Below are 57671 nucleotides of genomic sequence, written 5' to 3'. Positions count from 1 at the left end.
GGTTGATCGAGTCGTCTCCGTCACCGCTTTCGAGGCGATCACTGCCGTCGCCGCCCAGCAACGTGTCGTTACCTTCCTCGCCGATCAGAGTATCATCTCCACCACCGCCGCTGATGCTGTCATCGCCGCCCCGGCCTTCAATATATTCGCCAACCGCATCGTTACCGATGATGGTGTCATTGCCGTCGCGTGAACCGCGGACCTCTTCGAAATTGCTGATCTGGTGATTGAAGGCCTCACCGCGCCAAGTGCCGGTGGCTGTCCCGGTCTGCAGATTGACGTTCACCGCTTCAACCTGGCTCCGGTCATAGCGGATCAAGTCGAACCCGTCGCCGCCATCAGCGGTGTCATTACCTGCCATCAGGATGACACGATCACGTCCGTCGCTGCCGAGGACACTGTCATCCAGCATTGTCGTGCGGAGTTCCGACAGGTTTTCGACACCGTTGATTGTGTCTTGATCACCGTATCCGTCATTGCTGACAAGGCCGGTGTTGAGATTGACATTAACACCGCTGGTAACGTCGGATTGGCGATAGTTGAGCCTTACAAAACCGTCACCGGCAAAGAAGTTGAACGTGTCGTCCCCTTCGCGGCCTGTCACCCCCAGAAACGTGTCTTCATCATTGACCGGGGTAATGTTGAAGATGTCATTGTGGGAGCTGCCAAAGACGGAAAGCCCCCATGTAAAGGTATTTCCCACATTGATAATTTGGGTTGTACCATTGGCACCCTTGTCGACTGAGGCCGTGTTTGTCTGACCATTTATCGTGACTGTCACGCCCGCATCCAGATCCCACTGTCCAAGACCCACAGAAGTGGTGCTGTCTACATCCGAAAAATCTACGGTGTCCTGACCTGCTCCGGGGACGATCTCGTCATAGCCATCGTCATTAGTGCCCGGATTCAGCGAGTCATTGCCATCCCCGCCGCGCAGCGTGTCACTGCCATCCAAACCTAGGATTGTATCGTTTCCAGCCCCTCCATCAAATTCGTTGTCACCATCGTCACCAACGATCAGGTCGTTTTCGGTGCTTGATCCGCTCAGCGAACTCAGCGCAATATCTTTGTCCGGGCCAAACGGGCTGGAGGCAGGGGGGACATCAAAGGCGTCCAGAGCGTTGTCCAGGAAATCATTAAACTCGGCCAGCGAGTTGAAGGTGGGCAGCGCATCGCCGCCCAGCAGGAAGATGTGCTGGCTGTCGACCGTGCCGAACGGTGGTACATTGGCGTCGACTTCTTCGAGGATCAGGATGGTCGAGACCCGCGCCACATTGCCAGCATCCGTCCAGTTGAGCTGAAAGATCGATGTGTCGGGGTCACTGTCCGAGCCTTGAAACAATTCTCCGTCAACGCGGACATTGTATAAGTCAAGCTCAACATCGACATAGAGATCGTCCGGAGCCGAATCGCCGGGGGCCAACGGCAATACGCTGTAGCGCATCGTTGTGATGTCATCACGAAGGACCAGTTCCAGCGTGGTACTGGATTTCACGCCTACATCTGCGTCGATGTCATTGTCGTAGTAGCTGGAAAAACCATTCAGCGTATAGGTTGTCATATGGAAGGCCCCTCGAGATATTTTTTGCTATGGCTGCACCCGAATTGGTGCGCTGAGTTTAATCTGTTTTATGTCTATAAAACATAGACATATGGTCTGCTTCTCCCCACGGGGCAGATAAAAGCAGGGGGTCCTTAACAGGTCAATCAAAATGATACCTTATAGAGGCATGGCTTGCGGGCGTTGTAACGGATCGCATTCAGCACAAAGCCCGGACGCATGGCCCGGGCTTTCTTGTGTTTCGAAATTATCTGCTGCGGATCAGAAGATGAAGTCCCCGGCATCCAGCGCACCCTCTCCCACGCCAAGCAGGGTCAGGGTGTTACCCAACCCGTCGCTGATCACCGCCTCCACGCCGCCAGACAGGTGGCTGGATTGCAGATCGCTGAAACTGGTAATCTCATCTACGTTGCTCAGGTCGATGCGGTCGCCCGCGCCGAAATCAATCACCTGATCGATGCCGTCCGAGAAGACAAACACATCGCTGTCGGCTCCGCCGCGCAGGGTGTCGTTCCCGTTGTCGCCGTTCAGCGTATCGTTGCCGGCCCCGCCGTACAGCAGATCGTCGCCATTGCCGCCCCACAGTGCATCCTGACCGGCGCCACCGCCAGCGGTGTCCTTGCCGCCGCCGCCGTAGATCTGGTCATTGCCACCTTGTCCCCACAGCGCGTCGCGACCGCCGCCACCGCGGATTTCATCGTTGCCGTCATCACCATGCGCGGTGTCATTGCCGGTGCCGCCCCAGATCAGGTCGTGGCCGCTACCGCCGCGGATGAGGTCGTTCTCGCCACCACCGCCGATCTGGTCGTTGTCATCACCGCCATTGATCGTGTCGTTCCCGGTGCCGCCCCAGATCGTGTCTTGCCCGGCATTGCCGGTCAGCGAGTCATTGCCGCCACGTCCGGTCAGCGTGTCATCGCCACTATTGCCGGTAAGCGTGTTGGCGCCGCCATTGCCCTCCAGAACCAGATCTGAGGGTGGTACAGGGGGCAGGGGGGCGGGATCGCCGCCCGTATTGCCGCCGCCACCGCTGCCGCCGCCATTGTCAATTTGCAGCGGTGCGCTGGTGCGTGCGAAATTCTGAGTGACCATCACGGCCTCCCAGCCATTGTAATCACCGACCTCAATCCCGATCCCGATCACTTCGAAATTCGGGTTGAGGATATTGGCGCGGTGGCCAGAGCTGTTCATCAGAGACTGGTGCAGGTTGGCCACGTCATCTTCGAACCCGGCTGCGCCGCGTTCGCTTTGCCAGGCGATGTTTTCACCCCAGGTCCAACTGCCGGAAAAGACAAAGCCTGCATCTTCCATCCGGTCGTCCGGGCGCGACCCGTCCAGCCCGGTATGAGAAAAGAAATCCTCGTCCAGCATGTATTCGCTGTAATCTTCCGCCGCATCATTCAGACGCAGCTCAAGCTGGAGGGGATTATAACCACGCGAGGTGCGTTCCGCGTTGATCAACTCCAGCATCAAGCGTTCGAGTGAGTTTGCCTGTGACATTCCAATGCTCCTGTGCCTGTCGGGGGGATGGCACGGGTTGCACATTCGGTGCAATCGGCCTGACACAGCTTGGAATTATCTTGCTCATATCGGGCGTAATCTTGGCAGGAGTTTGCCACTGATAAGGCGGTCAGCTGCTACAGACGGGGCAGATTCACAAAGATCAGCGCAAAAGAAAGCCCCCCTGTCCGACAGGGAGGCCTTATTGGTGTTGGAAGTGAGTAGATCAGTTGCCAGTGGTGGTTGTACTGCTGCTACTGTCATCATCATCATCATCGCTGCCGCCGCCAGCTACGGCGAGGCCAACAGCCAATACACCACCAGCGACAGCCGCCGCTGTACCCGCCGTTGTTCCGGCTATTGCACCTGTTGTGGTGGCGCCACCGGTGCCAGTCCCCGCTGCGGGGACGGTTTCTGTTTGTGCTGTCGCAACATTTGCCATGGCAAATATGCCGACAAGGAAAACTGCAATAATCTTTTTCATAATCTAAAGAAGCCTCTGCCGATTGAGTTCCCGCTTAGTTTAATCGAAGATACGCTCGTTTTCAACGAAACCCGTACAAGTTTAATATAGCTGTGCTGTGTTGTCGGAATATTGAGCTAGCGGCATTTTGCGATTGTTTTGAAGCGAAAGATGCTGTCGTCCGCTGAGGTTGAACGCAGTGTTCTAAAATACCTCTTCAGGTGAGCCGCAAAAAACCTTAGCGCGTCAGCCGCCGCAGGCGCAGATAGCCGATATGGGGCCCGGCCCATTGCCGGGACTGCCAGACAATACCGGCACCACTCTCCACCCAGAAGTCATTGATCACCGTGCCATTGCCGCCCTGACACCGTTGTTGCAGGTGCCGGGTGCGGTGCCTGCGTTCGACGATTTCGATCACCTCTGGCCCCAGATCGACCAGATCACAGTCCAGCGTCAGTGGCACCTGTCGGTTATCCAGGGAATGGATCAACTGAACGTGCTTCCCACTCGATACCGGACCGGGCCGATTGCCCGCCACCCGCACAGTGCTGGACAGCAGGTCGCCACGCATGCCGCGGGTTTCGATCAGAACCCCGTTGCGGGTGGCCAGCGTCACATCATCCTCGCTGCGCCAGACGATGATCCGCCCCGGAAATTGGTCAGTCCGTCTTGCATTGACATATAGATAGGCCAGCAGATCGGCGCGCTCGCGTGTAATTTCCAGGAATGAGCCGTCAAGGACGTCCAAATCCGCCCGACGCAGGGGCGGGCGATCACTGGGCGGGCTGGCCCTGCGCTGTGCAAAAGCATCCTGCCCGGCTTGGATGACTTCCAGTTCCAGCGGTGGCTGCTCCAAACCGCCTGAGCACCCGGTCAGGATCAATATCACCAGCGCAAATAATCCGTGCTTTGTCATTGCCAGAACCTCGGCCAGGCATCGCTGAGCGCCTTTTGGTGGGCATTGCGGACCCGCCCGTAAAGCCGCCCTGGTACAAAAACGCGTGCACCGCCATCGCGCTGGATCGGGCGGACGGTCAGGCCGACCCGCCGCCTACTGGGTTTGCCCAGGAACCAGTTCAACGGCATGCTGAAGCGGATACCTTTGTCGAACGAACCCTCGCCGAATTCTTCGGCTGACACATTAGTCAGCGTGAAGAAGCCGCCGACCGACCAGCCATTGTTGAATACGCGGTCAATGGCGAAGGTGGCACCGTAATCGCCGGCCAGATACCGCCCGGCATCAATCTGCCCGTGAAAGCCGTTGTTGAAATCCATATAGGCCGAGGCATGGCCGGTCACGATCCGGTAATCCTGAAATCCGAACAGCTGATCAAAGTCACGCTTGATCGCATAGTTGACCTCGGCCCCCAGTCCCAACTGGCTGTCGACTGGTTTCCACAGCAATTCGGTCGACAAACCGCCATACCCGTATTCGAAATAGCCGCCAGTGACCCGTGCATAGAGGTTGTCGCCCGGACGCCAGTATTTCGCCGCGTAGAGATTGTTGATCGTGGTATCGAACTGCGCGTATTCCAATTGATCGGTGCGCACCGGAGGCAGTTCTGACGACGACGCGGTGCCATCCTTGACGTTCCCGGCCAGGCGCTGGCGCAACGTGCCCGAGAGCACCCAGCCCGGGGCAGGTCGATACGTCGCGCTCAGATCCAGTCCGACATCGATAAGGATCGGTCTTTCCGGGTCAAAATAGGCCGGTGCGAAATAGGGGGCCAGCGCCCAGCTGAATGAGGGATAGATATCCGTGAACACAGCCGTGTCAGACAGGCTGGGTGCGTCGCTGAACGTGCTGGCGGTCAACATCGCATCCACCGCGTTTGGATCAAACTCCAGCCGTTCCAGATCAGACCGGCGGATGGTTGTATTCGACAGTGCCATGTCGCGTGACGTCAGGATCAGGTTGAATGTCTCAACCGACGGCGGCATGGTCCGGGCCATGGCGCGCGCCGCCCGACCGATTGCGGCGGCATTGGGCTGGTAACGCGTGTTGCGGAACCGAATTTCGGCCGAATGGGCCGAAACATCCAAAGATTCCAGGACCAGACCGTCCTGGGCCAGAACCGGTTCGATCCGGTCCCGCAGGGTAATGGCCGAGGCACGGCTGGCAGCCCAGCTGGTGCTCCATGCGGCTGGGTTGCTGGCCCTATTGGGTCGCAACAGCACCGGCTGCGGCGCGGGTTGTCGCAGCAGCGCGGGCGGATATTTCGGATTCAGCTGTATCTGCGCATTGATCCCGAAACTGGATCCGTAAAGGTAATAAGCACCCAGCCGGGTGCGTGGTGTGGCTTGGTATTCGACGCCGAAATTGAGCGAGGATTTACGCTCGAACACATCCGAGGACTGGGTTTCGAGCGCATAGGCATCCGAAGAATACTCGGCCTTGAAACCCAGTTTGTCATTGACCTGCCATTCGATACCACCAAAGGGGGCAAATGGGCCACGGAACCATTGATCGACCGATGGCTCACCCCCGACATTGTCATCGCCATTGAAAACCGGGCGCTCGCCGGTCGAGCCGATCGAGCCGTTCGATCCCAATCTCCCCCAGCCCAGCCCTGCGGTCAGCTTGAGCCGACCGGGATTGCGCGACGCCCCAAGGGCTGGGATTTCGAAGTTTTTGGTGGCAACGATGTATTCGCCGGAATAAAAGCCGGTGCCCGCGAGATCCTGCAGGCCCAATGTGAGCTCTGGCAAGTAGTCGCGTTCTCGAAACAGGCGGAAGCGCGCGTCGAAACTGCGGTCGTAATAGGTGGAAAAGCCGAAAAGGTTCAGATCCTCAACGCCGGAATATCGAAAGCTGGCGGACATCCAGGGTGTTGCCTGGAATGTCAGCGTGAACCGGGTTTGCCCTGCAAAATTAGATATCCCGGTGGTGAATTGCCCTTCGGGCAACATTTCGGCAGTGGGCATGTCGACCAGACCGGGTGAGCCGTAAAAGTTCAAAGAGGGGGTCGGCGGAGGTACAAATTCCGGTCCTGTCGGCTCGGTATCCTGTGCTTGGGCAGCGACTGCCAGAAATGGGGCAGCCAGAACCAAGCCGCATGCAATTCTGCAGCTTCGATCTGCAAGGAAGCTCAACATACCCGGGTCACACTCATCGGGAAAATCTGCCTGTATTTCTTGTTATTAATCTAAGAAACGTAGAGCACACGCGCCTGTGAGAATCAATGAGGCGCAAGTGGCCAACTGTGGATGTTGTCGCCGAAAACAACCCCGAGGTTGAGCGGTGATTTAGTGAATCAACTAAATTTCTGGCTTTTATAAGCGTAATTCTGAAGATTTTTCCCTGTGAGTATAAGGTGATAGAGACACCATAAGTCTCAGATTGGGTGCTCGCTTGTCCGATTTTGGGGCAATTGCTACTCTATTCATACGTTTTTGAAGAAAATTTATTCAGTAATTGGTTTTGGGGGTAGTCGGGGGACATGTCTGCAATTGATTGCGATGTGCAGGAATATGATAGCCGGGTGAGAATGGCGACGCAGCTGGCGGCGTCGGCAGACGTCAGTGCCGCTTGCATTGGAATTCTGGATTGGCGGCGACACAAGTTGGTCGACGGTTGGGTCGGGCAGGGGCGCAGCGGTGCTAAGCTGGGCGCGGCCGAAGTGACAAACCTCGTGTCCAAGGCGTTGGCGATCTTTTTGTCTTGCAAGCAGCCTGATCCAGGGTTGCGCAAACTCAACCCGCAGCAAGCGCCGGAAATAGAGGCGGAAACCTGGCTGCAATCCAAGCGTTACCTGATCGGAATAGGGGAACGGGTTGGTGATTTCGCTCCGGTGACGGCGCTTGTCAACACACCTGCGATGGCAGTGCCAAGCGGATTGCTGCGCCTGGCCCGTATTGGCCTGACATATGCTGACCAGATTATCCGGGACTACTCCGGCACCCGGCGTGAGCGCCCAGAGCCTGGGCGCAGCGGCATTCCGGAAACCATTTTGCACAGCCTGTCATTTGGGTTCGTGGTCACGGATGCGAATGGGGTTGTGGGGTACGTGACCAAGCAATCCCGCGAATGGCTTGAAGACAGCAAAGAGATGTGTCTGGCCGGAGGCAGGTTGGCCGCACGGATGCCGCAGAACCAGAAGATGTTGCAAAACGCACTGGTGGCGGCCACCGGAGATGAGGGCAAGTTGACGGTGGTGCAGCTTGATGTGTCAGACGGGTTACCGCAAACCCTTAGTGTGCTGCCACTCGGGGCATCGTCCGGCCTGGCGCTTGTGGTGTTTAGGTATGTGTCCAGCGATGGGGCATTGCGCGACGGGTTGTTGGAAACCATGGGACTGACCGTGGCTGAGCAACGTCTGGCCCGGCAGTTGCTGGCCGGAAAGTCGCTGGCGGATGCGGCTGCGGAAAACAATCTGACCATTTCAACTGCGCGCAGCTATCTCAAACGGATTTTCGCCAAGACGGGTATTCATCGGCAGAGCCAGTTTATTACACTGTACCACACGCTTGTGCCGCCCCTGTTGGTTGGAAGCAAAGCCGCGCTGGAAGAGCCACGCCCTGATACCGGGCTATAACCCGGCTCGGGCGCGGTACCTGTCTATATGGCCAAAGGCCATATCGGGTGCGATCATCAACACCACTAGATCGTCGGGCTGGGCTGTATCCAGCATCTGCCCGACCAGCGCATCTGTATCTGTGCCGGTTAGAATCTGGTCTTCGGTCGCGCCCTTGGCCATCAATGTCTCTCGCGAGATTTTCAGCATCTCCTCTTCGGGGTTGTCGCCAGTGTAATAGCCATATTTGCGGAGGCTTCCGGGATTGGGCAGCACTGCGATCCGATCAAAGATCGGCAGCAGATGCGGGCCGCAGCTTTCCAGTTTGAAAGGGCCGGCATTGCCCAGAACCTGCACCGCCAGTAGGCGGCGGCCGGTTACCGGCAGGGCTTGTACGATCCGGCAGAGCTCGGCCACGCCGGTGTCGTTATGGGCATAGTCGACCAGCATCGAAAACGGCAGGCCCTCGATCATGTTGTAGCGGCCCGGGCTCATCTCGCGACTATTCTCAAAGCTGGAAAGCGCGCGGCGGATCACATCACCGGGCAGGTTTTGCGCATCCGCCAGAGCAATGGCAAACATTGCATTCAGTGTGTTGAAGCGCAGCAGCCCGTTCAGCGTGGCGGGTATGTCCGCAACAGGCATGACCGGGATACGCTGTGACCCACGGGCCATGATGATCCAGTCGGCACCGTCCTGCGGGGCGACAAAGATACCGTCGCCACCCTGATCCAAATGCGCGGCCAGCGCCGGAGCCTCGGGTGACTGGGCCACCAGTATGCGGCGAGGCGCTTTGACAATCTCGAGCGCCAACAGGCACAGCGGGTCTTCGGCATTGATCACCACTGCATGATGCGCCCGTGCGATCACGCTGGCTTTGAGCCGCGCCATATCTTCAAGCGTCTCGACCCCGTTCTGCCCCAGATGATCCTTCTGTACATTCAGCAACGCCGCCACATCATAGCGATCGCAGGCCTGACCAAAGCGGATCAGCCCAAGGCGCGGCATTTCGAGAACGGCGGCTTCAACTGCGGAATCTCCGAACAGCACCTCAGCTCCGGGTAAACCGCTGAGGTTCTGTGTGTCGATCTTATCCGATCCGATCCACGTTCCGGCGGTGGTGCAGACACCGGCGATTTTCCCGGCGCTCTGCCAGATATGGTGCAGCATCATCGCGGTGGTGCTTTTGCCATTGGTGCCGGTGATCGCAGCGGTTGGAATTCGGGCAGGGCGGTCGCTGAAAAGCGTTTCCAAAATCTCGCCGTTGATGTCTCGGTCGGGCGTGCTCAGCCAATGGGGTCGAAAGCCCGGCTGGGCGTTGACCTCGCAGATCGCGCCGCCACCCTCATGGTAGCTGACCGAGATATCGGGGCAGATGAAATCAACCCCCGCGATGTCCAGACCGACCAGCCGCGCGGCGCGCAGCGCAGCATTCCGGTTGTCAGGGTGTACCTTGTCGGTCACTTCAACGGCAGTGCCGCCGGTGCTGATATTCGCTGTCCGGCGCAGAGGCACGAATTGGCCGGCCTTCGGGATGCTGTCGGGTGTCAGGCCTACGTCAGTCAGGCAGGCCAGCGCTTCATCGTCGCGGGAAATTTCGATCAGCGAGCTGCGTATGTCACTGCCGCGCCGCGGATCTGCATTGAGCTGATCCAGCAGCGCATTCACAGAGTGCTGCCCGTCCCCTGTGACACCACCGGGGATGCGCCGTGCGGCCATCATCATCTTTCCGTTCACCACCAACAGGCGGTGATCGTCGCCGGCGATGAGGGCCTCGATTACGACACCCTGATCCTGCAATTCGGTCGCGGCGGCAAAGGCTTTGTCCAGCTCTGCCTCTGAGGTGATCCCGACATGTACTCCGCGCCCCTGATCCAGTGCCACGGGCTTCAGCACCACGGGCCAGCCCAGATCAGCTGCGGCGGCGCGGGCCTGATCCAGCGTGCGGACATAGCGCTGCTGGGTTACGGGCAGCGCCGCGCGGGCGAGGCGTTGGATACAGAAATACTTGTCGCGTGACAGCTTTTCGGCCAGCGACCCGGTGTGATCTGTAAAGCTGCCGCGAAACCGTCGAGCATGGGCACCCCAACCAATCTGCAGTGTCTGCTGGTTTAAAACCATCACTGGCATATCCCGTGCCATCGCCGCGCGGGCAAAGCGCATCGAATTAGGGGACATGCCGCCGGGTTGTTCCCGTTCAAGGAATTCGGACAGGCGCTGTTGTGCCCGAGCCAGATCGTCTTGCGACCCCGAGGCTAGCGCCGACAGCGACTCGATCATCCTTTCGGTTGCACCGCGCAAAAGTTGCTGGCGCTGCCAAGGCAGGGCCAACCGGATGTGATCCGAGGTTTGATTCAGGACCTGCGCCCGGCCCACAGGGGACCGTGCCCAAAGCTGTAACGCCACGATCAGCGCCGCTGACAGATCCGCAAGAGCCGATGTGCTGCGGCCGCCGACCAGCAGTGATGCCACCCAATCCGGCCCTTCGATGTCAGGTATTGCACCGGTCACGGAGAGTTGGGCCAGCCCGCTTGTCTGCCCAAGACGTGCCAGCACCCCATCGGGAACCGGAGTGACGATATCCAGATCAAGCAGGGCTGTTTTGCCCGCGATGTCATGTTTACAGCCGTGAAAGAAACTCAGCGACCGGATCTGAAAACATGGCTGCATATGTGTGCACTCCGCTACCTGTGTTTCAAGCTTTACCAATTTTTGCTGGTGGCCGGGGTCGAACCGCCTGAAGGGCCGCTGACGTGAGCTTTATTGATGGATTTGTGCCACAATTGGCCGGATTTTCCGGAAACGAAACATGGTATCCTCTGGAATTGTTTCCTGGGATCAGGAATTTATGTAACCCTTCGGCCCCAGTGAGTTAAATTTTGTCAAAATTTGGGCGGGAATATTGACGATCGGCGCAGCCTTGTTTCTAATCTTCAGGACGCTCAGAACCACGAGCGTTTACGAAGATAGAATACCCGGGGGACGACACTATTTCCGGCAGGCGAGCTGCAGAATTCACCTGCCGGAAATACAAAATTAAACAGATTAAAAAGCTTGGCCGTCTTGGGCTGCTGAAATTCATTCCAACATTGCCTCTCTTCGGAGATCCAGCTTTCTGAAAGTTCCCTGAGTTCTGCACCCTGCTTACCGCGGGTTAGGTTTTGTGAGTACGAGTATATAGGTAAGAGGAAACAACTGTGACCTACAGCTATCAGGAATATGAGTGGACCGCTTTCACAGAGGCGGATTTTCTCGATCAGGGCGGCAACGGTACGACCATCGGGTGCGGCGACACTTTCACGATGCCCGGAAGCGCAACGGTTTGCATGTCCACCAAGGACAACGACTATTTTCTGTCCGGAGATACCTACCAGAACGAAAACGCCAATGACGGGAGCGGTCAGAAGGCGTTTATCGATGGCGAAGCAGTTGGCGGCCAGATGTACGCTGAAAGCTACCATGTCCTGAAAGGGTCGGATGGTCAGACCTATTACATGATCGAGATTGAGATCGAAGGTCACGATGCGCCCGGTGCGGGCGAGGATTATTTTACATTCTATGGTGACGTGCCCCCGGCAGGCACGGAACTGACCGTCGTCCAAACCTGCAACGTCAAAGGCAACTGGGTTGATTACAAGTGCCTGGGGGCTGGCGACAAAGTCGAAACAGGGTCGATTTCGGGAACTGTTTTCTGCGACGTTGATTGCGACGGGATCAACGGCGAGGTCCAGATTGTTCCCGGCTGCGACTACACGTTCGAAGCTGAGCACATGGACAGCAAGTGGTTCAAGGTGGTCGAGGGGGCTCAGGCCTCGGGCGGAGAACTGGCAAAGCTGTACTGTGCTGGTGGTTTCGGTTCGCTTAGCACCACATTTGACGGGAAGTCCGGCGTCTATGACGTGAAGATCCGGGTGCAGGACGAGGATGACGGACAAAGCGTCATCAAGTTGAAAGTGGGTGGAGAGTTCGTCGAGGCGATCCGTCTTGATGCCGATACCGATGGCGGCGGGTCGAATAACGGTGGTTTCTCGACTTACGTCATCAAGGATGTCGCAATCCAGAATGGCGAAGACGTGGCGATCAAAGCCTGGGGTGATGGCAAAGAGTTCGTCCGCATCGACAATATCGTCCTTGAAGGTCAGGATCAGACCGAAGTTGTCTCGGAGCCGACGAAAGAAGGCGTCACGATCAAACTGCTGGATCTGGATGGAAATGTCATCGCGACAACCCAGACTGATGCGGATGGCAATTATCGTTTCGATGATGTGCCGGTGGGTGATTACAAGATCATGGGTGTCGCTCCTGATGGCACTGAATTCACCATTCAGGACGCAGGCAGCGACGACAACATCGACTCGGATGTCGATGCAAACGGTATGTCCGGCGTTGTTACTGTAACTGGCGACAGCGAAACTGATATCGATCTGGGTATCTGCGAAAAGCCCGAGCCCGGGTCGCTGTCGGGGCGCTATTTCTGTGACACGGATGGGGACAGCATCGATAACAACAACGGGGACGAACCAGGCATTGCCGGGGTTCTGGTCACCTTGCTGGATGCGGCTGGCAACCCGACCGGTGCGACCACCGTGACGGATGCAAACGGGGACTACGCGTTCACCGGACTTGAGCCGGGCACCTATGGGGTCAGGTTCACCGATCCTGACGGTGTTCTGGTTGGTAAAGAGTTGGTGGATGCCAATGTCGGCGGTGACGATACATCTGACAGCGATGCGATTGGCGATTCCACGTCGTCGGTCATTGAAGGTATCGAGGTCGTCTCCAATGCCGACACCGGTGATAATGACGCTGGCGTTCGCAACTCCGACCCGATGACGGCCGAACTGGGCGACACCGTTTGGCTGGACACGTTTGGTGACGGCATCCTCAACGACGAAGCCCTTGATCCGTTCTTCTCGGGTGCCGAGCAGGGCGTGGAGGGCGTGACCGTACATCTGCTTGCATCGGATGGTGCCGTACTGGACCAGCAGGTCACTGATGCGGACGGTAAATACCTGTTTACCGGCCTTGCGGCTGGTGACTACAAGGTTGGATTTGTTCTGCCGGCAGGCTTTGCCTTTACCGCGGCTAATCAAGGTGGCGACGATGCGCGGGATTCCGATGCCGTAACCATGGCTGGTGACCCGGACTATGCAATGACGCAAGTGGTTACGCTGGCTGAGGGGGAATCTAACCTGACGCTGGATGCCGGCTTGCTGCGCTGCGGGTTGATCGAAGGCACCAGCCAATCTGACGAAAACTCGCCCGTTGGCGGTTTCGATTTGCTGGTGGGATGCGAAGGAAACGACACGATTATTGGTTTCTCAGGCGAGGATACGCTGATTGGCAATGGCGGCGACGACATCCTGAATGGTGACAGCTATGATGATCTTCTGGAAGGTGGTGAAGGTGCGGACGACCTGAATGGCGGTTCGGATAATGACACCCTCATCGGTGGCACAGGGAATGACGACATCAACGGAGATGATGGGACCGACACCGCTGTCTTCGGTGGAAACTACGCTGATGCGACGATCGAGATCGCGAACCTATTCACCAGAGAATTGATGATCAATTCTGTCGACGGGCTAGACCGTATCCGCGATGTTGAATTCCTGCAGTTCGATGATATGACTGTAGCGGTTGATGCAATCGTGCCCGGCGGTACCAGCGATGCGGTTGCAGCGCCGCTGCCCGGAGGTTCTGTCAATATCGACGTTTTGGCCAACGACGTTGAATTGTCCGAAGGCACTTTGTCAGTGGTACAGGTCAATGATGGCGGTTTTGGTTCTGTCGCGATTGAGGCTGATGGCACAGTGACCTATACAGCAGATGCGGATTTCAATGGGTTTGATTTCTTCACCTACACCGTGACCAATGGCGTTGGGTTTGTCAGAACAGTCGAGGTTCAGGTTGGTGAAGTGCCGACACTTGATCCGGCCGATCCTAGTGTGACCGTTCTGTTTGAGGCACCGGGTGAAAATGGCGTCTTCTATCAAGGTACCGGGGACGATGACAGCATCCTTGGTACGCGAGGCGATGATGAAATCGAAGGTCGGAATGGTGATGATTTCATTGAAGGTGGCCGCGGTGACGACAAGTTACGTGGAGCGTCTGGTGAGGATTACCTGATTGGCGGTGAAGGAGATGACACCATCAATGCGGATGGACAAGGGGATGTCGGTTTAGGCGGTGTTGGCTCCGACGTGTTAAATGGCCAGGGCGGCGATGATATTTTGTTTGGTGGCTTAGGAGATGACGTTGTTCGCGGTATGCAAGGGTCGGATTATGCCTCTGGTGGTGCGGGTGATGACCGATTCATCAGTCCGACTGGCGGCGGCGCCGATACAATGCTCGGCGGTGCGGGATCGGATGAGTTTGTCTGGTCCGAAGCTGATGATGCTGGCGAACGCGATTTTATTGATGGGGAAAGCGGTGTCGACACGCTCGAGATTACGCTGAACGGCGCCAATGCAGCCGCAGTTCAGGCCGAAATCGATGCCTACTTGGCAATCGTCGATGCCAATGCACCTGCGCCGGGCAGCATCAATGACGGCAGTGTGCTGACGGATACGTTCAGCTTCACGACCATTGATCTGGATATCCGCAATATCGAGGACATTCAGCTTCTCTGATTTGCCTCGAAGGTTCCTGTATTCACAGCGAACCATTCCATTCTAAGATCCGGGCCTGTTTCTTCAGGCCCGGATTTTTTGTGTTTCACCACACTCTTGAAGCTAGCACAGTCGGTCCCCCTCGAAGCGAGTGGGGTCTATTCTAAGGCGGAGGAACGCGCAGTGTGAGAATTGCGAGGCTGAGAGCCTTTTCCGGATGGGTGATTGCGGAAGCACCATCTTGCCGTGCGCAGGTTCTCAGTCATGTGGTGGTCTATGAAGGTGCCTCTGACCGACCCGGGAGAGATTGCGCATATGCGTGGGGTATGGAGGGTATGGAGCCTTGCTCAAACCTATGGCGCCTCGGGTGTCGAGAACCAGATGTGCAACGATGTCGGACAGTTTTTCAGAGGATTACAAAATCAGAACACCGCCCCTGAAGAAATCAGGGGCGGTGCCCGGGGGACGAGTTCCAGGTCAGTCTTCAAACCACAACCGGGTACTCGGTCCTTTCTCGTATGCCGGTCGTATTATTCGGCCAGCAGATCCCAGCTCAGGCCGCCACCGGCGTACTGAACGTTCTGATCGTCGTCGAGGTAACGGTCGACAAAGTCCGGAACGGTTGTGTTCGGCAGGGTGTCGCCCGCGAAACCGTCAAGCGGCTTGAAGCCTGCCGGATATTCCGGACGCGTGCCTTCCCAACCGGTGTCCGGGCGATCCGGATCGCAGGTTTCGACGCCAATGCACTTGTTTTCAAAGTAGATGACGCCTTTACCTTCACCGAAGTCCGTCTTCTCAAGATACTCAAGCAGAGCAGCGTTGAATTCGGCTTCGTTGCCAGGAACATCTTCTGCTGGCAGAAGGTCCAGACCCAGTTCCGAGAACAGATCGTCGACCACAACGGTGTCGCCGGTCAGGTTCGACATGATTTCGATGTCATCACCGTTGACCACACGGGCTTCCAGCTGACCTTCATGCGCTTCATGGAACACCAGACGGTCATTGTTGATGTAGCTGAAGTCCGTCACGACGTTGCCCTGACCGAAGCTTGCATAAGCTTCAAGAACCTCAGGACCCTCGCAGATCTGGTAACCGAAGACAAAGTCGTCGCCATCTGCACCACCGGTCAGAGTGTCAGCACCCTGGTCAGCGATCAGGCAGTCTTCGTTCTTGTTGCCAAACAGCGCGTCGTCGCCATCGCCACCCAGCAGGGTGTCGTTGCCCAGACCACCGTACAGACCACCGAACGCGGCATCCGGATCCACCGTGTCACCACGATAGTCGTTGCCGTCCTGACGGTATCCAGCTTCACCTGCGGTCATGACGCGGTCGTCGCCGCCGCCGCCGAACAGGATGTCATTACCCGATCCGCCTTTGATCTCGTCGGTCCAGCCGATCTGCTGACCAACCGAGAAGAAGACGTCGTCGCTATCGCCGAACAGCACGTCATCTCCGCCGTCGCCGCCAACATAGTCTTCGTCTTCGCCACCGCACAGCGTATCTTCACCAGATCCACCGCGAACACGGTCATCACCCGAGCCACCGTCGGCCAGATCATTCCCAGAGCCACCGATGATGTTGTCTTCACCTTCACTGCCGTGAATGTGATCCTCACCGGAACCACCCCAGATACGGTCATCGCCGTCGTTGCCGTCAAGCGTGTCGTCGCCGCTCTGACCACTGATGTCGTCGTCATCTGCGCCGCCGTTGACGTGGTCGCCGTCATCGCCACCATAGATGGTGTCGTTGCCGGTGCCGCCGTCGATCCGGTCGGAAGCAAGCTCTGTCGAGGCTTTGCCGCTGGCATTGTCGCCCCAGATCAGGTCGTTGCCGTCGCCGCCATCGATGCAGTCTTCGTTGTCGTTACCCTGGATGTTGTCGTCACCGTCGCCACCCGAAATCGAGTCGTCGCCGCTGTTGCCGCGAAGGGCGTCGTTGCCGCCATCACCGTAGATTTCGTCGTGACCGCGCTGACCGGCTACGAAGTCATCGTCTTCGCCACCCGACATCCAGTCATCGTCATTGCCACCGCGCAGAGCGTCCTTGCCGGATCCACCCCACATTGTGTCTTCACCGTCACCACCGTTCAGCGCATCCATGCCTGCGTTGCCGGCCATGACGTCATTGCCGTCTTCGCCATACATGGCGTCGTCGCCTTCGCCACCGGACATGGAGTCATCGCCTTCGCCGCCATACATGGTGTCACGGCCGCTCTGACCGAACATCAGGTCGTTGCCGATTGCACCGCTGATAGTGTCGTTGTCAGCACCGCCGATCAGGCAGTCATCATCGGCACCACCCCAGATACGGTCGTCACCGGAGTTGCCCATAAGCAGGTCTTCGCCCGCGCCACCGTTCAGGACGTCGTTACCGCCGTTACCGGCGCCAACATCGTTGCCGTCTTCACCGATCAGACAATCGTCGCCGGCAAAAATATCTGGCACCGCGCCATCACCCAGCATCACGTCGTTGCCGTTGCCACCGCCGATGGTGTCATCGCCAAGCTCACCGCGCACATAGTCGTCGCCGTAGTTGCCAAGCAGAACGTTGTCGTTGCTGTTACCCAGAATATAGTCGTTATCGCCAAGACCTTTGGCCTTGTCGATTCCGTTGTTGTCAGGGTGTTTCAGATTAAGATTATCAGATTGAGGTGTGCCGATAAGAACGGCGCCAGGAACAGAGTTCCAGGCCTTTGTTAGTTTCTCAGACATGTTTTACCCCCGGTAAAAATGAACAATTACTGCAATCAATGGGCCGGGCTTGTCGGCCCTAATGCAAAACAGTACGTCGGCATAAATTCGCCGAGCACATGTTCACTGAGCCATTGTTGAAGGAATTGCCGCTACCCCCATTTGGGGGCAATCATGGGTCTCAATTTGGAAACAAAACGATCGGATTGTCTTTAAGGCGCCAGTAAATACCCTGCGCACGTGTAGCAACACAGCTTAAGACCGATTCCCCGGATAGGTTGAGTCCAAGGCTAATCAAGCCAAATTTAACGGGTAAATGAGGCAAAATTCAGGCGCGGCAAACGCTGCGCCGAAACCCTGGAGGCTCGGCGGATTTGCCGTCCGGATATTTCGTCAATGAAATGGAGTGTGCTCTCGCTTTTATGGGGTGGCTAAGAGGCAATATAACGAATTGAGATATGAGGCTTATTTATCTGTGGTTTCGCTCCAAGCGATCAAATACCCTACGCCGAGACCGCATGTATTAAGTTGATACTATGAACCCAGCACATTCTGTATTGATAAAAGATTTTCTGCACGTTGCCGCAGGGCGAGTATCAGATATTTTTCTGCCGGAGCTTAAGAAATACGCCATTATTTCGGCAGGCAGGTCAGGATCAAACCTTCTTGTTTCGCTTCTGAAAAGTACCCCTAAAAATATCCAACACGGCGAAATTGTCGGTGAATACCAGTTGCAAAGTGCGACTGTGCGCCGCCGCATTAACAAAGTAGGCCCAACAGCATATCTCGACCGTCGGTTAAGTCGCATGGCAACTGAGAAGCTGACGGGCGTCAAACTACTCTACCGACACTTAGAGGACGACTATGGTGAGAAGTACGGTATCCCGGGCACGGGCGCATTAATCGACCACCTGCTTGCAAGTGAAGATATCCGGGTTATTCACCTGTGCCGCAAGGACAGGCTTGCTGTTTTGGTCTCCAACCGGCTGGCGTACGAGACAGGGGAGTGGGTCGGAGGCGCTTACGGAGGTAAAACCGTCGTCCTGCCTGTTGATTGGGTCCAAGAGAATTTCACCTGGCTGGAGGGCTGGGAGAACAGAATTGCTGAGGTTTTCCCAAGGCAACGGGTTTTGCAGATGACTTATGAAGAGCTCGTTTCAGGCACGGAAGAAGAGATGGGACGCGTTTTCCGGTTTCTCGAGCTTCCAGCCTCTCCGGTTCACTCAACGATGTCTCGGCAGAACAAGCGCCTCAAGTCGGAAGTGATCGAGAATTATGCTGAGTTGAAAGAGGCGTTTTCTGGTACGCGCTACGCGTCTTTGTTTGATGGTTAACGTAGTAAAGTGCAGCTCTTCGGCTCCTCCTGGTGCTGATTGAACAAACAGCTACATGTAACATGCCGTCAGCACAGCCCGGTTTACAAGTTTAGGCGGCGGTATGACCTCATCCATCGCGGAAGGCTTTGCTGAAATAGTCGGTCAATGGCGCCGAGAGATAGTCCAGCGGTGACCGGTCCTGGGTGCGGATGAAGGCATCGACCGGCATGCCGGGGATCAGGGTCTGGCCTTCCTCCAGCTTGCTCAGCTCCTCTTCCGGCAGTTCCAATTCGACACGATACCACGAAGCGCCCGTCTGTTCGTCGACGAACGAGTCGGGTGAGACCTGTGTGACCGATCCGAAAAGATCAGGCGAGTCGCGCAGATCGAACGCAGCAACGCGCATCACCACTTCCTGCCCGCGATAGACCTGATCCACGTGGATCGGATCGATCCGCGCCTCGATGATCAGAGGCCGGTCCTGCGACACCAGAAACAGGGTCGGGTCAGCAGGGCGGATGACGGATTTGCGACCGAATACCTGCAGGTCGTAGACCACGCCAGAAATGGGTGCTCTGATATCAAGACGGTTCAGGCGTTCGGTTAGCGACCGGCGCTGTTCGGCCAGTTCCAACTCGTTAAATTGCAGGTCGCGCAGGCGGGTGATGGCGCTTTCGCGTCGGGCGGTATAGATTTGCAGCTCTTCGATCTCGAGCTCGGCAATCCGTTCAAGTGTCTGGGCCCGTTGTGCCACGAGGTTCCCGACCGTTCCGGCGAGCTGCGCCTCTTCGCGTTGCAAGCTCAGAACCCGCGACGCCTGCGCCAACCCCTTATCGAGCAGCGACTGCTGACCGGTCAGTTCATCCGAGATCAGGCTCTGTTGACGGCTAAGTGCATCCATCTGCGCATCAAGGCCTTCAATCTGGTTGTTCAGCTGCGTCCGCTGGGCGCGCAGCTGTTCGATCTCCTTGGCCTGTGCTTCCCGACGGGCGTTGAACAGGCGGACCTGTCCTGCGGCCACCGCCGCAATCTCGGGGCGTTGCTTGACGTGATCCAGCAGCATCCGGTCAAACCGGACCTCATCAGCGTCATCGCGTTCTGCCTCTAGCCGTCCGCGCCGGGCCATCAGTTCGAACAACTGCCCTTCGACAATTGTCAGCTCCGATTGCAGCAATGTCGGATCAAGCCGGATGAGAATGTCATCTTCGGCTACCAAGTCACCTTCTTCGACCAGCACCTCTTCGACCACACCGCCGTCGGGGTGCTGAATGACCTGTCGGTTCTTGTCCACGACAACCCGGCCCGAGGCCACAACCGCACCCGAGATGCTGGCCATGACACTCCAGGCACCGAAGCCGCCGATCAGAATGGCCATCATGCCAACCCCCACCATCATGGGGAAGGTTGCAGAGAAACGCTTCTTGTTCTTTTTACTCATGTCACACCGGTTGGCTTATTGGCGGCTTGCTGAAGTTGGGCGTGGTTCTTGACCACTTCGGCCAGAACGCCTTCGCGCGTGCCCCAGGCCCGGCGTGCGCCATCTTCCAGCATCAGCAGCATGTCACATTCCTGAATGGCAGCAGGGCGGTGTGCCATGATCAACACCGCATGGCCATCGGCTTTCATCTGCCGGATTGCGGCATTGAGCGCCTCGGAGCCTTCGTTGTCGAGATTGGAATTCGGCTCATCCAGCACGAGGATCACCGGACCACCATACATGGCGCGGGCAAGACCGATGCGCTGTATCTGACCACCGCTGAGTTGACTGCCGGTTGAACTGACCTGCGTGTCATAGCCATCAGGCAGTTTCAGGATCATTTCGTGCGCCGCAGCTTTCTTGGCCGCCTCGACGACTTTGGCATCGTCCGGCTTGGTGCTCAGGCGAGCGATGTTCTCGGCAATTGTGCCGTCGAACAGCTGCACGCGCTGGGGCAGGTAGCCGACATATTGAGCCAGTTTTTCGGGATCGTATTGTTCCAGCGATGCCCCATCCAGGCGAATTTTGCCACCGGCCGGCGCCCAGACCCCGGTCAGCGCCCGCGCAAGGCTGGATTTGCCTGATCCGCTGGGGCCGATCACGCCGACTGCCTGGCCAGGCTGCACATCGAAGCTCACCAACCGTAGCGAGGCTTGACGGGCATTGGGTGGTACGATGGTCAATTGGTTCACCGTCAGCCGTGCCTTGGGCTTGGGCAGTTCGACGCGGGTGACCTCGGGCGGCACTTCTGCCAGCAGCTCGACCAGATTGTCCCAGCCACGTTTGGCGCGCTGCACCATGGTCCATTGGCCCACGACCAGATCGACCGGGGCCAGAGCGCGACCCAGCAGAATAGAGCCGGCAATCATCGCGCCGGGGGTCATCTGACCCTGCAGCACCAGATAGGCGCCAAGCGCCAGCATCGCCGATTGCAGGAACAGCCGGAAGGTCTTGGTCGTGACCGAGAAAGTTCCGCCAAGATCGCTGGCGCGCAGGCTTTGGTCCAGTGCCTTGCCGCGGGCCTTGTACCAGCGCTCGAACGAGCTGCGCTGCATGCCGAGGCTGCGGATATGTTCCGCTTCGCCATGCAGATGTTCCGCCATGCTGTCCGAGGTGTAGCTTGCAGCCGTTGACTGCATCACCGCCCCCTTGGTGGTGACCTGATTCAGAACCGTGATCAGGATCAGCAACGTACCACCGCCGACTGCAAGGGCGCCGAGCAGCGGGTGAAACAGTGTGATCCCCAGCAGGAAGACCGGTGTCCACGGAATATCGAAGAGTGCGGCGAAGGTCGGTGAGGAATAGAACCGCTGAACCGCTTCCAGATCTTTGAGCTGGTTGTCGGATTGCTTGGTGTCTCGGTTCAGTGAGGCTTTCATCAGCATCGCACTGAACACGCGCCGGTCGAGGCTGGCTTGAAACCGCGCGCCCATACGCGCCAGTAACCGCCCACGGGCCCAGTCCAGTATTCCCATTGCCAGAAACAGGAAGGCCATCAATGCAAACAGCGCGACCAGCGTTTCTTCAGAGCGGCTTCCCAGAACCCGGTCATAAATCTGCAGCATGAAAAGCGGACCGGTCAGCATCAGCAGGTTTACGAAGATACTGAAAATGCCTGCGCTCCAAAGTAATCCGCGATTTTCGCGGCGCACGTCACGCAGTTCGGCCTGCCCTACAGCACGCTCAGAATTCCGCATCCGTTTTCTCCATTTCCCTGCGCCATCGGAGCAAGAACCACCCCGTCAAATATCTTAATGAAGGCAAATAAATTTGTGAATCGTTCCAGAAGCGTAGCCGCCGATGCATCCGTCGTCACCATCAGATTACGCGGGTATGGGCGATAGAGGTCGTTTTCCCCGTATGTAGAGGGCAGACTGCGGCAGTCTACCTTATATGGCGTAACCAACCCATTTGGATTGGCCGCCAGATTTCGTGTGAAAATCAATTGTTTCCAATATGGGGGCAATTTTGCCGCAAATTCTTCATTGTCGCTATATAGCGCTGCCTGTTCTGGGTCAGGAGGTTTTCAGCTCTGGCTCGACCTCCTGATAGCCTTCCACCCAGCGCCGGATCAGGGCGCGGCTGCCGATCTCGTCACCGCTGGATACGGTTTCGCGCAGACCTTTCAGAACGCTGGCGATCTCGATTTCTGACAGAAACTCCTCGTGGGCGCAGAAGATTTTGGGATGGCGTGTGCTGATCAGACCGTCCGACAGAGTCAGCTCCTCTTTGATCTTCTCGCCGGGGCGAAGACCGATCACCTCGATCTCTATATCGCCGTCAGGTGTTTCGGCATCGCGCACGGTGTACCCTGCGCTTTCGATCACCTGCCGGGCCAGCTGCATGATCGGCACCGGCTCACCCATATCGAGGACAAACATCTCACCGCCGCAGGCCTTGGCTCCGGCCTGCAGCACCAGTTGCGTGGCTTCCTGGATGGTCATGAAATAGCGTTTCACATTTCGGTCGGTGACGGTGACGGGTCCACCCCGGCTGACTTGTTCCTGAAACAGGGGAATGACCGAACCGCTGGAGCCCAGTACATTGCCAAACCGGACCATTGTGAAAACAGTTTCGGTATAGCGGGTGGCCAGATCCTGCACCACCAGTTCGGCCAGCCGTTTCGAAGCTCCCATCACATTGGCGGGGCGCACCGCCTTGTCTGACGAAATCAGAATGAACCGTTCAACCTTGGCTCGGGCGGCCTCATGCGCCAGCGTCTGGGTTCCCAGAACATTGTTGGCCAAACCGGGCAGAGGATTCAGTTCGACCAGAGGCACATGTTTGTAAGCTGCGGCGTGCAAAACGACCTGCACCTCGTACTTGGCCAGTGTTCGGCCAACCTGTTGCGGATTGGTGACCGACCCAAGTATCGGGACGATTTCGATATCCAACCCCTCGTTCAGCTGGGTCAGTTCCTGATGGATAGAATAGAGCGCCAACTCGTTCAGTTCGTACAACACCAGCCGCGTGGGACGGCAGGCCAAGAGTTGGCGGCAAAGTTCCGCTCCGATCGATCCTCCGGCACCCGAAACCAGGATCGAGCGTCCTGCATAGCTGCCACAAGCCTCGGCCATCTCCAGATCGCGGGCGGCACGGCCCAGAAAGGCCTTTGGCGCGATTGGGGTCAGTTTGTCGACCAGCGCTTCTTTTCCGATCAGTTGGGCGAAAGAGGGAAGCGCCTGTACCTCAAGCCCCATCTTCTGCAATCGACGGGCAATCTGTGCCTGTTTGGGCTGGCTCAGTGATGGCATCGCCAGCAGCACTCGGTGAATGTTGCGCTGTTCCACAAGCTCGGCAATTTTGTTTGGCGATAGCACGGGCAGACCCGCCAGCAACACCCCCTGCAACGAGGCTTTGTCATCCACGAAGGCAACCGGGGTAATGCTGTCATGGGCGCGCAGGGCCTGAACCAATTGCATGCCGGTTGGGCCCGCGCCATAGATCAGTACCCGGCAGCTTGGCTGCCCGCTTCGGTAGATGGCGCTGACGATATGAAACAGTGCGGCGCGAGTTGCCGCGATCATCAGGAAGTAGAGAATTCCGAAAACGATATACGTGCCCAAGGGCAGGCTCAGCCCGGCGATCCGGGTTACGACTAAGGATAGTCCGGCCACCGCTGCAGCGTATATTGCGGTCAGGCCGACAGCATTTCTTTCATAGGATTTGAGCTTGATATGGGGTAGCCCCAGCAACAAAGATAAAACCGCCGAGGCGAATATCAGGTAAGGCAGAACCGCAATGATCTGATCCAGTGTGATATCCGTAAATATGGGCATTGGCTGCAAGGCATAGGTCGCCAGCATTGCAGTCAGTATAAGCCCCAAATCGATGAATAAAAAAATCCAAGCCTTCTGTTTTCGGCTTAAAGAATTAACCAAATTCAACATTTATCACATCCCCCAAAGGATATCTCATAGTCGCTGCTTGTCTGTGCAACATGACTATGAGACGCCCCCGCCGATGTCTGTTTTCAAATCGCTCCGCGAGGCACCCGTCAGGGGAGCCTAGCGCAAGGTTGGGTATCTCCCAAAGGAATTTCTTCAATGAAACCAAGCGGGCGGTTAATCGCTTGACGATTAGCAGGGTTGTGGCGGATTGTTGCAATCCGCAGAAATTGCCATCGTTGCCCGAAGGCAGAAGATGCACGATCTTGCTCATTGCGTCTCCCGAAAACGGATGCTTCTAAAGTTTGTGATCAAAGAAATCGAAATGGTCATTTCCAGTTCCATTCTCATCCCCAAAATGACCTTGATCGCTGTTTCACGACTTGTGCGTTCATTTTGGTAAAGGCTTGGTTAATGATCAACGCCATCTAGGGCTGGACCGTGATTATTAATGAAAGATTAATGTATTTATGTGCGGTTTTGACATCAGATCGCATCGGCGACGCGTGAAATGCAGGCATCTTTTCTTTCTTGGGCCATGTTTCTGAGAGCAGATCTGCTCCGCAAGCAATTTGAGGAATAGCGGATTTCTCAAATCACCTTGGCTGTCTTCATGGTGAGTATGACAGGATAAGGTGGTTGTGTTACAAACTGTTCGATCAAGAGCTGCGAGAGAGTGGCTCTTTCCAGGTGCCGACCGCATTGCCGCAAAACTCAGCCCGTCTCATCTGCGAAACAGATTGCCGATGGTTATGAATACCAGCGCAAAATCGTAGCATATGTTTTGATGCCGCTGGTAGATCAGGTCGAGCCGCGCTTTGGTTGGAACGCAACTACGGCTATAGACCACGTCGGTTTCCTCGGGCGTGCTGCAGCGGGCCAGCAACAGCTCTTCGTGTTTGTGATAGACGATCGTGGCCAGACCGGTCACTCCGGGGCGTGATTTCAGCACCTGTGCATAAAGTTCGGGGTAGCGATCAACATATTCTCGCAGCGGTGGCCGTGGGCCGACAAAACTCAGATCACCCTTAAGGATGTTCCACAATTGCGGTAGCTCATCCAGGCGTTTTGCCCGCAACCAGGCGCCGGTCGGTGTGATCCGTGCGGCTTTATCGCCGCCTGACACGCCGGCATCGGAGGCCGCTACCGTCATAGTGCGCAGCTTCCAGAGGTAGAACGGCTTATCCACCCCTTTCATCCGCTCGGCCACATGAAAAACCGGCGTTCCCTCGCGTAGCAGCACCCATAGCATCAGCAGCAGCAGGACCGGGCTGAGGATCATGATCAGAAGACAGGCAAAGAACAGATCGAATATGCGTTTGTACCAGGTCATGCGTGCTGGCTCTGCTGTGGTCTTAGGCGGCGCCATTCGGCGACCATATCCGCAGGATCGGCAGAGACGGGGGGGTGCAGGCGTGCCAGACGCTCTGTCGACAGATGCACATGCGGGATTGCGCCTTCGCGCGCCGGGCGCGCGGTCCATTCCAACTGGGCGGCATCCAGTAGGCCGCCCATTTCAATCGGGGTGGGCGCGGCAATATTCAGCGTACCGGGCAGATTCCGTATCGTGCACAAATCGGCCAGAACATGGGCCAGCGCTTCCGGTCCGATATAGCTGCGCAGGGGCGTTCGGCCATCGGCAAATCGATCCAGTGCAAAGCCCGGATGCCAGCCGCCCAGAATGGCGTCGAGGCCGGCGATGTTGCCAATCCTGAGCGCAGTCACACCCACACCCAACTGTTCTCCCAATTCGGCCCCCTCGGCTTCCATGACGGCCTTGATGCGCCCGTAATCGGACAACGGGGCAGGGGGGCAGGCTTCATCCAGAATTCCAGAGCTGGCCCCATATATCGCAGCTGACGAGGTCAGCAGAACTTGCGCGCCTGCCTCGGCTCCGGCGCGGATCGCCGCGCGGGCCAGCGTCAGGTTATCATTCAGGTCACACCCTGCTGCTGCGCGGGCATTGGTGACACCAGCCAGACACAGGATCGTACCACATCCGGTTGCTGCACTGATCAGCGCTGAGGGGTCATTCAGTGGGTCGAAATGCAGCCAATCTGACCCCGGCAGTGTACTCCGAGATTGCCAACGTGCGCGGTTCCCAGACCAGCATTGCCGCAATATGGCGCCGATCCGACCTGTTGCACCAAGGACCAAAACCTCAGGAAATTGCATAGAAATCTTTGTTCTTATTGACCCGTTTTGGGGGGGCAGTATCTTAGCCTCAACAATAATGACAAGGCGTTTCGCCAAATTGGGCAGTGAATATGCGTTTCAAGATCCATATTATGGTGCTGATCAGTCTTGCGCTGATGACATCCTCGTGCGCGCGGGGGCGCTTGCCCGGTGGTGCGCCGGTCAGCGAAGAGATTCTGGATCAGGCCGATGCCGAGGATCCCGGATTCGCCCTCTATCCGGTCACCCGTGCATTTTTGCCAACCGCTGCGCAATGGCCGCCTACCGGCACACAGGAAAACCTTCGCTGGATCGGGGCCAGCCAAGGCGCGAAAACCCAGATTATTCAGTCCGGCGACATGCTGACACTGCGGATATGGGACAGCAGTGAGAACTCGCTGCTCACCTCGATCGAACAAAAGCTGGTGCAGCTGCAGGATGTCACCGTGGCCTCAAACGGCACGATCTTCATGCCCTATGTCGGCAATGTCAGCGTCATTGGCCTGACCCCGGACCTGGCCCGTGAAGAGCTGCAATCAGCACTCGAGGCGATCATTCCTTCGGCACAGCTGCAGTTGGACATGACCGAGGGGCGCAATAACTCGGTAGATCTGGTCAGCGGCGTGGCACAGCCGGGCATTTACCCGATGCCCGACCGTAACTTTACGGTGCTGGGGTTGATTTCAGCAGGGGGCGGCATCAGTCCAAACCTCAACAACCCGCAAATCCGGTTGGTCCGTGGCGGGGCCATCTATGGCACATCGATCGAACGTCTGCTGAACAACCCCCGGCTCGACACGCTGTTGCGCAGCGGAGACCGGGTGTTTGTGGAAGAAGATGAGCGTTATTTTCTGTCATTTGGTGCCACAGGGCAGGAAGCCCTGCACATCTTCCCAAAAGATCATGTCTCGGCAATGGACGCGGTGTCGATCATGGGCGGGCTGCAGGACAACAAGGCAGATCCCAAGGGCCTGCTGATCCTGCGCGAATACCCTGGCGCGACAGAGAAGGCGGGGATGACCGGCCCCGAACAATCGCGGGTGGTCTTTTCGGTGGACCTGACCAGCGCTGACGGGCTGTTTTCCGCACGGAAATTCCAAATCAACCCCGACGACCTGCTGATCGCCACGGAATCGCCAATCAACGATGTGATAACCGTGTCTAACGTCATCGGTAACTTCGTCGGCGTGTTCAACGCGACCAGCAATATCGGGAACTGACCCCGGGATTTATCGGCCTAGCCACGCCCTGATTACAGAGGATGGCCGCTCGTCATGAAAGGGCTCAACCCGGCATTTCGATCCGCGCCGCCTGTGGCACGAGGTTGTTCATACGGGTGATATGCTCCGGCAGGCAGCGGGTCAGGAAATCGTATTTCTCGACCACATGTGCCTGCGCTGCGGGGCCGATATGGGCGTAGGCTGCGGGGTTGGCCAGCACATCGATCACCTGATCGGCCAGCGCGCCGTGGTCGAAGAAATCCACGAGCAGTCCGGTCTCGCCGTGGGTGATTGCCTCACGGACCGAGGCCACATCCGATGATACCACCGTGGCCTGCATCGCCATCGTTTCCAGCAGTGACCAGGACATTACGAAGGGCATGGTCAGCGCTATGTGGCAGCGGCTGAGCTGGACGATCTGGCAATAGTTGGAATAGGGCACTTTACCGACGAAATGCACCCGGTCCCAGTCGAGCAGATGGCCGACCTCAGCCTCCATCTCACCACGGAAACCGCCGGGATGGCCGCTTTTGCGGCCATAAGACGTCTCATCACCGCCGATGATCACCACGCGCGCATTGGGGCGAGCTTCCAGAATTTTCGGCAGCGCCCGCATGAAGATGTGGAACCCACGGGCGCGCTCCATGTTGCGCGCCATGTAGGTAAAGACCTCATCTTCGCGCGTCAGCGACCGCCCCAACCGTCCTAGTGACAGGCTGGCCTGTGGGTCGGGTCCCAACAGATCGGTTCGGATACCGTCATGGCAGGTATAGAACTTGTCGTGGAAACTGTCAGGGAAGGTATTCTTTTGCCACTCGGTGGGCACATGGCCCAGATCGACCGTCTGGATATTGGCAAAAGGCACCGCGTTGCGCGCGTGCAGCAGGAAGGGTGTGTGTTCAGAAACCGGTTCCTCAGGATCAAAGCCAACCATTCCCCCGGTGCGGATATAGAAATATTCAAAGAAGCCCAGGATTGGCACATCCGGCCAGATTTCTTTGAAAAAGAGCAGCTCACCCCAACCGGTATGGCCCAGCACCAGATCCGGCTTGAAGCCTTCCTGCCGCTCGAGCTGTTGCGCCGCCATCGCCGCACCAAAGCCCGCGCCCGTGGCCTCTTCCCAGACTTTGGACAGGCCATAAGCATCATTGGTTGGCACGTGATGAGGCTTGTAGACAACGGATTTGACCCCGGCGATCTGTGGCGCAGGGTTGCGCTGGGTCAGAAAGACCAGCTCGTGTCCGCCTTGGGCTGCCAGCCACTGGATCAACTCGCGGTATTGGCCAGGCATGTTCTGATGTACGAACAGGATCTTCATTTCAAAAGCCCTTCCAGATAGGCGCCATAGGTATTTTTGGAAAACATCTCTGCCCGATTGCGGAGCGCCTGTTCGCTGATCCAGCGCTGTCGCCAGGCGATTTCTTCGGGGCAGCCAGCCTGCAGGCCCTGTCGTTCCTCGAGCGTGCGCACGAAATTGCCCGCATCCAGCAGGCTGCCATGGGTGCCGGTGTCCAGCCAGGCATAGCCGCGCCCCATGGTTTCGACCTGAAGATTGCCGTCGTCCAGATAGGTTTGCAGCAGATCAGTGATCTCAAGCTCGCCCCGGGCCGAGGGTGTCACGCCGCGCGCCCGTGCAGGGGCGGTGCCGTCGAGGAAATACAAACCCGTCACCGCATAGTTCGAAGGCGGCTGCGCAGGCTTTTCGATGATTTTGCGCGCCCGGCCATCGGTGTCGAAATCCACCACACCATAACGTTCGGGATCGGCCACGTGATAACCGAAGACGGTGCCGCCTTCGTCTCGTGCATCCGCTGTGGCCAGCAGTTCTGGCAGGCCGTGGCCGAAAAAGATATTGTCGCCCAGCACCAGCGCACTGGGGGCGCCGTCCAGAAACGTCTCGGCCAGCAGATAGGCCTGCGCCAACCCGTCGGGGCTGGGCTGCACCACATAACTCAGGCGGATCCCCCACTGGCTGCCGTCACCCAGGGTTCGTTTGAATTGATCCTGATCCTGCGGCGTGGTGATGATGCAGATATCTCGGATACCCGCCAGCATCAGAACGCTGATCGGGTAATAGATCATCGGTTTATCATAGAGCGGCAAAAGCTGTTTGCTGACAGCCATGGTGATCGGATACAGCCGTGTGCCGCTGCCGCCTGCCAGTATGATCCCTTTGCGTGTGCTCACCGGATCTCTCCCAATTCTGTCAGAATATCTTTTAAACCTGCTTTCCAGTTCGGTCGCTTAATGCCGAATGTGGCCGCCAGTGAGGAGCAATCGAGGCGGGAATTGAGCGGGCGCTGTGCCGGCGTTGGATAGTCGGCGCTGGGAATATCCACGACATCGTAGGAAATTCCCGCCTGAGTGAAGATTTCACGCGCGAAACCCGCCCAGCTGACATCGGGCGTGCCTGCATAGTGATAGGTTCCAGACTTGCCCGGATCACCGCCAAGCTGCGCGACCATATCAAGGCAGGCTGTCGCGATATCGTGGGCGGGTGTTGGTCCGCCGATCTGATCGGAGACAATGGTCAGGCGGCCCCGCTCGCGGCCCAATCGCAGCATGGTTTTTACGAAATTCGCCCCATGCGCCGACACCACCCATGACGTGCGCAGGATGGCTGTCACGCCTCCCGCAGCGGTGATGGCCTGTTCCCCAGCCAGTTTTGAACGCCCATATGCGCCAAGCGGAGCGGTTGCATCTTCGGGCCTCCATGGGTGTTGGCCAGTGCCGGAAAACACGTAATCGGTTGAGATCGAGACAAACGGAACGCTCAAAGCTGCACTTGCCTGCGCCATTTCTCCGGGTGCTTCGGCATTGATGGCTGTGGCCAGTTCCTCTTCCTCTTCAGCCCGGTCCACAGCGGTATAGGCTGCCGCGTTGATAACCGCCTGTGGTTGTGCCGCGCGGATGGCCGCCGCGCATGCGCCGGGGCTACTCAGATCCGCAGCCGCCCGGTCCAGGCATTGCACCTGAGGATGCCGTGCCAGCTCGCGTGCCACCTGCCCGGTCTGCCCAAACACCAGGATGGTCATGGGCGCGGTCTTTCATTCCGTTCGGAAAATCGGGCTTTCATGCCTCCGGCGGAGGTATTTTCAGCCAGATGAAGCAGCCGGATCATGCTTTCACCCCCAGCCTTTGCCCCACGCCATCCCGATTTTGCAGCGCCCGCCACCAGGCTTCGTTATCCAGATACCACTGAACCGTTTTTTCCAGCCCTTCCTCCAGCGAGACCGAGGGCCGCCAGCCCAGTTCCTCGCAGATGCGGGCTGGGTCGATGGCGTATCTCAGATCATGACCGGGGCGGTCGGTGACAAAGGTGATCTGGTCTGCATAGGGCGTGGCTTTGGGGCGTTTGGCATCCAGGATCGCGCAGATCATGCGCACCAGGTCGATATTACGGACCTCGTTCTCGCCGCCGATATTGTAGGACCGGCCAATCTTGCCCTGCTGCACCACCTGCAACAGCGCCTCGGCGTGATCTTCGACATAAAGCCAGTCGCGTACATTCTCGCCCCGTCCATAAACCGGGATTGGCTGTCCGGCCAGCGCATTCAGGATCACCACCGGGATCAGCTTTTCGGGAAAGTGATAGGGGCCATAATTGTTGGAGCAGTTGCTCAACACCACCGGCAGGCCATAGGTCTCGTGCCAGGCGCGCACCAGATGATCGCTGGCCGCTTTGCTGGCCGAGTAGGGCGAACGCGGATCATAAGGTGTATCTTCGGTGAATTGCCCGGTCTGCCCCAGCGAGCCATAGACCTCGTCAGTCGAGATATGATGAAACCGAAAGCTGCCCGGCTTTTCCTGTCCCAGCCAATAGGCACGCGCGGCCTCAAGCAGGGTATAGGTACCCGTCACATTGGTCTCGATAAAGGTTCCGGGCCCATCGATTGAGCGGTCTACATGAGATTCCGCCGCCAGATGCATCACGGCGTCCGGCATATGCTCGTCAAAGACCGCATCCAGTGTCGCACGGTCGCGGATATCAGCCTGAACGAAGGTATAATCGAATGAATCGGCAACCGAGACCACGTTTTCAAGACAGGCCGCATAGGTCAGCGCGTCCAGGTTGATCACCTGATGCCCGTCTCGGATCGCCCGCCGCACCACGGCTGATCCGATAAACCCGGCCCCACCCGTGACCAGCAGCTTCATCCCTTATCCTCCAAGATAAAAGGGCTGTCGAAATCAGCCAGGGCCGGAGCGGTCGTGTCTTTGTCACTCAGCACTGGGTTCCCATTGAAGCCCCACTCGATCCCGCAGCTATCCCAGCGTACGGTCCCCTCGCACTCAGGTGCATAGTAGTCGGTGCATTTGTAGTGAACCTCGGTATCGGGCACCCGGGTGACGAAGCCATGCAGGAACCCCTGAGGCACCAGAATCTGGCGGCCATTTTCGGCGGAAAGCTCGATCCCGATCCATTGCCCATAAGTGGAAGAGCCTTTGCGGATGTCCACCACCACGTCGAACAACGCCCCGCGCCCGCATCGCACCAGCTTGTCCTGCGCGTGTGGCGGGGCCTGGTAATGCAGCCCGCGAATGGTGCCGGCCGTGGCCGAGAACGAATGATTGTCCTGCACGAAATCAAGGTCGATACCAGCCTCGGCCATCGTGCGTCGGTTCCAGCTTTCGCTGAAGAACCCCCGCGCATCCCCAAACCGCGCCGGTGTCAGGATCAGGACACCGGGCAGGGCGGTTTCTTCAACTTGCATGCTCTAATAGCCTTCTCAAAATCCTTCGTTTGAATAGCAATCGGTCGACACGATGTCACGGCTCACAAGAGGTGACGGTTCCGGGTTGTGGCGAAGCGCGCTCAACAAACCAGCCTAAAACGCGGTCATGGGCTTTACCGGGCTTGGGGTGGTGGTCGGGAAATACTCGGCACCAAATATTTCGGGGTGCTGAATGGCCAGCGAAACCTCGGTGATGTGAAGTGAGAATTCACCGGCCAGGCGCGGCGTGGCACCATTGCGTATCGCGTGAGCCATTTCCGCAACCCCCAACGCGAAATCCATCGGATAACCCCGCTTGGCAGTGTGTATTTCCCGAGTGCTTTCTGGCGTGATCCGCCGACCGAAATCAAGCCCAAGGAGCTTTTTGGCACCACGCCGGAATCTGGTCGACGGCACAGGTGATGAGCGGACAGGAGATGAGAAATCCCATGTTTCGGCCAAGCTTAGCACGCCGTCTTCGCAGAAAATGCGGAACTGGTGGTCATGCGGTGCCAATATGCTGTTGGTCAGCCGGGCCGCCAGACCATTGTCGAACTCCAGGCAGGCAACGGTAAAATCCGGGGTGGAATAATTCGGCGGAGTATGCGGGCCCTTGTCCTGAACAAGACAATTGGCAAAAGATACCATCCGGCGCACCGGACCGAACATGCCGACCATCCAGGTCAGGGCATAGCCTGCATGTTCCAATGTGCATCCGGTTTCGAACTCGTTCTCAGCCGGCCAATATGCACCCGACGCCGTTTTCCAGTTCTCGTAACCGATCCGATGCACCATACCATCGTCCATCTCGGCATAGATCAGTCTGGGTTGCCCTCGTTCACCGCTGCGCACGGCCTTGTAGAGCGTCTGCGCCGCGGTTCCCAGAAAGCTGGACGGGGCGGAAACCACATGGAGGCCTTGTTTTTCGGCGAGTTCGACCAGTTGTCGGGCTTCACCGAAATCAAGCGCCAGCGGCTTTTCGGAATATACATGCCGCCCTGCCTCAAGGCATTGCTTCGTCACTGTATAGTGCTGATCGGGCGGGGTCAGGTTGACCACAATCTCGACGTCGGGGTCTGCCAGGATGTCTTCAATGCTGTTGAATTCTTGTAGGTCGTAATGTTTCGCAAACTGTCGCTGCCGGGTTGCGTTGCGGTCGTGAACGCCGCGCAGATCAAGATGCCGTGCCCAGTTGGCGAGAGCGGCCTGATATAGATCGGCCACATATCCACACCCGATAAATGCAATTCCGATGCTTCCTGAAGGGTTGGTCATTGGTGAGAAAATCTCTTGGAGCGCTGGAAGCAACCGCTTCCCGATACCACCAAATCGCCAATATGTGAAAAATGCACCATCACTCAAACAACGCCAAAACAAACCTTTGCCTGCAACAGTATGGATATTCACCGGACGTTACAATCCAAGTTGAATGAGTGTGCATTGCAGCACCTTCCCATGTCTTTGACTTACGCGGTCTTGAACCTGTGTGGCCAGTTTTGAAATCGGGGCTTGTACTGAAGCCACTGTATCGCATCAACAATCACCGGGGTAAGGAAGCAAGGGACCTGAAGGGATGAGATTGTCGCGATGTCGTCTGGCATGTTGAGGGGCCATTGGAGCGGTTAGATAACTCTATTGATGACTTAGCAGGAATAACAGATCTCCTAACCTCGCATCGCTGAACAATTAGCCTCATTTACCCCATATTGCACTATTAATGTGGACAGTATTCGTCTTGATGATACAATTTGTTGGTTAGGTAACGTCCTGACTTTTCAGCGGCTGGAATTGGCTGTAATCTCCGAGATTGAAATATGGTTGTGCCGACGGATGAATTTCGCCCAAAAGTAGTGATTGTGGGCGAAAGAGCGTTGCTGTGACCCGTGGGCCTGTTGCGAGCTTTTGATCCTGTGAAAAAGTATGAACAAAGCTATACCGCCTGACAGAAAACTGAACATGCGTTTGCCGACTGCTGCAGGATCTCCTCCCAAGGCACTTGAGTTCATGGATGTTGTGACTGCATTGCGCCGTCGCATCGTTCTGATCGCAGCGATGGCGTTAATCTGTCTTTTTGGTGCTGTTTACTACCTTATGTCGATCACGCCGACCTATACATCGGGCGGCCAACTTCTGCTGGGCGGGCAGGGTTTGAGTGAGCAGAACTCTTTCGATCTTGTCGAGGCCCAGGTCCTAAGCAATGCGGTGATCGAAGGCGAGATCGCAATCATGCGGTCCAATGACATCCTGATCAATGTCGTGCGTAAGCTGAGGCTGGATGAAGATCCGGAATTCAATCCCAGTCTAAGAGAAACACAAGAACCGAACCTAGCGATTACCGCATTTACCTGGCTTAAGGAGACAGTGAAATCGGTGGTCAGCCCGTCTCGGCAGGAGACAGAGACCGGAGCGGTTACAGGTGCTTCGGCAAACTCGGAAATTTTTGAAGCCGCCTCTCTAAATGACCAATTGGTCGGGGAGCTCGGATCTGCTGTCAGCACCGTCCGTAATGGTTTGTCCATCAGCCAGCAGGGCACCTCATTTCTGATGTCGATCCAGTCCACTACGGAAAGCCCGCAAAAGGCTGCGGCCATCGCAAATACGGTCATGAGCGAGTATATTCGCTTTCTGGCCGACAAGCGGTTTCAGGCCGCGGGCCGGTTTACGGCCTGGCTGGAAGGTCGGGTCGAGGAACTGGCCAATAACGTAGAGGCCTCGGAACGCGCTGTGCTTGAAATGCGCGGTGCGATGGAGGCCGATGCGGAAAACGGCGCGCGTCTGGAACAGCAGATGCAGGAGTTCACCACAAAGCTGGTCAACGCCAGGGCGGAATTGGCGCAGGCCGAAGCGCAGGTTCGGCGCGCGTCCCAGTTGAACGAAACCGAAGGTCCGCTGGCGACGGCCAACATTCTGGCCAGTGATGCCCTGAATGATTTTCGCAGAACACTTATTGAACTGCGCCGCGAAGAAGCGGCGGAATCCCTGAATTTTTCGGAAGAATCTGCGCGGATGGAATCGATCCGGCGCGCAATTGTAAAAACCGAATCCGATTTGTCTAACGAAGTCGAAAACCAGTTGCTTCAATTAAATAACCGCGTTGAAACCCTCAGGCTCAACGTCAGAACTCTTGAGATTAGCCTGCGCAGTTTCGAAGGTTTGAACTTGGAACGCTCAAAGCAACTGATCGAACTGAATCAGTTGCAGCGTGTCGCTGACATCAACCGCAGCGTCTACGAGGATTTCCTTGGACGTTACAGAGAGATCAGTGAGTTTCAGAAGATTCCAATCTCGGACGCCAAGGTCGTCAGATATGCGAACCCGCCATCAAGCCCATCGCATCCGCGCAAAAAAGTGGCAGCGGTTTTGGCTCTGATTGGGGGCTTGTCGCTTGGTGCGGCGCTGGCGCTGGCGCTGGAGTGGCGACCAAAGAGACTCGCAAACACCCGCCAGGTTTTCAACGAGACAGGGCTGCCTGTTTTTGGAAATACGCCGCGTTTATCCAAGATTGGATCAGCGCAGGATTTACTTGGGCGTCTATCCAATGATGAAGATCTGGCACAAGCAGCCCTGCGCCTTGCGGATAACGTCGGTCTGCATTCCGGGCGCGCCCTGCGTTCCATTTTTGTGACGTCGCATGATGCAAATATAAGTAAGACGTATACGTCTGTGTTGTTGGCCTGGGCCAGTGCTCAAAAGGGTAAAAGTTGTGTTCTGGTGGACGGGGATTTTCGGACGGCACAATTGACCAAAAGCCTGGGCATTATGGACAAGGCGAATTTCATCCCGGCGATCCACAGCAACAAGCCACTGAACGAATGCGTGTTGGCGACGGCATCGGACGGCGGATTTGATTGCATCGGAACTCAGGTGTCGGCTGCAGATCCCTCAATTATTTACAACGCAGATCGAGCGCAGGAACTTATTACGCTATTGAGCAAGATTTACGATGTAGTGGTTATCGACGCACCGGGGCTTGAGGATACCTCGAACAGCTTTGCCAGCCAGGGTGCACAGGATCTTGGTATTTTTACGATTGAAGCAAAGAAGGTAACTGCGGGGAGCATTGCGGATAGCATGGGTATATTTAGGGAAATGAAGCTTAGTGGAGCTGGCATTGTCCTGAACGGACCAGCCTGACCAATTCAGCGGCCTTCACTTTTTTGGTTGGTGGTTTTAACCCCAAGCATATTTGAGACAAAGCACTCTGAAATATTGGTGGGGCAGCTTTCTGCCATTTTCAAGTGCGAATTATATTTTGATTCGAAACAGCAACAGACATGGCAGCACATTGAAACCGATATCCGCAGCAGATGCACAAAAGACCGGCTGGGATATCATCTTGGTTGGGTCAAGTTTTGCCTCGTGTTTTTTCGCTTACAAGCTGAAAGACAAGGGTCTGAAAGTCCTTTTTGTCGAACGTGGATCTTTTGTCGACCACGCGACACAACTTGAGAACCGGCTGAATCCTACGCCGTTCCCAGTAATTCAGGAGAACAGTTCCGGTCAGCGCAAAGACTGGATCGTGCGCCATCAGTTCGGCGGATGTTCGAACTGCTGGTGGGGGAACACGCCACGCCTGCAACCCAGCGATTTTGAATTGTATTCGCGCTATGGCGTGGCGCAGGACTGGCCGATTTCGTATGCCGAGCTCGAGCCTTACATGGTTGAGGCGGAATACATCATGGATATCGCTGGTTCTGACGAGGCCGGGTATGCGCCGCGCAGCGCACCGTTTCCCTTTCCGCCACATGTACCTACCCGCGCGGAACGTAAGATGTTCGAGGCTGAGCCAAGCTGGCAGCCTATGCCCTGCGCCCGTTCCAATGGAGGTCGCAGGGCCAATTGTTGCGTATCGGGGACGTGCAATCTGTGCCCCATCGATGCAAAATTCACGATCCTGAACTCGCTGGACCTGTTTGAGGATGAGGGGTTCCATTTCCTTCTCAATGCCGAATGCAAAATGGTGGAGACTGCTGCCGGGCAGGCGACGGGGATTGTGATCAAAACCACAGAAGATGGCCCAATCATCCTGCGTGCCGATTTCGTCGGGCTGGGTGCGAACCCGATCTACAACTCGGCCATTCTTTTGCGGTCAGGTATCGGGTCCGATCTGGTCGGGCGCGGTATTCACGAACAGCTTGGTCAGTTTGTTTGGGTTGATATCCCGTTCGACAATTATTACGGCGGCACGTCTTTGACTGGCATGGGGTATGGGCTTTACGACGGTGATTTTCGTAGTGAGGCGGCGTCGGTGTTGATCGAAAGCTGGAATGCACCGCCCTCGCTGCGGCTGGAGCGCGGGAAATGGTTGCAACGCCTCAAGCTCAAACTGGTGGCCGAAGATTTACCGCAAGCCAGCAACCGGGTTGTGTTGAAAGACGACGAACCGGTTATCCTGTGGGCCGGGCATAGCGATTACACCTATGCAGGCCTTGCCCGAGCGCGAGAGATTCTGCCGTCCCTGATTCCGTTTGAGTACGAGAAAATGAGGACTGGTGGTTTCGAGCCGACCGAGGCGCATATTGTCGGCGGAACGCCGATGTCGGTAGACAGCTCGAACGGCGTGGTCGACAGGGAGTGTCGTGTTTTTGGTGTATCGAACCTGGCCTGCCTGGGGTCCGGCGTATTCACGACCGGGGCGGCGGCCAATCCGACCCTGACGCTGGCCGCTTTGTCGCTTTATGCGGGGGAGACGCTATGACCATGCGCCGCCGGATGTTCCTGATTGGCGGCGGGGCCGCTACGGCGCTGGTCGCGCTGCCTCTGTCGCTGGGCGGGACAACGCAGTTCCTGAGACGCACGCTCCGGGATCACTTTGGCCCTGAGGTGCTAAAGCTTGACGGCATTGATGATTTTGTCACTGAGTTTGCGTCTCTAGCCGGCGAAGGCAGCCCGGCCAAAAGGCTGGCTGCCGAGATGTATTTTGCCTGGCATGGCGACCGGGTGCGGATGATCAGCCCGGCTACGGCTCTGCAGGACCGGTTCCTTTACACCATCCTGACCAGAAGCAACATCATTGCGATCCAACAGAACCGGGCAACCGAATTCGACTACGGGTTTGTCGACCCGTGGATACCTGTCTGTGGTCAATACCTGTCGGCGGCCGCCGATGAAACACTCTGAGTGTTCAGATTCACCGGAAAGGATGCCGTCAACGGCTGAGGCTCATCCCCATTGATTTCATAAACCCGGCATGTTTTAGGTGCTATAGGAGATAGGGTGCACCGGGGATGTACAGCGATCAATTTGTACGATTTGAGTAAGCGAACTTGAGCAGAGGGAAAGTTTGAGAGGAATATGAAGCCAAAGTGTTTACAGTTTGCTAAGCACGTTGGTTGACAGCGATCAAAACGAAATGACATTTCAAAACCCAATCAGCGCCAAACTTAGGTCACTTGATGATTTGATAGTGTTGTATCGCAAATCGCAAACACAGGCTGTAACCTTCATTTGAGCTACTCGTATGTTGCCAGTTTTGCTCCGCGGAACTCCTGAAAGGACTAGCGTAAGTGTTGAGTTTGGTTGAAAAGACATCGGATAGAAAAGTAGTAATCCTATCCATTATTATTTGTGTTCTGGTTGTGTTGTTCCATATTTGGAAGTATCGATATTTTCTGCATAACGATACTTGGATCACTCTTCGATATGTCATCAACTTCGTAGAACTCGGAGACCTTTCATGGAACCCAGGCGAGCGGGTCGAGGGTTATACTGAACCATTACATCTATTACTCTTAAGTATACTAGTTTTTTTTGGATTCGCGCCCATTTTTGCCGCTCAAGGGCTTAATTTATTCTGTGCAATAGCCCTCTCGGCGGCAGTTTTTATCGGAGCTCGCAAAATATCCGAGAGTAAGACTCCCGGACCTATTGAGGCGATAGCACTAATAGGCGTTGTGACAGCTCCCCCAACTATAGTTTGGATATTTGGAGGACTCGGGGCACTGCTCGCCGCGTCGCTAAGTGCCTGGGCGATAGTTCAATTAATGCCAGCTTTTGTTAATACTGATAAACGTCTCAATTTAATTAGGTTGTCTTTCAATTCAGGAGTCTTATTCGCCCTAGCCTACCTGGCACGGCCTGATGCAGTTGTAATGCTTGCTGCATCTTGTATCAGTGTATTTTTGTTCGCACAAGCACCACTACGGCAGAGAATTATGGCGGCCTCAATTCTCGGCATTGTGCCCTCTATCATGATAGTAGCACATGTTTGCTGGCGCTATTTTTACTACGGAGAGATAGCCCCCAACACTTATTACGCGAAAGTTGGCATAGACGGGGCAGTGCGCTTGTTTGAAGTACCGACCTATCTGCTTAACTCATTTATGCTTTCTTTGATGCCGGTTTCACTGGGTATATTGGGATCGCTAATTTGGGCGTATCTGGGAAAGTACAACCGATCCGTCACGTTTCTATTACTTTGTATCGTCTTTCACACTATCTATGTGATCTGGTCTGGTGGTGACCACATGCCAGCGGCCAGAGTGCTTTTACCATTACTAGCCCCCGGATGCTTATTGTTGGCCTATACAGTGAAATTCACGCCGCCTAAACAAAGAGCAACAGTATTAGTAATGTCGCTTGTGCCAATGATGCTAAGTGTACTCACTTCGCAGCGTCTTTTTGAAGATGGTGCATCATGGGTTGGCTCGATCGTTGGCACGTATATTAACGAAGCTTGGCCAGACGACGCACTTGTTGCATCAAATTCTGCGGGAGCTTTAGTTTTCCTGGCACGTGAAAAAACTTTCATTGATATGCTCGGCCTAAACGACAGGACTATAGGAAAACGTGAAGGTATAGAATTGTTGGCACCCAAACAACACACACCCGGCCATAGCAAAGGTGATGGTGCCTATGTGCTTTCCAAAAAGCCTGACTACATAATTGTAGGTCGTGCTCAAGGAATGCGGTCGGACGAAGCATGGTTTCTCTCCGGCTATGAGATGAATCGAATGCCAGAATTTCACAAATGTTACGAAGTGCAAGAGGTCGAAATTGATCTGGAGCGACTGTCAGAACCACTTGAGTTTGTTTATTATGAACGCATTTGCGAGAAGTAAGTTGTCTGAAAATCTGACCAATACTAACGTCGGGCGCAGCACATATCTAACTGTAGGATTCGTATTTTTAAGTGCGACGGTTTTCTTTATTATAACTCGGCTAGGTCTGTTGGATCACTTGGCCATTTATGATGAGCTTTATCATAAACTAACTGCCTTGAGCTGGAAAGAGACCGCGCAGCCCACGATACTCGATGGCCAATATCGTCGAGCTCTTTTTTATACAATTGCAAATGCGTCGATATTTGAATATTTTAACACGAACGATATCTATTACCCGCGACTGATCTTGTCCGTGTTACCTGCAGCATTAATGTGCGCATCAATTATTTCATGGATTTATCTCAATGCAGGCTTGGCTACGTCTGCATTGGTGGCGGTGTTTCTGGGGTTTTGGCCACTCGGGATCGAAGTCGCTCAATTTAATCGATTTTACGCGGCGCACGGGTTATTTTTGTGGATAATGATAATCAGCACATTTGCTGCATTTAACGAAAAACGGTCACCGGTTTTTCGTTTATTTCTGCTATTTTTATCCGCCATTTCCGGCGCTGCTGCCGTCGGGTTGCAGCTAATTTCCCTCGTCACAGTTGCCGGTATATTTGTTTGGATCGCAGTCTTTCACTTTCTTCCGAATCTTCACCCGAGGACTCTAAAAATTTCTTACCGAAAAATTGCTATCGCATTCGTTGGATTGCTCTCGGTCCTTTGCATTTATTATTTCTTTAGCCGGAGTATAGTGTATTTTGTTCAACTTTTGCATTGGGATCCAACTGGGTCTAACGTTGATTTAACCTATTACAGTCGTCGTATTCGTGAGTTTTATCCAATATTTTGGGGTATCAGTGGCTTTTTTTTAATTATCTCGCTTCTTAAGCTCCCAAAGCTAACACTATTTTTGGCGACGATACTTTTTTTTCAGTTTCTTGTTATTTCTATCTCCAGCCACAAGGGCGATAGGTTTCTTTTCCATATTATGCCATCTATTTTTGTTATTTGGTCAGTTGGCTTATGTGGTGTTTTTGAGCACTTTAGAAAACTATTCATAACTGATAAAAAAGATTTTCGTGGCGAGAATCTATTTTTCCAAAAACATCGGTCAACAGCCTTGTGTTTACTGGTGTTTTCTACGATCTTTTGTTTGGCCACCATACCTGCTTTGACGCGCTCGGCAGGACTTATTTCAGGTGAAGGCGGTGTAACGAAAATGTTAACTGAGCCACGTTTGGATTGGCAGACTGCTGCGGAATTTTCAATGGATGTACTTGAGCAAGGTGGGGTGATTGTGACGAACAAAGAACTTCATGCTATTGAGATTCTTGGGGATATAGATTTCGGCTTTAATAAGTCTCGCCTGGCTGAGTTGAATACTAATAGTAGGCCGTTTAGCCTTGATCCCCGTATAGGGCGTCCGTTGATAGATGATGTTGGTTCTTTTGAGAAGATTATTAACTGCTTTCCAGTGGGGCTGTTCCTCGTATCGGATCGATGGTGGTGGGGTAGCCGGCTTGCTCGAAAGATTGAAGCAATGGTTCGCTCGCGGTTTGATGATACGGATCTCCGAATTGACGGCGATTTTGTTATGTTGGTTTGGAGAGGGGATGGAGAAATAGGGATTGATAAATCTTGCCAATCATTAAGTTAGATTCTCTATGTGCTCTCATATTGCGCTGGGTATAGTCGAACTGGAACGGAAATCGTTGTGCCGATTAGCCTAAAGTCCATTTTTTACCAGCATTAAATTTACATTACCTAGGTTGGTTCAACCTTCAGTAGATCATTTTTTAGTTATGTTGATTTAGTTGGGAATTAGGGATTATTGACCTTGCATTTTCGAGATATACAGACTTGTTTGCATTGCTGAGATTGATGTAAGTGGTTGTTTTTTGTGTCTTGCTAGTCTCTTGAGCTTTACATGTGGACAAACATCATAGCAGATTAGAGTAGTGATCCTCCCGCTCTGAAGTGGTCCGCCGTTATGATTATGAAAACGGAGGAACCACATGGCGAACAAGCTACCGAAGCCGGAAGAGATTGTCTCGAAGTTGCGCCACGTTTGCTGTCGGCAAAAGTCATGTACAATCGAATGTCAATGGTTGCACTGAGGAAAGGTTGGTTGCTTTGAGCGACAATAGGTTAGCCGAAAGCTATACCCCCCAACGAGCTTGCAGGGTAGATGGGCACGTGCACCTGCATCTGGATTTCGACTTTGCGCTTACGTTGGACAACGCACTGCATAATATGGCGCTGTCTCCGGAAAGCGAAAGTTCAATAGGATTTTTGCTACTTACAGAAATGGCAGGCATCAACCGTTTCAACACATTTCCTGACAGTGCGGGTGCGTGGTCCGTTGCGCCCTGCGTAGAAGCGATGTCCAGGTGCGCACGCCATGAGGGCGGGTGTAGAATCTTCGTTATTGCGGGTCGCCAGATCATAACGTCTGAGGGCCTTGAGGTTCTGGCGCACGGTATTGACGACATTATCCCGGATGGCCTGCCGTTGGATGGCGTGATGGCCGTCGCGGAAGATCACAAGGCCATTGCCGTTCTTCCTTGGGCCGTTGGCAAATGGACAGGTAAGCGTGGGCGCATCATTCAATCGCTGGTCGCGTCCCCTCCGGCCTCGGATAGGTTCTTCATTGCTGATAGCGGTGTGCGCCTTAGGGGGACGCCTCGGCCCAGGCTACTGGCGACAGCCGAACAGAATGGCTGGTGCGTTCTGGCCGGGTCCGACCCATTGCCGCTGCCGAACCAGGTAAGTGCCGTTGGCCGGTTCGGGTTTGTTGCCGAATTCCCGCTGGACCCGGATCGCCCCTTCAAATCTCTAGAGGCCTGGCTGCGGGCCTGCAGGCGCTCTCCGGAAAGCTATGGAGCGCTGCAAGGGTTGTCAGGGTTTCTAAGGCATCAGGTGGCCATGCAGATCAGAAAGCGCTTGCGGTAGCCCATGCCCGCAACGCTTGGTCATATCGGAGCTCAATATCTTGTGACAAAGCTTTGCCTGCCCAAAGCGGATGTGAAATGGATATTGGCCGGATGTGTCGTGCCGGACGCTCCATGGATCATCCAGCGCGCATTACCAGATACGACCGGCATATCATTGATTGAGCTGCGCCTATACGCCATCGCCCAAAGCACCCTGCTGATGAGTTTGGTTCTGTGTGCCTTCCTTGCGCTCTTCAGCCGGGCGACCCGGGGTGCGTTCGTTGTGCTTACGCTGGGAACGAGTCTGCATCTGGGTCTGGACGCCATGCAGACGAAATGGGCGAATGGGGTTGTTCTACTGGCGCCGCTGCGGTGGGAGTTGCTAAATTTCGGCCTATTCTGGCCCGAAGACGGGCCCACTTATGCGCTGCTGGGCCTGTCGGCTGTGGTCGGACTTTGGATCTGGGTAAAAGAGCCGCGATATGGCAAGGATCTGCAATTGCCCAACGGGTGGCGGGCGGTGATGGCCACGCTGCTTTTCGCGGTCTATATCGTTCTGCCGGCAGGTCTGAAAGAGGGGGCTCGAAGCGCGGATTTACACTATGCCGCAACGTTGGCCGATATTGAAAACAGGAAAGGAAAGTCAATAGAGTTCGACCGAAGCCGTCTGATCATCCATGCCGACGGTGCCCATCTGACGGTTTGGGCCGGGGAAACATTTGATCTGATTGCACCACCCGCGATGCAAGGCGAGGTCGCCTCGATCCGGGGGCAGTTTGAAGCACCCGCAACGATCCGCGTTGCGGAGTTTCGCATTCACCCCTCAGGCGTCCGCAACCTTGCGTCCTCTGTCGGGCTTTTGATGATCGTCATCTGGTGGGGTCTCTGCCTGATGGACCGCTTCCGCGTCTGACACCGGCAAGGCGGAGGGCCTGCCGCGCAAGACTTCGTCGATTTCATAGCTGCGCAATCTTCGGCTGGATGAAAAGATGATAATCTCGCCCACCAGGCCGAGGGCCACAACCTGAATGCCCAGAACCAGCATCAGGACAGCAAACACCAGTGCAGGGCGATCTGCAAGCGGCGCCCCGAATAAGAGGCGTTCCATCACGAGATAGGCGGTCAATAATCCCCCGATTAGGATGAGGGGCACACCGACCGATCCGAAAAACCGCAACGGCCGCCGGAGATATTTGAGCCCGACAAATAATGTAAGCACATCGACCAGAGCTCCTACATGGGCGTTCGGCTTGAACTTGTAGACGCCCTGAGCGTCGGTATCTCTGACTACAGGCACGTCCACTTCCCTGACGTTATAACCTTCCGAGGCGGCAATCAGGGGTAGAAAATGTTGCCGGACGCCAAGCTCTGCCACCTTCAGGAAGACGTCCCGGCGTCCCACCCGTGCGCGGCAAAAAACATCTTCGAAGTCCTGTTGGAACAGAAGCTTCAGAAGACCATGCGTAGCCCGGGCCCGGACCTTTTGCATCCTGCTTCTGTTCAACTCCCTCCGCTTGCCCACGACCATGTCATCTTCGCCAAGCGCATCAATCAGCGTATTGATTGAGGACGGGTCAATCTCTGGCCAAGAGGGAAGGGTCAGAACAATATCGCCAACCGCCTGGCCGATCCCATGTTTGATTGCCGCATCTTCGCCATTCCACGGTCTTTGAGGGACAAGTTCCAAGTTCGACCATTGGACTGCCAGGGGCTCCAATGCTGCTCGGATACCAGATGAGACGTGTTCGAATACAACGATCACCTCGTATGGTTCGGGCCTTTGATCCAGCACAGAGCGAAAATCCGTCAATAGGTTCGCCAGACCCTTGCCATCACCTTCTGCGCTGACGATCACAGATACCAACCCAGTCGCGGCCGAGTTGCTTGCGGTCTGGCTTTGATCATGAATCATGTGGTTCCCTTTCAGGCAGCGCGCGCAAGGAATGGGCGCCCAACCAATACAGTTCGGCGGGTCCGATCTGACGATGTATTAAGGCACACACCACGCCGATTAAAAACAAAAACAAAGTCAGAGATCCGCAGAGCATCGCAACCGATGTATACACTACGACACTGCCCGACGTTGTCGCGTCTGTTCCAAACATGATCGGCCAGGCAAACAGAATCGCCATGATAGCAGACGCAGCGGCCAGACCAGTAAACCGGCGCATCGGCCGGCCGGCAAACAGAAGTAGTGTCTTGATCGCAATCAGATCCAGCAGGACCTTGAGAATTCTGGACAGCCCGTATTTCGATTCTCCGAACTGACGCGCGTGGTGACGCACGCCAACCTCGGCAATACGGGCCCCGACGGGCAGGGTCATGGCCGGGATAAAGCGGTGCATGTCGGAATAAAGCGGCACACGTTTGATGATGTTCGCGCGGTACACCTTGAGCGAACATCCATTATCTTTCACCGGCAGTCCCGTGACCTTGCCGATCAGCCGGTTGGCAATCATCGATGGTAGCTTGCGCGACAACCATTTGTCCTGCCGGTTGATCCGCCAACCGATCACCATGTCATAGCCTTCGTCGACCTTTGCAAGCATCATCGGAATGTCCGCCGGATCGTTTTGCAGATCACCATCCATGGTCACCAGAACCGAACCACGTGCATATTCGATACCCGCGGTCATCGCAGCGGTTTGACCATAGTTCTTGCGAAACTTCAGCACGACAACCCTCGGATCCGCAGCGGCCAGTTCCGACAACTTCTGAAAGCTCGTGTCTGTTGATCCGTCATCGACAAAAATCAATTCGAAAGAAAGACCAGCGGCATCCATCGTGTCAGCAACCTTGCTGTACAACAGACCAACGCTTTCTTCCTCGTTCAGTATCGGAACGATGACCGAATACCTGATGGTCAATACTCTACTCCCGCTTCAATATTTGCGGCTACAAAACTCAAATGCGCGACCAGTGTGGTCCACTCTCCGGTGCGCAGCGACCCTAGCAATGCACAAATACGAAAGCAATTATTGAAAAAGGTAACCAACCTTGGCTGTTTCGTTCTGATTCAGTGGAATCACTAGGCACAGTCGTAATGGATTACCGGGCCTATTTTTGTAGTATTTTCAGGTATAAGCCACGGGTGAATCATGTATTCAGTATGTCTGTGGAAGCGCCACGACAGATTGAAACCCGCTAGGCAGGCTAATTGAGTCAGCGTTCAAAGCTAAGTTGAAGTGCCCAAACGCCGCGCGCTGCGCGCAAAATGGAACCAATACAGCCTTTTTTGAAGCTTTGTTCTTATAAAAGCATGGTGGAAGCGGCGTTTTAGGTTCGTATTCGAATCTGCCACGCTGGGACACCAGCCTCGGTTGCGTTTTCTGCAACATCCGGCTTCGTAACCAAACCTGCCGCCAAAATGGCGCCGTCCAGAACCGTAACGTTTGCCCTCACCCAGACGTCATTTCCCTGCTTGACCAGGCCTTTGACCTCAAGCACCTGCAGCACCATTGGACCCTGACCCGATGCCAACCCGTGCCGCCCCCTCTGAAGTAGCATTGTCCGGCAACGATTCAGTGATCTCCGATTCCGATCCCTGAAACCCCACTGAGATTGCACTGGCTGCCAATCGAACAATCGTAGCCAATACGGAGATAATGGCTCTTGACGAGCATGACTGTGTCGCGTGTGATCAGAGTGCGAGCGCGGATCGAGAAATCTCCTGGCGCCGTGGTGCCTCGCGCATCAAGCGCACTTCCGTCGTCGATCGTGCCGTTGTCATCCAGATACACCCGCTCCGGGCAGCGCAGGGAAACATCCCGTCCGAAATTCACGCCCCGACCCGACTTGCAGAACAAACCGGGGGACACGTATTTTCGCATGAAAAATCCCAGTGCGCCACGAGTTCCTGCGGCAAAAAGCATTGCAAATTTATAGTGTAAAAGCGCACGCCAGCTTCCACTGCCAATAAAGAACCCCCTGATATTTCTTAAGGGCCGAGCCGCTGCCGCTCAGGGCATCGACACCGCGATCTTTCGGGACGGCACTGCGCTGGTTTTCCACGTCATTCCCCTGCTTTGACCCCTGTCTATGTGTTGCCTAACATCAAAAACAGACGCGCATCAATTGATTTGCAATATGCATGGTCCAAAGGTCGTCGCCGCGTTTTCTGCAGTGCGGAGCGATGTTGCCAATGCGGTTCAAGGAACCGTAGAGTGCGCACAACACGATTGGGTTAAGAGTTTCAGTTTGGATGGTGTTGGCCGGTGAAAAGCATCTCGGATTTTTGGGACCAGAACGTTTCGAACTGGAAGGTAGCGCGTCACATTGAGGTCGGGACGCCAGACTTCTTCAAAGAAGTCGAACGGTATCGCTTTGAAAAGCTCGATTACCTTGCCCCCGTTGCCGGGTATGATCGATGGTCCGGTCAGAAAGTGCTGGATATCGGATGTGGTCTTGGGACGGATACGTCGCGCTTTGCATCACATGGCGCCGATGTCACCGGGATAGACATCTCGCGACGGGCAATAGAGCTGACAAAGAAAAACTTCGGATGGAGAGGGCTTCCGGGGCACTTTCAAGTCATGAACGGAGAGGCGTTGGAATTTACGGACAATGCGTTCGATTTTGTTTATTGCCACACTGTTCTTCATTTTACACCATCGCCCGAAAAAATGGTGCGTGAAATCCACCGCGTTCTGAAGCCGGGAGGAAGAGCTCTTCTGATGACAATTAACAGGCGATCGTGGTTATATTTTATGCACCGCACCGCCGGAGTGAAAATTGATTACATGGATGCCCCGGTGTTTCACAAGATGGATCTGAGTGAGTTCGGGGAATTGACCAGCCCGTTCCCTGAAAGAGAAATTAGGCTTTACCGGTATCCCAAGCGGACAGAGGTACACAAGGGTTGGAAAGCGGTCGCCTATAATACTCTTTTCGTTGATCTGTTTCATGCTCTTCCGGCGCGCGTGACCCGGAATACGGGCTATCACATGCTGGCCTTTGTACAGAAACCGGACTCTGTTGAATAACCGATGAAGCGCGATCCATCTCTTCTGCGCAATCGTGTCTTTGATGTGGTCGTCGTCGGGGGCGGCATTCAGGGCGCATGTGTCGCACGGGACGCGGCTTTGCGGGGGCTGAGCGTAGCACTGATTGAGAAGGCGGATTTTTGCAGCGCAACCAGTCATAATTCTTTGAAAACCATACATGGTGGAATCCGGTATCTGCAGCATCTGAACTTCAAACGCGCGCTTAAATCCATCAGGGAGCAGCAGATTTTCCTGAGGACCGCACCTCATCTTGTTCAGCCCCTGCAATTTCTGATGCCTACCTACGGGTTCGGCATGCGGGGACCGTTGGCATTGGGGGCGGGGATTGGGCTGTTTGAGGTGTTGAGTGCTTTTGTCTCCTTGCGAGACGGCAGCAGACCGGGTTGGCCGAAGGGGCGGCTCATGCGTGCCACCGCCTGCAAAAAGCTTGCCCCTGGCATAGATCAAAATGACATGACAGGCGGTGGGCTGTGGGCAGACGCTCAGGTTGGTTTCGCGGATAAGGCCGTTTTGCAGATATTGCAGCAAGCGGTAGATCACGACGCATGTGTCGCCAATTACGTAAAAGCCGAGAAGCTGCATTTTGACACCATCCATCCAAATGTCGTTCGCGGACTTGAGGCAACCGACATGCGCACCGGTGAAGTGATCAAAATACAGGCACGTTCGGTGGTCAACGCAACCGGACCCTGGGTTGCAGACTGGTTGGAGCATGCGGGCGGTTCCGGGCTGTCGTTGAACGTTGGGTTGGTCAAAAGCATGAATCTTGTGACCGAAAAGCCCGCATTGCCGTATGCTATTGCCGTAAAGAGTAACCGTGCTTCCGATTCCAAGATCGACATGGCCAAGCGGATGTACTTTGTCGTGCCTTGGCAAGGGAAGGCCGTGATTGGAACGACACATTTCACGTATCGGGGCACTGCAGATGATATGACTGTCGATCAGGATGAAATCGCGGCATTTGTGGATGAGTTCAATGAGGCTTACCCGGCTATGGATCTGAAAGCAGAGGATGTTCTGTACTGTTACCAGGGGCTGACGCCGGGGGAAAACAGCGTCGGTGAAGATGGTATAAAGCTGCACGAAAGCCGGATCATTGATCATGCTACCACTAATGGCGTCCGTGGTCTGTTCAGCATTGTCAGCATCAAGTGGACCACGGCCCGGTTGACAGCAGAACAGGCCGTGGACTTGCTGCTGGAACAATGGAATGACCGCCGCAAATGCCAAACACGCCAGGCACCTCTTCCGGACTATCCAGACATGCCGCATGACACGTGTGGCTTATCTGATGCGCAATTGCGCGGCTTTGTGGTGACGCATGTGGAAAATACGCAGGCTTTCAGCTTTGGTGACATTGTCTTGCGCAGGACAAATGACCTTGTATTGGGCCGGATGAGTGCAAAACACTTTGCTTTGATTTTACGGACGATGGCGGAATATTTTAGCTGGCCAGATGAACTGCGGCGCAAAGAAGCGCAGCAGGTTCTGAATCGTTTGGCTCCGTCTACCTTTAGAAACACATTGATCAACGAGTTAGAGGCGACGTCACTATGAGTATTGGTGCAGGCGATATTGTACTGGTGACCGGAGCGACCGGTTTTACCGGCAAGCATCTGGTCAGGGAATTGTGCGCGACAGGTGCCACGGTGCGCGCAATCGTGCGCAAGTCGTCACAGATTGATGACATCAGGGATCTACCGATCGAATTCTTCCAGGGCGATGTATTCGACGAAGGCGTGGTCAAACAGGCTACTGAAGGTGTCCATTATGTTTTCCATGTTGCTGCAGCATATCGCGAAGCCAAGATCAGTGACGACATCTACTGGAAGGTGCATGTGGAAAGCACGCATCACTTGGCCCGGGCGGTCGCCAAAAACCCTGGCTTCAAAAGGTTTATCCATGTTTCCACCATAGGTGTTCACGGACATATTGAAGACCCGCCCGCAAACGAGGAATACCGTTTCTCGCCCGGAGATCAGTACCAAGACACCAAGGTCGAAGCGGAACTCTGGATCCGGGATTTTGCCAAGACCGAGTATATGCCGCTTACCGTGGTCAGGCCCGCGGCCATTTACGGTCCCGGGGATCGCCGTTTGCTGAAAGTCTTCAGGATGGCGAAAAAACCAGTCGTTCCCATCCTGGGATACGGGTGCAAAGGCATGTATCACCTGATCCAAGTAAAGGATCTGGTTCGGTTTATGATCTTGGCCGCGACGCATGAAAGAACCATTGGCGAGATTTATATCTGCGGTGCACGCGATCCCATCGGCATCGAACAGATGGTACGCGTCATTGCGAAACACCTTCAGACGATGCCGTCTTTCATCCGTCTGCCTGTCACCCCTTTCTTCATCGCCGGCGACATATGTGAGGCTGTTTGCAAACCATTGGGAATTGAGCCCCCGATTTACCGGCGACGTGTTGCCTTTTTTACCAAGGACCGCGCGTTTGATACGTCAAAAATGCGGGAACATACCGGATATGAGTATATTTACACAAATGAAAGTGGACTGGCAGACACGGCAGACTGGTACATCAAAGAGGGATGGTTGTAATGTCTGATCAGCACACGCTTTCAGCGCACCACAAAGCGGATATGCTGGTTGTTGCACCACATCCGTTCTTCACCCCCCGGGGGACACCGTTCAGCGTCTACTATCGGACACTCGTTCTGGCCGAGGCAGGCGTTAAAATTGACCTGCTAACCTATCATCCTGGACAGGACGTGGATATTCCGGGTGTGCGCATCGTGCGTATCCCGCGTATCGCGTTTCTGGAACCTGTTCCGATCGGGCCATCTATAAAGAAGATGTTTCTGGATGTCTTTGTCCTGCTCTGGACGATCGGCATGCTCATCAGGCACCGGTACGGATTGGTCCATGCCCATGAGGAATCCGTCTTCTGGTGCCGGGCGCTGAAGCCGATCTTCCGGTTTCGGATGATCTACGACATGCATTCCAGCCTACCTCAACAACTCGAAAACTTCGGCTTCACGAAATCGAAAATACTGATCGGCATCTTCCGCTTTCTCGAGGACAGCTGCCTGAAAGCTGCGGATGCGGTAATCACGATATGCCCGGATTTGCGTGACTATGCCCTGCAACAGGGTGTCGCCGAGCAAAAGCACTTTCTAATCGAAAATTCGATCTTCGACGATGTCAAACTGAAGGCCTCTCACGGCGCATCTGCAGCAGTAGATTCCGAGGCTGAAGATGTCGTGTTTTCCGCAGAAAACCCAACTATGGTCTATGCTGGGACATTCGAGAAATACCAAGGCATCGATCGAGTGATCAAAGCGTTCACAAAAATTACCGATCAACACCCACAGGCAAGGCTAATATTGGCCGGCGGCACTCCGGATCAGGTCAAGGCCATGAAAAAAGTGGCGGTCGATGAAGGGTTGTCAGATCAATGTGTGTTTACCGGCCGAGTGTCCAAGAAGGCTGCCTTGAGGTTGAACCGGGACGCAGACATTTTGTTGTCTCCCCGTATCGATGGCACCAACACGCCACTGAAGGTCTACGAACAGCTTGCAAGCGGCAAGCCGTTGATTGCTACGCGCATCTGGTCGCACACGCAGGTGCTGGATGATGAATATTGCTTCTTGGTCGACCCAACACCAGACTCGATCGCCGAAGGTATGCGTGAAGTGCTGGATAATCCGAAAGAAGCCAAACGCCGCGCGGATAATGCGCGCAATCTCTACGACGAAAAATACGCCCGCCCGATCTATGAGGTTAAAATTCGCGACCTCCTAACGGAGGTCGGTTTCAGGGTTTCCTTACTGAAGGCAACTATACCACAGAAGATTATATAAAAACTGCGTCTTCTATATTTGATTGAGTGGTGAAAATTATCCCTCAGCAACCGATCTTTGGAGAAACCAATTGTGTAGTTATGTAGACTTGCAACCTGAAACACCTGAAACCTGCTCAACCCTGCATCTATACAAATACGCCTTCTGGCCTCGACCGCCTTTTCGAAGCGCCTTAAATGGGATCATCCAACGGTAGTTCTATTTTGATTCTAAATAACAAAACAAGATTGAGATTTAAATTCTATCTGCCAGGTTTTGAAAAGTGCAACTCGGCAGACTTCAAGAAAGTTAGTAGGTTCTGAGCCTAGTCTGAATTTCAAACCACCAGTAACTTGCACACAAACGTATTTTCGGGAGCGACTCAACAATATGAGCAATGGTAAGAAGGAAGTCTCCGCCGTACCCCGCAGCCACGAACTAGTTCGGTGGTTCGATATTTTGGCCGCGCTTCTAATATGTTGCGGGCTAGTTGGCATCTATACTTTATCCCTCGATCGCTCATATTTTGGCTACGGGACCGAAACCGACTACGTCGGTTCAATGGTCTTAGAAGCAGAAAAGCTTATCGCTGGAGAAGCACTTGCTAGTGAGTTCCATCCGCCGGGTTTCATTATTGCTATGGCCATCGGTCATTTTTTCAAAGGCGACTGGTTTTGGGTTGGAAAAAGCCTTTCCATTATATCCTTTACCCTGACGATGATCACTGCTTATGGCATGTTCCGGTTAATTGCCGGGCCCTTGGCAGGGCTAGGTGCAATTGTAGGCTTACTGTCGTCGGCGGTCTTTTTAAAATACGCTATGCAGACTACGTCAGATGTTTTCTATCTGGCTCTCTATTATTCCACCTGCCTCTTGGCTGTGTATGCCTCAGTCCGCAAATCCTTTTGGCTTTGGCTAGGAGTAGGTATTTTAATAATAATCTCTACAATGACACGGACGAATGGGATCACCCTTCTTTTGCTGCTTGCCCTACCGCTATTCCAAAGTAGGGGGACTGACCGGATACGTTTAGTCGCTGGATGTGTAGCTGGATTAGGGTTTGCATTGCTTGCATTCGCCGTATTCGCGGTCGCCACCGAGTCGAACCTAATGCCAGCAGGGACCTACCATAATATTGCAATCACATATTTCACCGAAGAGCGCATCTCATGGGAAGGAATGATCGAGGCACGATCTCGCTTTGATAGTTTAGCTGATGTGCTAACGCATGACCCGGTTACAATGGCAAAGTCGTATATCCGAGATCTACTGGACATAATTCTCCGGCGCATTCCGCTACTTGCCGGCCCAGCACTCGCACTGTTGTTCTTACCAGGCCTGCTTTACACAGTGGGGCAGCATCATCGACCGCTTGTTGGTTTTTTCTTCGTATTAACTCTGGCACAATTACTCCTCGTAAATCTCAAAGCATTTGAGGCTCGTTATCATCTTTACTTTGTCCCGTGGATCGGAGTCGGCGCTTTACTCTCGCTTTCTCTGATCGCTGAGCGAAAAGATTGGGCGCCAAAATTACGTATACCTGTGTTGAGTATGTCCGTTGCCATTGTGCTAGTGGGAGGTCTTTATGCTTGGACAGATACTCGGCGCTTCGCAAAGCTTGGAGGTAATCCAGAACTCGCACGCGTTCTTCCTATAATTCAACCGATTATTGGACCTAATGATGTGATCGTTTCTAGAAAATCTGCCCATTTGGCCTACTACACCGGTGCCGCCTCTGCGTGGCTACCTAACGTTGAGTCGGAAGGCGAACTCCAGGCCGCTCTTGTGTCAGCGCAGACGAAATCGGGAGCAAAAGGCGGAGTCTTTCTCTTCCTCGGAGAAGTAGAAAAACGCATGCGTCCCGAAACCGTTTCGCTAGTATCAAAAGGGGATACGCTGCCTTGGCTTGTAGAGGTCACAGAATCCAAAGCGTTTCCAAACTGGAAGTTACTGCACTATCGCCCTCAAGATTGAATGGTGGCAGCGTCGGGCACTGCGATCTTTCTTAAGAGCGACGCTTCCGATCCTCGTAGCAATGGCGAATGGCCCGGGATTTGGATCGGGTCTAGAGGGCTCCCTGGATGGACCATAATCCAGATTTCACCAACCACCTTACCGTCGGCGGCCATCCGTTGGCCCATGGCAATCTCTCTAGCCAGAGCACAAATCGCCTGATCGGGTCTATCAATGGGCAAAACACCGCCAAACCATTCGTTTGTGCTTACTCCTCGTGTTTCGGCTTGCCTATAGACCGCCTTTCCGAGCTTCGCGATAACCAGTTCTTTGATGCTACTAGGTGTAACCATCGGCACCATGCTCCTGACAGCGACTCCATGCCTGGCAGCAAACTCTAAAACAATCTGTCGAATAGTTGGAAAAGCATGACAGTGTTCATGGCCATCGATATAATCTGGTGTCCGGCCAAAGAGTTCTTCGAAGCGATGCCACTGAGAGGCTAAACTGCGCGCTACACCCCCACCCGCCAAGCCCAATAGGCTTCTGCTAAGAAGTATATTCCGGCTTGGCCGCCTTTCATCCCTCAAAGTAGACCATGTCAAATTTAAATGAAGCCCGACCCGCCGATCAGAGGTCCAGAGAGAGGATAAAGTTTGAGCGGAAGACAAACTGCAAGTTTCCGATAAAACCGATGTGCCGTGGATAGCTGAGTCACGCAGTAAAGCACGAATTACCGAGTCATGTTGCTCGCCTAGTCCATAGTCATCGGCAATGATCCAAAGCGTCCGGCCCATCTTAAATTTGTTTATGAACGTCTGAGTTCTTCAATTGTGCCGTTGCCTGTACCTCTGCGGTTGTATCAACGCTCGACAGCACGAAGGTCTCCCGCACGATATAGCTCGGGCGCCGCTTGGCCTCGAGAAGGGACTTACCGACATACTCCCCAATAATGCCAAGGCACACAAGTTGCACCCCACCAAAAAAGGTAATCAATACAACAATCGACGTAAAACCTGAAAAAGGAGAGCCAATCAAAAGGCGCTCAAGGATCAGCCACGCCATATAAATGAGGCTAAGGCCAAGTATTAAAAATCCGAAAAGTGAAATCAATCTGACGGGTGCAATCGAAAATGATGTCACCCCGTCAAGAGCGAGCGCAAACAAGCGGGATGACGGGAAGCGGCTACCCTGATCTCCGTGGCGGTTTGGCACATCAAATGGAAGTCCGATTTGCTTAAATCCAACCCAGCCATATAGCCCCTTCATAAAGCGCTCACGTTCCGGTAACTGTCTGATTGCATCCACAACTCGACGATCCATCAGGCGAAAATCGCCAGCGTCGGGCGGTATTTTAAAGCGGGCCCCAAAATTGACTAGCCCATAGAAAACCTTTGATATAGTGCCCCGCCCCCGCCCTTCGTCAGCGCGGTTGCTTTTATAAAAATAGACTACGTCGTAGCCAGAATGCCAGTGTTCAATTAGATCGAAAATCCGTTCAGGCGGGTGTTGAAGGTCGGCATCCATGAGAATCACGGCTTCCCCAGCCGCCATATCAAGACCCGCCGTTAGTGCCGCTTCTTTACCAAAGTTGCGCGAAAACACTATGGCACGAGAGTCTGCTGGAAGATTTACTTCACGCAGCCGTTCACTGGTGCCATCCCCACTACCGTCGTCCACAAAAACAATTTCAAAACTGACGCTGAATCGGTTTGCTGCATCCTGTGTGACGGCTGACAGACGCGCAACAAAATGCTCGATTACACTGGCCTCATTATAGCACGGCACAACTATACTAATCAGACTCATCAATTACTCCCTTCGCTTCCGCAAACTACTACCAAGCCTCGAGAAAATAAGCATCCGGCTTATTGTGTAATTCACAGTTACCGAGGCTACGAGAGCTACGCAAAGAGCTATAAACTCGGAAAACTCCCAACCCACCAATAAGTAAAATATCAATATTCGAAAAAAGTATACTGCCACTGTGTTTGCCAAGAAGATAGTCAGGCGGCCGGTGTTGAGATTTCGGGAGTGAAGGTCCCCGAAGGTCAATTTTTGGTGGAATACGTAAACTAAAGTCGCGCTAACAAACATCGCCAGCCCTAGAGCGCCCCAAGCTGGAACGCCAAGTTGAAAAAATGCAAGGCTCAAAAGAAGATCAATTGCGGCACCAATAATGGATCCGGCACTAAAAATGAGGAAACGCAGCATGAAAACGAGACTTGCGACTGGAGGTACTCAGCAAAACACTCCCTTCCCTTCTGGACCCATGTAGACGATCTAAAAATGGCTGGCTATACCTCAAGTTACTACTATTTTTAAATTTTTCTATTTCAAAAATCGCATGAAGCGCCAAGTCGTAGCTGACTAAGGCGTTGCTGTACGCGCTCTTAAGCACACGAGCTACTTACCTAAGTGAATTTAAGGGTCAGAGAATTAGGGGCATCTTCAAAGAGAGAAAAAAGGCTTCGTATCAAACAAATTAGGTTGGCACATATATTTCAAAGCGCCCCTAACCGGAGACGAATGCACCAATGCCCGGCGAAGGCACATTCCTTTCAGATTTAGCTGAACAGCCTACCGTCCGAAGACAAAACGGTTTCTTTAATCAGATAGTTCAACATTTGTATACGATTGTTTAGTGGTTTTGGCACAAAGTTGATTTGCGCTTTGGGGGCATATAGCTATAAAAATTAGGGGCAAAGGTTGTCTAAATTCAAGTTTGACCGTTGATCTGATTGCAACAGAGTTTAGGTCAGAACGCGGTATTTAGTTTAATAGTGGGTTGGGTTACATGTCTACATTTTCTGAAGAATTTGATGCTCCGTTGCAGGCCAGTGGTTGGCTGATATCGGACTACGCATTGTCCGGAGGCTGGATTGATACAGCCTGGTCGCCTTCCAATGTCACTGTTGAAGCGGGTCAACTTACCCTGACACTTGATGATCAGCCCTTGGATGGAAAATCCTATAGCGGCGGTGAAATACGCTCTGTCGAAGACTTTAGTTTTGGAACATACACCGTCACGATGCAGACGGCAGATGGCAGCGGTGCAAACTCGACATTTTTCCTTTATTCCCCCCAAACCGAAATCGATTTTGAGTTCCTTAGTAGTGATCCAACCCAGGCACTAGTGACATATCACTTTGGCGGCGAGAGTTCGGGAGTCGTTGTTGACCTAGGCTTCGACTCCTCAGCCGGAATGCATACCTACACGATCGAATGGGGCCCAGACTCGATTGAATGGTATGCAGATGGCAATCTATTGCACACCGTGGTCGATCCCACCGACTTGGAGGTTCCAACTGCGGACGCTCAGATATTTCTGAGCATCTGGCACGGGACACCGAGCTGGATGGGCGATCCCCTGTTCGCGCCATCTACCGCAGCAAGCTACGATTCCGTTAGCTTCACTGCGCGAACGGCACCCGTTGCACAGGACGATTGGATCGTCCTGGCCGAGTACGGGTCAGTCATTTTGGATCTGCTGGCAAACGATACTGATCCCGATGGTCTTCCACTCGAATACAGCAATATCGTGATCACGCAACCGCCTACATTCGGCGGCCTGTCACAAGAACCCGGAACCGGCGCGTTTACATATACACCACCGGATCCAAATTTCGTGGGAATCGAACGCTTCGAGTACACGGTTACGGATAGTAATAGTGAAGTCTCAAATACAGCCTGGGTTACAGTTCAGGTTGGGCTGGACCCGATTGATCCTGCTGCGGTTCAGCTGACGGATGGGGATGACGACAATTCAGCGCTTGCTACTGACGGGGAGGATATTGTTGACGGGC

Annotated in this window: 42 protein-coding genes (1 of these 42 running past the window's edge); 17 read left to right on the top strand and 25 right to left on the bottom strand. The window is 54.7% G+C overall.

What is annotated here, in order from left to right; translation table 11 throughout:
• The 5 genes from ACR0NN_RS20055 to ACR0NN_RS20035 all read right to left on the bottom strand — a co-directional run.
• A protein-coding gene (locus tag ACR0NN_RS20055; RefSeq protein WP_170725445.1) for a hypothetical protein crosses the window boundary here: on the bottom strand, positions 1 to 1561 show its 5' end (the start). The gene continues 2621 nt to the left of window position 1, outside the view; only the first 1561 of its 4182 coding nucleotides appear in the window; the start codon lies at positions 1559 to 1561; its stop codon lies beyond the left edge, outside the window.
• A gap of 261 nt (positions 1562 to 1822) precedes the next feature.
• Positions 1823 to 3061 (bottom strand): CAP domain-containing protein, encoded by a 1239-nt coding sequence (locus ACR0NN_RS20050; protein ID WP_170725446.1) that lies wholly within the window; start codon positions 3059 to 3061, stop codon positions 1823 to 1825.
• A 226-nt stretch (positions 3062 to 3287) separates the two neighbouring features.
• The gene (locus ACR0NN_RS20045) at positions 3288 to 3503 is read right to left on the bottom strand and encodes a hypothetical protein (RefSeq protein WP_480685376.1); all 216 of its coding nucleotides are present in this window, start codon (positions 3501 to 3503) and stop codon (positions 3288 to 3290) included.
• A 259-nt stretch (positions 3504 to 3762) separates the two neighbouring features.
• Complete coding sequence (locus ACR0NN_RS20040) at positions 3763 to 4440, bottom strand: YjbF family lipoprotein (protein WP_170725448.1); 678 nt, start codon at positions 4438 to 4440, stop codon at positions 3763 to 3765.
• A complete protein-coding gene (locus ACR0NN_RS20035; protein ID WP_480685375.1) occupies positions 4437 to 6575 on the bottom strand; it encodes a YjbH domain-containing protein in 2139 nt (712 codons plus the stop codon). Before ACR0NN_RS20035 ends, ACR0NN_RS20040 begins: the two co-directional genes overlap by 4 nt.
• Positions 6576 to 7012: 437 nt before the next feature.
• Between ACR0NN_RS20035 and ACR0NN_RS20030 the strand changes: the two genes are divergently transcribed.
• On the top strand, positions 7013 to 8059 hold the full coding sequence (locus tag ACR0NN_RS20030) for a helix-turn-helix transcriptional regulator (protein ID WP_170725450.1): 1047 nt from the start codon (positions 7013 to 7015) through the stop codon (positions 8057 to 8059).
• Here the strand turns inward: ACR0NN_RS20030 and ACR0NN_RS20025 are convergent.
• On the bottom strand, positions 8054 to 10708 hold the full coding sequence (locus tag ACR0NN_RS20025) for a Mur ligase family protein (protein ID WP_170725451.1): 2655 nt from the start codon (positions 10706 to 10708) through the stop codon (positions 8054 to 8056). The genes ACR0NN_RS20030 and ACR0NN_RS20025 overlap by 6 nt on opposite strands.
• Positions 10709 to 11235: 527 nt before the next feature.
• Between ACR0NN_RS20025 and ACR0NN_RS20020 the strand changes: the two genes are divergently transcribed.
• Positions 11236 to 14670 (top strand): SdrD B-like domain-containing protein, encoded by a 3435-nt coding sequence (locus tag ACR0NN_RS20020; protein ID WP_170725452.1) that lies wholly within the window; start codon positions 11236 to 11238, stop codon positions 14668 to 14670.
• Between the two features lie 509 nt (positions 14671 to 15179).
• Here ACR0NN_RS20020 and ACR0NN_RS20015 read toward each other — a convergent pair.
• Positions 15180 to 17360, bottom strand: a complete 2181-nt coding sequence (locus ACR0NN_RS20015; RefSeq protein ID WP_170725453.1) for a hypothetical protein — start codon at positions 17358 to 17360, stop codon at positions 15180 to 15182.
• 515 nt (positions 17361 to 17875) lie between these two features.
• Here ACR0NN_RS20015 and ACR0NN_RS20010 point away from each other — a divergent pair.
• Complete coding sequence (locus tag ACR0NN_RS20010) at positions 17876 to 18673, top strand: sulfotransferase (protein WP_170725454.1); 798 nt, start codon at positions 17876 to 17878, stop codon at positions 18671 to 18673.
• 109 nt (positions 18674 to 18782) lie between these two features.
• Here ACR0NN_RS20010 and ACR0NN_RS20005 read toward each other — a convergent pair whose 3' ends face one another.
• The 5 genes from ACR0NN_RS20005 to ACR0NN_RS19985 all read right to left on the bottom strand — a co-directional run bounded on the left by ACR0NN_RS20005 (position 18783) and on the right by ACR0NN_RS19985 (position 26194).
• On the bottom strand, positions 18783 to 20093 hold the full coding sequence (locus tag ACR0NN_RS20005; RefSeq protein WP_170725455.1) for an HlyD family type I secretion periplasmic adaptor subunit: 1311 nt from the start codon (positions 20091 to 20093) through the stop codon (positions 18783 to 18785).
• Positions 20090 to 21829 carry a type I secretion system permease/ATPase gene (locus ACR0NN_RS20000; protein ID WP_170725456.1) on the bottom strand — a complete coding sequence of 580 codons (1740 nt, stop codon included), beginning with the start codon at positions 21827 to 21829 and terminating at the stop codon, positions 20090 to 20092. The genes ACR0NN_RS20005 and ACR0NN_RS20000 overlap by 4 nt, the downstream gene beginning before the upstream one ends.
• Before the next feature lie 318 nt (positions 21830 to 22147).
• Complete coding sequence (locus ACR0NN_RS19995) at positions 22148 to 24022, bottom strand: nucleoside-diphosphate sugar epimerase/dehydratase (RefSeq protein ID WP_170725457.1); 1875 nt, start codon at positions 24020 to 24022, stop codon at positions 22148 to 22150.
• 721 nt (positions 24023 to 24743) lie between these two features.
• Complete coding sequence (locus tag ACR0NN_RS19990) at positions 24744 to 25352, bottom strand: sugar transferase (RefSeq protein ID WP_170725458.1); 609 nt, start codon at positions 25350 to 25352, stop codon at positions 24744 to 24746.
• A complete protein-coding gene (locus tag ACR0NN_RS19985; RefSeq protein ID WP_170725459.1) occupies positions 25349 to 26194 on the bottom strand; it encodes an NAD-dependent epimerase/dehydratase family protein in 846 nt (281 codons plus the stop codon). Before ACR0NN_RS19985 ends, ACR0NN_RS19990 begins: the two co-directional genes overlap by 4 nt.
• A gap of 92 nt (positions 26195 to 26286) precedes the next feature.
• On the opposite strand from ACR0NN_RS19985, the gene ACR0NN_RS19980 reads away from it, so the two are divergent.
• Positions 26287 to 27414: a polysaccharide biosynthesis/export family protein gene (locus ACR0NN_RS19980; RefSeq protein ID WP_170725460.1), complete on the top strand. Its 1128-nt coding sequence runs from the start codon at positions 26287 to 26289 to the stop codon at positions 27412 to 27414.
• 64 nt (positions 27415 to 27478) lie between these two features.
• Here the strand turns inward: ACR0NN_RS19980 and ACR0NN_RS19975 are convergent, their stop codons facing one another.
• From ACR0NN_RS19975 to ACR0NN_RS19950, 6 genes are all read right to left on the bottom strand, one after another.
• The gene (locus ACR0NN_RS19975) at positions 27479 to 28732 is read right to left on the bottom strand and encodes a glycosyltransferase family 4 protein (protein WP_170725461.1); all 1254 of its coding nucleotides are present in this window, start codon (positions 28730 to 28732) and stop codon (positions 27479 to 27481) included.
• Positions 28729 to 29601: a glucose-1-phosphate thymidylyltransferase RfbA gene (rfbA, locus tag ACR0NN_RS19970; RefSeq protein ID WP_170725466.1), complete on the bottom strand. Its 873-nt coding sequence runs from the start codon at positions 29599 to 29601 to the stop codon at positions 28729 to 28731. Before rfbA ends, ACR0NN_RS19975 begins: the two co-directional genes overlap by 4 nt.
• The gene (gene rfbD, locus ACR0NN_RS19965) at positions 29598 to 30449 is read right to left on the bottom strand and encodes a dTDP-4-dehydrorhamnose reductase (RefSeq protein WP_170725468.1); all 852 of its coding nucleotides are present in this window, start codon (positions 30447 to 30449) and stop codon (positions 29598 to 29600) included. Before rfbD ends, rfbA begins: the two co-directional genes overlap by 4 nt.
• A gap of 82 nt (positions 30450 to 30531) precedes the next feature.
• Positions 30532 to 31572, bottom strand: coding sequence for a dTDP-glucose 4,6-dehydratase (gene rfbB / locus ACR0NN_RS19960; RefSeq protein ID WP_170725470.1), 1041 nt, complete (start codon positions 31570 to 31572; stop codon positions 30532 to 30534).
• Positions 31569 to 32129 carry a dTDP-4-dehydrorhamnose 3,5-epimerase gene (gene rfbC / locus ACR0NN_RS19955; protein ID WP_170725473.1) on the bottom strand — a complete coding sequence of 187 codons (561 nt, stop codon included), beginning with the start codon at positions 32127 to 32129 and terminating at the stop codon, positions 31569 to 31571. Before rfbC ends, rfbB begins: the two co-directional genes overlap by 4 nt.
• A gap of 114 nt (positions 32130 to 32243) precedes the next feature.
• Positions 32244 to 33404, bottom strand: coding sequence for a Gfo/Idh/MocA family protein (locus ACR0NN_RS19950; protein WP_170725475.1), 1161 nt, complete (start codon positions 33402 to 33404; stop codon positions 32244 to 32246).
• A gap of 681 nt (positions 33405 to 34085) precedes the next feature.
• On the opposite strand from ACR0NN_RS19950, the gene ACR0NN_RS19945 reads away from it, so the two are divergent.
• The 7 genes from ACR0NN_RS19945 to ACR0NN_RS19915 all read left to right on the top strand — a co-directional run bounded on the left by ACR0NN_RS19945 (position 34086) and on the right by ACR0NN_RS19915 (position 44023).
• The gene (locus ACR0NN_RS19945; RefSeq protein ID WP_170725478.1) at positions 34086 to 36263 is read left to right on the top strand and encodes an exopolysaccharide transport family protein; all 2178 of its coding nucleotides are present in this window, start codon (positions 34086 to 34088) and stop codon (positions 36261 to 36263) included.
• A 151-nt stretch (positions 36264 to 36414) separates the two neighbouring features.
• The gene (locus ACR0NN_RS19940) at positions 36415 to 37827 is read left to right on the top strand and encodes a GMC family oxidoreductase (protein WP_170725481.1); all 1413 of its coding nucleotides are present in this window, start codon (positions 36415 to 36417) and stop codon (positions 37825 to 37827) included.
• Positions 37824 to 38249, top strand: a complete 426-nt coding sequence (locus ACR0NN_RS19935) for a hypothetical protein (RefSeq protein WP_170725483.1) — start codon at positions 37824 to 37826, stop codon at positions 38247 to 38249. Before ACR0NN_RS19940 ends, ACR0NN_RS19935 begins: the two co-directional genes overlap by 4 nt.
• A 389-nt stretch (positions 38250 to 38638) precedes the next feature.
• A complete protein-coding gene (locus ACR0NN_RS19930) occupies positions 38639 to 40189 on the top strand; it encodes a hypothetical protein (protein ID WP_170725486.1) in 1551 nt (516 codons plus the stop codon).
• A 1-nt stretch (position 40190) separates the two neighbouring features.
• Positions 40191 to 41834: a hypothetical protein gene (locus ACR0NN_RS19925; RefSeq protein ID WP_170725488.1), complete on the top strand. Its 1644-nt coding sequence runs from the start codon at positions 40191 to 40193 to the stop codon at positions 41832 to 41834.
• Positions 41835 to 42373: 539 nt separating this feature from the next.
• Positions 42374 to 43129 (top strand): hypothetical protein, encoded by a 756-nt coding sequence (locus ACR0NN_RS19920; protein ID WP_170725490.1) that lies wholly within the window; start codon positions 42374 to 42376, stop codon positions 43127 to 43129.
• 3 nt (positions 43130 to 43132) lie between these two features.
• Positions 43133 to 44023, top strand: a complete 891-nt coding sequence (locus tag ACR0NN_RS19915) for a hypothetical protein (RefSeq protein ID WP_170725492.1) — start codon at positions 43133 to 43135, stop codon at positions 44021 to 44023.
• Here ACR0NN_RS19915 and ACR0NN_RS19910 read toward each other — a convergent pair.
• From ACR0NN_RS19910 to ACR0NN_RS19895, 4 genes are all read right to left on the bottom strand, one after another.
• Positions 43934 to 45022, bottom strand: a complete 1089-nt coding sequence (locus ACR0NN_RS19910; RefSeq protein ID WP_170725494.1) for a glycosyltransferase — start codon at positions 45020 to 45022, stop codon at positions 43934 to 43936. The genes ACR0NN_RS19915 and ACR0NN_RS19910 overlap by 90 nt on opposite strands.
• Positions 45012 to 45977, bottom strand: coding sequence for a glycosyltransferase family 2 protein (locus ACR0NN_RS19905; protein ID WP_170725496.1), 966 nt, complete (start codon positions 45975 to 45977; stop codon positions 45012 to 45014). The genes ACR0NN_RS19910 and ACR0NN_RS19905 overlap by 11 nt, the downstream gene beginning before the upstream one ends.
• Positions 45978 to 46386: 409 nt before the next feature.
• Positions 46387 to 46617, bottom strand: a complete 231-nt coding sequence (locus ACR0NN_RS19900) for an LbetaH domain-containing protein (RefSeq protein ID WP_170725499.1) — start codon at positions 46615 to 46617, stop codon at positions 46387 to 46389.
• Positions 46618 to 46631: 14 nt separating this feature from the next.
• Entirely contained in the window at positions 46632 to 46940 is a 309-nt protein-coding gene (locus ACR0NN_RS19895; RefSeq protein WP_170725501.1) for a hypothetical protein, read from the bottom strand.
• A 384-nt stretch (positions 46941 to 47324) separates the two neighbouring features.
• Between ACR0NN_RS19895 and ACR0NN_RS19890 the strand changes: the two genes are divergently transcribed.
• The 5 genes from ACR0NN_RS19890 to ACR0NN_RS19870 all read left to right on the top strand — a co-directional run bounded on the left by ACR0NN_RS19890 (position 47325) and on the right by ACR0NN_RS19870 (position 53886).
• The gene (locus ACR0NN_RS19890) at positions 47325 to 48092 is read left to right on the top strand and encodes a class I SAM-dependent methyltransferase (RefSeq protein WP_170725503.1); all 768 of its coding nucleotides are present in this window, start codon (positions 47325 to 47327) and stop codon (positions 48090 to 48092) included.
• A gap of 3 nt (positions 48093 to 48095) precedes the next feature.
• Positions 48096 to 49670: an FAD-dependent oxidoreductase gene (locus ACR0NN_RS19885; protein ID WP_170725506.1), complete on the top strand. Its 1575-nt coding sequence runs from the start codon at positions 48096 to 48098 to the stop codon at positions 49668 to 49670.
• A complete protein-coding gene (locus ACR0NN_RS19880; protein WP_170725508.1) occupies positions 49667 to 50671 on the top strand; it encodes an NAD-dependent epimerase/dehydratase family protein in 1005 nt (334 codons plus the stop codon). Before ACR0NN_RS19885 ends, ACR0NN_RS19880 begins: the two co-directional genes overlap by 4 nt.
• Complete coding sequence (locus ACR0NN_RS19875) at positions 50671 to 51933, top strand: glycosyltransferase family 4 protein (RefSeq protein WP_170725510.1); 1263 nt, start codon at positions 50671 to 50673, stop codon at positions 51931 to 51933. Before ACR0NN_RS19880 ends, ACR0NN_RS19875 begins: the two co-directional genes overlap by 1 nt.
• Before the next feature lie 369 nt (positions 51934 to 52302).
• Entirely contained in the window at positions 52303 to 53886 is a 1584-nt protein-coding gene (locus ACR0NN_RS19870) for a glycosyltransferase family 39 protein (RefSeq protein ID WP_170746997.1), read from the top strand.
• Here ACR0NN_RS19870 and ACR0NN_RS19865 read toward each other — a convergent pair.
• The 3 genes from ACR0NN_RS19865 to ACR0NN_RS19855 are packed head-to-tail and all read right to left on the bottom strand — an operon-like array spanning position 53877 to position 56079.
• Entirely contained in the window at positions 53877 to 54662 is a 786-nt protein-coding gene (locus ACR0NN_RS19865) for a ChbG/HpnK family deacetylase (RefSeq protein WP_170725514.1), read from the bottom strand. The two genes, ACR0NN_RS19870 and ACR0NN_RS19865, sit on opposite strands and share 10 nt — an antisense overlap.
• Position 54663: 1 nt before the next feature.
• Positions 54664 to 55674 carry a glycosyltransferase family 2 protein gene (locus ACR0NN_RS19860; RefSeq protein WP_170725524.1) on the bottom strand — a complete coding sequence of 337 codons (1011 nt, stop codon included), beginning with the start codon at positions 55672 to 55674 and terminating at the stop codon, positions 54664 to 54666.
• Positions 55675 to 55677: 3 nt separating this feature from the next.
• A complete protein-coding gene (locus tag ACR0NN_RS19855; RefSeq protein ID WP_170725526.1) occupies positions 55678 to 56079 on the bottom strand; it encodes a GtrA family protein in 402 nt (133 codons plus the stop codon).
• A gap of 583 nt (positions 56080 to 56662) precedes the next feature.
• Between ACR0NN_RS19855 and ACR0NN_RS19850 the strand changes: the two genes are divergently transcribed.
• Positions 56663 to 57671: family 16 glycosylhydrolase (locus ACR0NN_RS19850; RefSeq protein WP_480685368.1), on the top strand; the 1009-nt coding region annotated here is incomplete at its 3' end.

The sequence above is a fragment of the Ruegeria sp. BA2 genome (assembly GCF_056539605.1).
Note: the sequence above shows the minus strand (reverse complement) of the source record. Positions and strands in the feature narration are given on the sequence as shown.

Coding starts and splice junctions, on each gene's coding strand:
- ACR0NN_RS20010 (WP_170725454.1), top strand. CDS start 17,876: ATGAACCCAGCACATTCTGTATTGATAAAAGATTTTCTGCACGTTGCC.
- ACR0NN_RS19860 (WP_170725524.1), bottom strand. CDS start 55,674: ATGAGTCTGATTAGTATAGTTGTGCCGTGCTATAATGAGGCCAGTGTA.
- ACR0NN_RS19895 (WP_170725501.1), bottom strand. CDS start 46,940: ATGCGAAAATACGTGTCCCCCGGTTTGTTCTGCAAGTCGGGTCGGGGC.
- ACR0NN_RS19910 (WP_170725494.1), bottom strand. CDS start 45,022: ATGATTCATGATCAAAGCCAGACCGCAAGCAACTCGGCCGCGACTGGG.
- ACR0NN_RS19885 (WP_170725506.1), top strand. CDS start 48,096: ATGAAGCGCGATCCATCTCTTCTGCGCAATCGTGTCTTTGATGTGGTC.
- ACR0NN_RS20030 (WP_170725450.1), top strand. CDS start 7,013: ATGGCGACGCAGCTGGCGGCGTCGGCAGACGTCAGTGCCGCTTGCATT.
- ACR0NN_RS19995 (WP_170725457.1), bottom strand. CDS start 24,022: ATGTTGAATTTGGTTAATTCTTTAAGCCGAAAACAGAAGGCTTGGATT.
- ACR0NN_RS20040 (WP_170725448.1), bottom strand. CDS start 4,440: ATGACAAAGCACGGATTATTTGCGCTGGTGATATTGATCCTGACCGGG.
- ACR0NN_RS20015 (WP_170725453.1), bottom strand. CDS start 17,360: ATGTCTGAGAAACTAACAAAGGCCTGGAACTCTGTTCCTGGCGCCGTT.
- ACR0NN_RS19980 (WP_170725460.1), top strand. CDS start 26,287: ATGCGTTTCAAGATCCATATTATGGTGCTGATCAGTCTTGCGCTGATG.
- ACR0NN_RS20005 (WP_170725455.1), bottom strand. CDS start 20,093: ATGAGTAAAAAGAACAAGAAGCGTTTCTCTGCAACCTTCCCCATGATG.
- ACR0NN_RS20000 (WP_170725456.1), bottom strand. CDS start 21,829: ATGCGGAATTCTGAGCGTGCTGTAGGGCAGGCCGAACTGCGTGACGTG.
- rfbC (WP_170725473.1), bottom strand. CDS start 32,129: ATGCAAGTTGAAGAAACCGCCCTGCCCGGTGTCCTGATCCTGACACCG.
- ACR0NN_RS19880 (WP_170725508.1), top strand. CDS start 49,667: ATGAGTATTGGTGCAGGCGATATTGTACTGGTGACCGGAGCGACCGGT.
- ACR0NN_RS19915 (WP_170725492.1), top strand. CDS start 43,133: ATGCCCGCAACGCTTGGTCATATCGGAGCTCAATATCTTGTGACAAAG.
- ACR0NN_RS20050 (WP_170725446.1), bottom strand. CDS start 3,061: ATGTCACAGGCAAACTCACTCGAACGCTTGATGCTGGAGTTGATCAAC.
- ACR0NN_RS19990 (WP_170725458.1), bottom strand. CDS start 25,352: ATGACCTGGTACAAACGCATATTCGATCTGTTCTTTGCCTGTCTTCTG.
- ACR0NN_RS19950 (WP_170725475.1), bottom strand. CDS start 33,404: ATGACCAACCCTTCAGGAAGCATCGGAATTGCATTTATCGGGTGTGGA.
- rfbD (WP_170725468.1), bottom strand. CDS start 30,449: ATGACCATCCTGGTGTTTGGGCAGACCGGGCAGGTGGCACGCGAGCTG.
- ACR0NN_RS20045 (WP_480685376.1), bottom strand. CDS start 3,503: ATGGCAAATGTTGCGACAGCACAAACAGAAACCGTCCCCGCAGCGGGG.
- ACR0NN_RS19875 (WP_170725510.1), top strand. CDS start 50,671: ATGTCTGATCAGCACACGCTTTCAGCGCACCACAAAGCGGATATGCTG.
- ACR0NN_RS19900 (WP_170725499.1), bottom strand. CDS start 46,617: ATGCTACTTCAGAGGGGGCGGCACGGGTTGGCATCGGGTCAGGGTCCA.
- rfbB (WP_170725470.1), bottom strand. CDS start 31,572: ATGAAGCTGCTGGTCACGGGTGGGGCCGGGTTTATCGGATCAGCCGTG.
- ACR0NN_RS19870 (WP_170746997.1), top strand. CDS start 52,303: ATGAGCAATGGTAAGAAGGAAGTCTCCGCCGTACCCCGCAGCCACGAA.
- ACR0NN_RS19935 (WP_170725483.1), top strand. CDS start 37,824: ATGACCATGCGCCGCCGGATGTTCCTGATTGGCGGCGGGGCCGCTACG.
- ACR0NN_RS19975 (WP_170725461.1), bottom strand. CDS start 28,732: ATGAAGATCCTGTTCGTACATCAGAACATGCCTGGCCAATACCGCGAG.
- ACR0NN_RS19865 (WP_170725514.1), bottom strand. CDS start 54,662: ATGGGCCGGACGCTTTGGATCATTGCCGATGACTATGGACTAGGCGAG.
- ACR0NN_RS20025 (WP_170725451.1), bottom strand. CDS start 10,708: ATGCAGCCATGTTTTCAGATCCGGTCGCTGAGTTTCTTTCACGGCTGT.
- ACR0NN_RS19855 (WP_170725526.1), bottom strand. CDS start 56,079: ATGCTGCGTTTCCTCATTTTTAGTGCCGGATCCATTATTGGTGCCGCA.
- ACR0NN_RS19985 (WP_170725459.1), bottom strand. CDS start 26,194: ATGCAATTTCCTGAGGTTTTGGTCCTTGGTGCAACAGGTCGGATCGGC.
- ACR0NN_RS19945 (WP_170725478.1), top strand. CDS start 34,086: ATGCGTTTGCCGACTGCTGCAGGATCTCCTCCCAAGGCACTTGAGTTC.